The sequence below is a fragment of the Halomonas sp. ATBC28 genome (genome assembly GCF_005937175.1).
Lineage (GTDB): Bacteria > Pseudomonadota > Gammaproteobacteria > Pseudomonadales > Halomonadaceae > Vreelandella > Vreelandella titanicae.
This window is the reverse complement of sequence record NZ_VCQL01000029.1, coordinates 1-46,121: the sequence shown is the minus strand read 5'-3', so window position 1 is coordinate 46,121 and position 46,121 is coordinate 1. Positions and strand designations below refer to the sequence as shown.

The 46,121-nt window shown below is 50.7% G+C and carries 34 protein-coding genes, 1 tRNA gene and 1 pseudogene; 24 read left to right on the top strand and 12 right to left on the bottom strand.

Features of this window, described 5'->3' with window-relative positions; all coding sequences use genetic code 11:
* Positions 1–123: 123 nt before the first annotated feature.
* The 6 genes from E0L35_RS23110 to E0L35_RS23090 form a co-directional block, all read right to left on the bottom strand.
* Entirely contained in the window at positions 124–270 is a 147-nt protein-coding gene (locus tag E0L35_RS23110; RefSeq protein WP_249362179.1) for a hypothetical protein, read from the bottom strand.
* 91 nt (positions 271–361) lie between these two features.
* Entirely contained in the window at positions 362–973 is a 612-nt protein-coding gene (locus tag E0L35_RS23105; RefSeq protein WP_138801543.1) for a lambda exonuclease family protein, read from the bottom strand.
* A gap of 33 nt (positions 974–1,006) precedes the next feature.
* Positions 1,007–1,765, bottom strand: a complete 759-nt coding sequence (locus E0L35_RS23100; RefSeq protein ID WP_138801542.1) for an ERF family protein — start codon at positions 1,763–1,765, stop codon at positions 1,007–1,009.
* A gap of 22 nt (positions 1,766–1,787) precedes the next feature.
* Positions 1,788–1,958, bottom strand: coding sequence for a hypothetical protein (locus tag E0L35_RS26360; RefSeq protein WP_171051223.1), 171 nt, complete (start codon positions 1,956–1,958; stop codon positions 1,788–1,790).
* A 121-nt stretch (positions 1,959–2,079) separates the two neighbouring features.
* The gene (locus E0L35_RS23095; protein WP_138801541.1) at positions 2,080–3,048 is read right to left on the bottom strand and encodes a DUF932 domain-containing protein; all 969 of its coding nucleotides are present in this window, start codon (positions 3,046–3,048) and stop codon (positions 2,080–2,082) included.
* Between the two features lie 93 nt (positions 3,049–3,141).
* Positions 3,142–3,483: a hypothetical protein gene (locus tag E0L35_RS23090; protein WP_138801540.1), complete on the bottom strand. Its 342-nt coding sequence runs from the start codon at positions 3,481–3,483 to the stop codon at positions 3,142–3,144.
* A 352-nt stretch (positions 3,484–3,835) separates the two neighbouring features.
* On the opposite strand from E0L35_RS23090, the gene E0L35_RS26750 reads away from it, so the two are divergent.
* The 6 genes from E0L35_RS26750 (at position 3,836) to E0L35_RS23065 (ending at position 9,807) form a co-directional block, all read left to right on the top strand.
* The gene (locus E0L35_RS26750; protein WP_249362178.1) at positions 3,836–4,087 is read left to right on the top strand and encodes a S24 family peptidase; all 252 of its coding nucleotides are present in this window, start codon (positions 3,836–3,838) and stop codon (positions 4,085–4,087) included.
* The gene (locus tag E0L35_RS26965) at positions 4,084–4,818 is read left to right on the top strand and encodes a Y-family DNA polymerase (RefSeq protein WP_349304654.1); all 735 of its coding nucleotides are present in this window, start codon (positions 4,084–4,086) and stop codon (positions 4,816–4,818) included. The genes E0L35_RS26750 and E0L35_RS26965 overlap by 4 nt, the downstream gene beginning before the upstream one ends.
* 6 nt (positions 4,819–4,824) lie before the next feature.
* Positions 4,825–5,361 (top strand): DUF4113 domain-containing protein, encoded by a 537-nt coding sequence (locus E0L35_RS26960; RefSeq protein ID WP_349304653.1) that lies wholly within the window; start codon positions 4,825–4,827, stop codon positions 5,359–5,361.
* Positions 5,362–5,896: 535 nt separating this feature from the next.
* The gene (locus E0L35_RS23075; RefSeq protein ID WP_171051222.1) at positions 5,897–6,601 is read left to right on the top strand and encodes an inovirus-type Gp2 protein; all 705 of its coding nucleotides are present in this window, start codon (positions 5,897–5,899) and stop codon (positions 6,599–6,601) included.
* A 275-nt stretch (positions 6,602–6,876) separates the two neighbouring features.
* Complete coding sequence (locus E0L35_RS23070; RefSeq protein ID WP_138801538.1) at positions 6,877–8,475, top strand: YfjI family protein; 1,599 nt, start codon at positions 6,877–6,879, stop codon at positions 8,473–8,475.
* A 1,116-nt stretch (positions 8,476–9,591) separates the two neighbouring features.
* Entirely contained in the window at positions 9,592–9,807 is a 216-nt protein-coding gene (locus tag E0L35_RS23065) for an AlpA family phage regulatory protein (protein ID WP_138801537.1), read from the top strand.
* On the opposite strand, the gene E0L35_RS23060 is transcribed toward E0L35_RS23065, so the two are convergent.
* Together E0L35_RS23060 and E0L35_RS23055 are read right to left on the bottom strand one after the other, a co-directional pair.
* Positions 9,796–10,581 (bottom strand): hypothetical protein, encoded by a 786-nt coding sequence (locus E0L35_RS23060; protein WP_138801536.1) that lies wholly within the window; start codon positions 10,579–10,581, stop codon positions 9,796–9,798. The two genes, E0L35_RS23065 and E0L35_RS23060, sit on opposite strands and share 12 nt — an antisense overlap.
* 310 nt (positions 10,582–10,891) lie before the next feature.
* Positions 10,892–10,978: transfer RNA gene (locus E0L35_RS23055), tRNA-Leu, on the bottom strand.
* A gap of 285 nt (positions 10,979–11,263) precedes the next feature.
* Here E0L35_RS23055 and E0L35_RS23050 point away from each other — a divergent pair.
* Both E0L35_RS23050 and E0L35_RS23045 read left to right on the top strand, forming a co-directional pair.
* Positions 11,264–12,718, top strand: coding sequence for a DUF262 domain-containing protein (locus E0L35_RS23050; RefSeq protein WP_212751711.1), 1,455 nt, complete (start codon positions 11,264–11,266; stop codon positions 12,716–12,718).
* Positions 12,711–14,780, top strand: coding sequence for a DUF262 domain-containing protein (locus E0L35_RS23045; RefSeq protein WP_138801534.1), 2,070 nt, complete (start codon positions 12,711–12,713; stop codon positions 14,778–14,780). The genes E0L35_RS23050 and E0L35_RS23045 overlap by 8 nt, the downstream gene beginning before the upstream one ends.
* A 40-nt stretch (positions 14,781–14,820) precedes the next feature.
* Here E0L35_RS23045 and E0L35_RS23040 read toward each other — a convergent pair.
* Together E0L35_RS23040 and E0L35_RS23035 are read right to left on the bottom strand one after the other, a co-directional pair.
* Positions 14,821–16,160, bottom strand: a pseudogene (locus E0L35_RS23040) (IS1380 family transposase).
* A gap of 492 nt (positions 16,161–16,652) precedes the next feature.
* Positions 16,653–17,939 carry a hypothetical protein gene (locus E0L35_RS23035; protein ID WP_138801533.1) on the bottom strand — a complete coding sequence of 429 codons (1,287 nt, stop codon included), beginning with the start codon at positions 17,937–17,939 and terminating at the stop codon, positions 16,653–16,655.
* Positions 17,940–18,081: 142 nt separating this feature from the next.
* Here E0L35_RS23035 and E0L35_RS23030 point away from each other — a divergent pair, with 142 nt between their 5' ends.
* The 10 genes from E0L35_RS23030 (at position 18,082) to E0L35_RS22985 (ending at position 40,239) form a co-directional block, all read left to right on the top strand.
* Entirely contained in the window at positions 18,082–18,303 is a 222-nt protein-coding gene (locus E0L35_RS23030; RefSeq protein ID WP_138801532.1) for a helix-turn-helix domain-containing protein, read from the top strand.
* Positions 18,300–22,466 (top strand): BREX system serine/threonine kinase PglW, encoded by a 4,167-nt coding sequence (gene pglW, locus E0L35_RS23025; RefSeq protein ID WP_212751710.1) that lies wholly within the window; start codon positions 18,300–18,302, stop codon positions 22,464–22,466. Before E0L35_RS23030 ends, pglW begins: the two co-directional genes overlap by 4 nt.
* Before the next feature lie 118 nt (positions 22,467–22,584).
* Complete coding sequence (gene pglX / locus E0L35_RS23020; RefSeq protein ID WP_138801531.1) at positions 22,585–26,265, top strand: BREX-2 system adenine-specific DNA-methyltransferase PglX; 3,681 nt, start codon at positions 22,585–22,587, stop codon at positions 26,263–26,265.
* 15 nt (positions 26,266–26,280) lie between these two features.
* Entirely contained in the window at positions 26,281–29,991 is a 3,711-nt protein-coding gene (locus E0L35_RS23015; RefSeq protein ID WP_138801530.1) for a DUF6079 family protein, read from the top strand.
* Positions 29,991–32,804: a BREX-2 system phosphatase PglZ gene (gene pglZ / locus E0L35_RS23010; protein ID WP_138801529.1), complete on the top strand. Its 2,814-nt coding sequence runs from the start codon at positions 29,991–29,993 to the stop codon at positions 32,802–32,804. The genes E0L35_RS23015 and pglZ overlap by 1 nt, the downstream gene beginning before the upstream one ends.
* 10 nt (positions 32,805–32,814) lie before the next feature.
* Entirely contained in the window at positions 32,815–34,134 is a 1,320-nt protein-coding gene (gene brxD, locus E0L35_RS23005; protein ID WP_138801528.1) for a BREX system ATP-binding protein BrxD, read from the top strand.
* Positions 34,131–36,239 (top strand): DEAD/DEAH box helicase, encoded by a 2,109-nt coding sequence (locus E0L35_RS23000; RefSeq protein WP_138801527.1) that lies wholly within the window; start codon positions 34,131–34,133, stop codon positions 36,237–36,239. The genes brxD and E0L35_RS23000 overlap by 4 nt, the downstream gene beginning before the upstream one ends.
* A gap of 238 nt (positions 36,240–36,477) precedes the next feature.
* Entirely contained in the window at positions 36,478–37,578 is a 1,101-nt protein-coding gene (locus E0L35_RS22995; protein WP_138801526.1) for an AAA family ATPase, read from the top strand.
* Positions 37,575–38,168 carry a DUF4276 family protein gene (locus tag E0L35_RS22990; protein WP_171051221.1) on the top strand — a complete coding sequence of 198 codons (594 nt, stop codon included), beginning with the start codon at positions 37,575–37,577 and terminating at the stop codon, positions 38,166–38,168. The genes E0L35_RS22995 and E0L35_RS22990 overlap by 4 nt, the downstream gene beginning before the upstream one ends.
* A 121-nt stretch (positions 38,169–38,289) precedes the next feature.
* Positions 38,290–40,239: a pentapeptide repeat-containing protein gene (locus E0L35_RS22985; protein ID WP_138801524.1), complete on the top strand. Its 1,950-nt coding sequence runs from the start codon at positions 38,290–38,292 to the stop codon at positions 40,237–40,239.
* 323 nt (positions 40,240–40,562) lie between these two features.
* On the opposite strand, the gene E0L35_RS22980 is transcribed toward E0L35_RS22985, so the two are convergent.
* Both E0L35_RS22980 and E0L35_RS22975 read right to left on the bottom strand, forming a co-directional pair.
* Entirely contained in the window at positions 40,563–41,756 is a 1,194-nt protein-coding gene (locus tag E0L35_RS22980; RefSeq protein WP_138801523.1) for an integrase arm-type DNA-binding domain-containing protein, read from the bottom strand.
* 333 nt (positions 41,757–42,089) lie between these two features.
* Positions 42,090–42,584, bottom strand: coding sequence for a tyrosine-type recombinase/integrase (locus E0L35_RS22975; RefSeq protein WP_236557300.1), 495 nt, complete (start codon positions 42,582–42,584; stop codon positions 42,090–42,092).
* Positions 42,585–42,655: 71 nt separating this feature from the next.
* Between E0L35_RS22975 and E0L35_RS26745 the strand changes: the two genes are divergently transcribed.
* The 6 genes from E0L35_RS26745 to E0L35_RS26740 all read left to right on the top strand — a co-directional run.
* Positions 42,656–42,859, top strand: a complete 204-nt coding sequence (locus tag E0L35_RS26745) for a hypothetical protein (protein WP_236557299.1) — start codon at positions 42,656–42,658, stop codon at positions 42,857–42,859.
* 341 nt (positions 42,860–43,200) lie between these two features.
* Positions 43,201–44,151 carry a DUF2971 domain-containing protein gene (locus E0L35_RS22965; RefSeq protein WP_138801522.1) on the top strand — a complete coding sequence of 317 codons (951 nt, stop codon included), beginning with the start codon at positions 43,201–43,203 and terminating at the stop codon, positions 44,149–44,151.
* Positions 44,152–44,723: 572 nt separating this feature from the next.
* Entirely contained in the window at positions 44,724–44,936 is a 213-nt protein-coding gene (locus E0L35_RS22955) for a hypothetical protein (protein ID WP_138801520.1), read from the top strand.
* Positions 44,933–45,289: an IS66 family insertion sequence element accessory protein TnpB gene (tnpB, locus tag E0L35_RS22950; RefSeq protein WP_138801519.1), complete on the top strand. Its 357-nt coding sequence runs from the start codon at positions 44,933–44,935 to the stop codon at positions 45,287–45,289. Before E0L35_RS22955 ends, tnpB begins: the two co-directional genes overlap by 4 nt.
* A gap of 44 nt (positions 45,290–45,333) precedes the next feature.
* Positions 45,334–46,077: an IS66 family transposase zinc-finger binding domain-containing protein gene (locus tag E0L35_RS22945; protein WP_236561339.1), complete on the top strand. Its 744-nt coding sequence runs from the start codon at positions 45,334–45,336 to the stop codon at positions 46,075–46,077.
* Positions 46,044–46,121, top strand: a 78-nt coding sequence (locus E0L35_RS26740; protein WP_249362180.1) for a hypothetical protein, incomplete at its 3' end; no start/stop codon positions are given. The genes E0L35_RS22945 and E0L35_RS26740, both read left to right, overlap by 34 nt.

Genomic DNA, 46,121 nt, shown 5'->3' with positions numbered 1-46,121 from the left:
CAGCACGTCTTTGAGACGCTACCCTCTCTCAACGACGATGACCTCAACACGCTACTGCCCTGGCAGTGGAAAGAGACCTTACCGGTCTAGGCAATGACTGCCTAGATGGGGTTATTGGAGCGCTTACGAGGGCTGTGTAATTTTGCGGCCTTTAGCGAGTTTACGTCGTGCAAAACGCTTGGCCATGGTGATGATATCTGTTTCGGTAAAAGGAGTAGTGACTAGGTAGGTGCCAGCCAATTCCCCAGCTTTGAGTTTGGCGTGTGTCATGGTTGTCTCCAAAAAATAAAAAAACGCCGGGGTGGTGGCCCCGGCGTCTATGCCGTTAATGATCGATTGTTGTAACTATGGGAAGGTTTTGTCACGCTGCCATCACTTGACTCATGCGCCGCTCCATTTCTTCATGGAAGGCCTCAACCCGCTCGGCAATGGTGCTTATCATGATGTCATCACGATAAGCGCGCTTGATAAACAGCGGCATGCCGGGCCAATAGCTCACAAAGTCAATCCATTCCCGTTCGCTTACCCATAGCCCGCCCTGGCATTGGGGCACGTGCTCATCGGGTATCTCGCCGCTGAGCAGTACCTCAATCTGGAACTTAGGTAGCTTGGTTTTGATTTCCAGCAGACCGTTAGCACCTACCAGACTGTCAGGCGAGTAGCCCACCCCGTGATTTAGGATCAGGCCCACTTCATGTGGTTCGGGTTCGCCGGTAGCATCGCAATAAAGTGCACGTGCCACGCCTTCCAGCTCATGACCACGGCGGGTATGTGCATTGCCTTGAAACGGCTCGGCCAGTTCCCCGGTAATTCGCTCACCGATCAACTGGTGCATGTAGGTAATTGCCCCGGTACCCAACAAGCCGGGGCCTTTACCCTTCACCAGCAAGACCTTGAGCTCCGACATGGTGACGCGACCTAACCGCGCCGCCAGCCACTCGGGGGTACCTTGCTCCATAGAAAGCACTTGCATGAAAGCCTCCTGTCATAAGGGGGAGAGCGTGGATTACTTAAACGCCCGTTTAGAAAGTGAGGCGCGTAGCTTGTCAAAATCAGGCTGGGGGACTTGCACGGCTGAACCGTATTTACCACTGAACCACTCCTGGGTTGTGGCAGGGCACTGGCTAATCAGTCGCTGGATCTGTCCCGCCTGAAAGGGCGTGACTAGCTTGATGCTCGCTTTGGTACTGGTCTTGCCATTGTCATCCTGGCCCCGTGTGGTGATGTTGAGTAGGGCGCATAGTACGTAGCGCTTGCCATAGCTGGTGGAAGAGCCAAACGCCTGCACCGCGTTCTTGTTACCGCTTATATCGGCGGGAAGCAGCATACTGGTTTCTTCACGGTGGCCATCCTTATGCATCAGTACACCGGTGATCTGAATACCGCGTTCCTGGGTCTGAATACGAAAGCTCACTGCAAAGCCGTGCTTTTGCATAATGGGGCGCACGGTATCGACGATATCTTCCAGCGTGGCGTAGCAGCCGTTATTGGTTTGTCCACGCTCTTCAATGCTGGGGAGTTCGGTCTGCATGGCTGCCATGGCTGCGCTATAGGCCATCATGGCCTGGCGATCCATCACCCGTTCCTGCATCTGAAGCAAACGCTCCATCTTGTCGATATCGACGTCCGGGTTGAGTGCCGCACGCTCAATCACCTGGATGATTGCCGTGCTTTCTGCAAGGTGCGGAGTAGTTGCTGCTGGAACCGCTTGTAGTGAAGAGGATGCAGACGACTCGTGATTTACCACATTGGTTTTAGTTGCCATGAGAAGGCTCCTTCAATAGTTATTAAAAATCGGCAGGGAGCTCACTGGGAGGGACGGGGCGTAGGTGCAGCTCGGTGCGATACAGCTGTCCTTTAGCCATGACGTAGGTTTCGGCATAGGTTTGCTTCTGGGTGAGCAGTCGTTCGGTCAGTTGGGTTAAGGCGATATCTAAATCGTGGCTAAGAGAGGCCATGGTGTACTCCACGTAAAAAGCAAAAAGCCCAGCCTGTTAGGGGCTGGGCTTATCGCGCTATCCAATGAGGGGTAATACAAAAACCAAGAAAATCAGCACTAGAATGATCAGAAACAGCATGTCAGCTCACCAATGCAAGGGCCGTTTGTAGCGCCTCTTGCTTCAGTTGCGCCCCTTGACCAAACCACGCGGAATCCAGGCGGGTATCGTTACTACGCGCACGCTTATCGTGATCCACGTACTCGGTCACGGCATTGAGCAAACCCCAGGCGGTGTCTTTGGCGGTGTCGAGGTGGGAACCCCGGCCTTCGCCGTGGTAGAGCTTTTGCACCTTGTTTAGCGCCCGGTAGTTAGGCAACTTGGAAGGGTCATCTATTGGCTTATCGATACCGCAGAGCACCGACTGCAAATACTGCTGTGCTTCGCGATGATCGATCTTACGTTCCGCCAAGGCCTTCATGCGGTACATAAAGTCATTCCACTGGGAAACAGAAATACCCAACTGGCTTTTTACCGCACGGGGATCGAACTCTGACCGGTGGGGAACCTTCACCGCCTGCGACGTGCCATCCACCGCAATCTGCAGCGTGTTGTTACACACCACACGTACCGTGGTGGGCGTGGCCATAGTCGCCAGGGTGCCATCACAGGAAGTGGCCAACAGCAGGTAGTCGTTGACTTCATCCTGGCCTTTCAGCGACGTGCTTAAGCCACTGCGTGCCAACGCCCAGAACTTACGCCCACCTTTAAGCACCCCAGCGGTTTCCAGCTCATACCCGGCGTACTCGGTCAGATCGCGGTAGAACTCCAGAATCTCCTCGGGCTGCACCACCTTATAACGTTGGGACACCACCGATAGCGGCGCCTTGGTATCCGAGCGGTAGAGCACTTTTTGCTCGGGGAACGAGTGGATACTGCCCAAGTGGCTGGCACCCTCGGCAATAAAACGCACCGGGGCTTCTTCAATGTGCCAGTTCATACCGGCCTGTTGCTGCCATACCTCTAGCGGTTGTTGACGGGTTAACTGTTGCCCCAGGCCGTGCCAGGGGGTAGCGCCGACGTAAGCCATTTGTTCAACGAGATGAGCCATGATGAAAACTCCTAGCAATAAAAAAAACGCTGACGTTAATCGCCAGCGCTTGATGGTTGGAAAGTAATGGGGACGTCGCTTAGTGGGTACGTATTAGTGGGGTGCGGTGAAGGGACGGGTTAATTGCCGGAAGGTATGACCGCACGATACGCACAGCCAGGGCGTTCCTTCACCGGGGGGGAGCTTCTGCGTGAAAAATAATTCTGCGGCACGCGTGCCTGCTTGACTGCCGGAAATAGCCCCCATCACGGCAGCGGGCAGTTTGGCTAACGGGAAGCGGGAGGTAGCCATCGTTAAAGGGCACGTTAGTTGAGAGGAAGCACGCCACGCTCCAATGGCTCCAGCCACAAGACTGCTGCCCACCGAGCCGATGCGTTGGGCGGTTTCAAGGTTAAGCGTGCAAGCGGCTGCACAGCGTAGGCAAGGCGGGGACATAACTAACACTCCTAATAGGCGTCAAAGTGATCCCGTGTGCAGGATTCATAGGAGTGATATAGATCTGTAATTTTTTGGCTTTGACCTTTGAGTGGTTGCTTCGATAAGCCTCTTTACTGATACTGTTCATAAATACAGTAAAAGAGGGAGCCTATTATGTCATTGAACGTTTCACTGCTGGGCCGGGCAGATGCCGTGGGATCGTCATTGCCCTTACCGCTCTATTCAACCGCCGTGCGCGCTGGGTTTCCTTCACCCGCCGATGATCACCTGGATACCGAGCTAGATCTGCACCGCTACGTCGTTAAACGCCCAGTCTCGACCTATTTTTGCGCGTGCGGAAGGTTATTCAATGATTGGGGACAGCATCCACCCTGGGGACTTATTAGTGGTGGATCGCAGTTTGGAAGCACTGCCTGGCCGGATTGTGGTGATTTGCGTAGATGGCGAAATGACCGTCAAGCGTCTTGAACGCGTAGGCCAGCGTACCTACCTCAAAGCAAGCAACCCTAATTTTAAGCCAATACCCCTTGATGGACGCGAATCCCAAGTGTGGGGTGTGGTGACCGATGTTATTCACAATCTGCTGAGGTCACTGCCGTGATTGCACTCGTTGACTGCAACAACTTTTATGTTAGTTGTGAGCGCGTCTTTGATCCAATGTTGGAAGGGCGCCCGGTAGGGGTGCTGTCGAATAACGATGGTTGTGTCGTCGCCCGCAGCAACGAGCTAAAAGCCCTGGGTGTGGAGATGGGGACTGCCATGCACTTGTTACCGACCGCGATTCATCGCCAGGCTGTGCTGCTATCCAGTAACTATGCGTTATACGGGGATATGTCCCAGCGGGTAACTGAGGTGCTAGGCGAGTTTTCGCCCCATGTGGAGGTGTACTCCATTGATGAAAGCTTTGTAGGGTTTCAGGGCTTTGACCCAGATTCGCTGGAGGCTCGGGGCCAAGCCATGCGCGATACCGTTCGGCAGTGGACGGGCATTCCCGTGTGCGTGGGGTTTGCACCTACCCGCGTACTCGCCAAAGTGGCGAATCAAGCGGCTAAAAAACATCCTGCCTACAAGCAGCATGGCGTATGTAAGCTAACTGCTGATAGTGAAGCGACCAAAGCATTGCTAAAACAGTTGCCGGTAACCGAGCTGTGGGGCGTGGCACGCCGTACCGGTGAACGTTTAAGAGTGATGGGTATTGAGACCGCATGGGATCTACGCGAGGCAGACCCTAAGCGTATTAGGGGGCGATTTAGTGTGGTGCAGGAACGCATCGTATGGGAGCTACGCGGGCAGTCCGCCATACATCTCGATGACATGAGCCTACCCAAGTAACAGATCATGGTGTCACGTTCGTTCGGAAGGCTCACCGGCAACCCCCACGACTTACGTGAAGCCTTGAGACAGCACGCCACCAGGGCGGCCGAAAAGTTGCGCAAACAGCAAAGTGTAACCAGTGCGGTGATGGCATTTGTACGCACCAACCCATTCCGTACCGACTTACCGCAATATCAACAGCGTGTGGTCGTCTCCCTGGAGAAGCCCACCGATGACAGCCGCGACATCATCGCAGCGGCGATACGAGGCTTAAGGCGTCTATGGCGCAAAGGGTATGCCTATCATAAAGCAGGCCTGACGCTGCTCGACCTTTCACCCAAGGCTAACCGACAGCTCACCCTCACCGAAACCCCGCAAACCGATGAAGAAGCTAAGCGCAGTGAACGCCTGATGGCGACGATGGATAAGCTCAATCGTGAGCTAGGTAAAGGAACGGTACAGCTGGGTCTACCCCGTAAAGGCAATGCCTGGTCGCTACGCAGTGAGCGACGTACTCCGCGATACACTACTCATTGGAACGAGTTATTGATTGTTAGGTAAGCCTGACACGCTTTTTTGTGCTGGTCATGCCAGGAAAATTTTATTTAAGAAAGAAAATACTGGCCGGTATGATTATCTGAGCAGATGCCGAGCCTAAAAGGCTCTTCGTTATCTTATTGAAAAAATGGAATTATTTTTATTGAAAAGGATCGCTCACAGTACGGGCATGGCCTGTCTCCAACCCGCATGCAAAGCGGGTTTAGGTGCTCAATGATAATGGATATCAGGCATGGCTGTGTGACGGTAATATTATTATGTCTTTACTTAAGGGGAGAAATAGTGTTAGGGGAAGGAGGCCTGCAAGCCGACGGCCTTACGTACTAGGAGCATCCATAGAGTGCGTTCAACCATGCTGTGCATTAGCCATATAGTTAAGTCGCTCATCGTCGCCCATTAGGGCATTTCCTGTTATGGCAAGCTAGCCGCGTCACTAAATGCGGCATTGCCCATCTTTCAACATTTTATCCTCTCTACGAGCATGAACACGGCCTACACGCCGTGGGCATCCGCGTGGGTGAGCGTTAGGAGTATCATCATGAACACCGCTCTATATAACGTTGGTCAGCGTCCACGTAAACGCCATCAAGATAACCCTGCTTTAAAGCTATGGTGGGATATTTATTATCAAAATATGCCGGTGCAAACCCAGAGAGGGCCATTGATTGAAAACTACCTAGATAAATTGCTGTTTGTCATGAACCAATCACGTCAGGACTGTAACCGCTTATTCGCGATACGAATTGACTTGCACTATCCAGGTGGAATTCATGCTGGCTTGATAGCCCCCCAAAACGCCACTATCAGCGCCTTCCTTCAATATTTGCACCAGGAGCTTGACGCCGCAGGCATCAAATACCCGCATAAGCTACGCAATGCTTGGTGTTGTGAGCAAGATACGAGTGAGAACCCTCATTACCATCTTCTGTTACTTCTGAACGGTGATGCCTATAACGGCCTTGGGTACATGGATAAGACGCCCTGTGGTGATTATGGATATGACAACTTATTCCATCGCATCGTCAGGGCATGGGCTCTGGCAATCAACCATCCGCAGGAATGCATGGCAGGACTGGTACAAGTGCCCAGAAAGCCTATCAGCAATGACCTGGCTACGTGGTTTTTCAGAAGCGATGACCAAACGGCATTTGCCGACGTGTTTCACGCCGCAAGCTACTTGTGTAAAGCGTATACGAAACCTATCGGTCAGGGTGTGCACTGCTTTGATGGAAGTAGGCATTAAATAGTAGCAGCCGATTGCCTACCGCTTTGATGGATACATAATGCCTTCTGCAATGGTCGTCGCGCGACGACCATTGCTCATGGAGTTTTCGCATTTTTTGATGACCGATCAACGGGCAATATTTCGTGCCCAGCATGGAGAGGTTTTTTGATAGAGAGCATAAGCTCCGCTACCCATCAGCTGGGTTCGTTGTCATAAAATACTAAATTGGTAATTAATATGGTGCTATTTTTGCTAGTATTAGCAAAAATAGCAGACTTAATGATGAGTATTTTATGAATATAAGTCCTGACGGCTTTAACATGCCACCTTTGAACCTTCCGCCAGCCAAAGAGGGAGAGTTGCCTCCTTACATCGAAAATTCGATGTTTGAATCCGCTACCAGGGAGGTGGCCCAGCATGTTGAGGTGATGCCCGAAATGGCACGCACAACGGCGCTGGCTGCGATGGCGGTAGCATGCCAGGGGGTAGTGGATGTAGCGTTTCCGAATGGCAATGTGGTGCCTACCTCACTCAATCTGCTGACTATTGCGGAAAGTGGGGAGAGGAAAACGGCACTAGAAAACTGGTTCTTCAAACCTATCCGACGGTTTCAGGCAGAAAAAAAAGCTGAGCGTGTCCGAGCGATGAGAGTGTATGAGCGCAAGCTGAAAAACTGGAACGACGCCGAAAAGGCGCTCACCAAAGCCAGGACTCAGGCTCTCCTAAAAGGGGATCCAGTACTGCATGATATCGAGAGGAAGCAAGCCGAACAGGATGAAGCTAAACCCCAACCGCCTCGAAACTATCAGCTCATTTACGAAAACGTAACACCGAGCGCCTTAGCATTCGGGCTATATGAAAACATACCCTTGGCTTGCCTGTTGTCCAGTGAGGCGGGAAGTGTCTTTGAAGGTAAAGCACTGCAGGATTTGAGCTTATTGAATTCCATTTGGAGTAGCACACCCTTGGATGTTGCTCGCCGGTCTTCCCCAAGCTTCACGCTAGATGATTCTCGATTGACACTCGCCTTAATGGCGCAACCCAAGGTGATTGAAAGGTTTTTAGAAAAGCGTGGAGAAGAAGCAAGGGATAACGGTTTCCTGTCCCGCTTCATGGTAATAATGCCTACATCCCTAATTGGTGAACGTGAGGGTAGTGGCCGTCCTGTCAATCCCGATATCATGGATGATTTTAATCAACGAGCCAAGGACTTGCTTGCCGAGTCTTTTGACATTCTGGACAGCGATGAACAAAGTCGGCGTTTGGTCGAGTTCACACCTACTGCCAAGGATTGCTGGAAAGAGATGCAACTAAGTATCGAGCGGGAGATGGTAGAGCATGGCTTGTACTACCATGCTCGAGGACATGGTTCAAAGCTCATGGATAATGTCACCCGCGTCGCGGCCATCCTGCATACCTTTGAAGGCTATCACGGTAATATTAATGAGACAGTGTTAAAGTATGCATATAACTTGTGCAGAGGTTACTCAAAACACTACTTGGAATATCTAGCGGGTGAGCCTGAAATTGTTACGTTAACCAACGAGCTTGTGAGGGAGATTCATCGGCTTGTAATAAAAAACAATAATGCATCAGGTCAATACAGGTTCAATAAATCGTTGTTTCGACAGCATGGTCGAGGACAAACCCGATCTCAGAAGAAACTGGAAGCGGCTTTGGATTTCCTCATCCAGTTGGGACATTTGAAAAAAGAGGATTACACAAAAAATTACCTCTTTTCAGAAACCATTCTGCTGAAAGAACCAGTGCTTAAAAATGGCATTCAGTACACTGTTGATGAATTGCCGCTGTACGAAGTCCCAAAGCCTGATCCCTACGAAGATGGAAGACCTAAAATTTCAAACCCTGGATTCAGCGGCCTAATGAAATAGAACAACTGTATCGCTTTGGAACAGACGGTAGAGGTGGGAGGCCATAGCCGGTATTCTTCTCAGCTCACTGCCTAAAGTGAAACATAGCATGCAATACCGATAGCTTACCCAACCCCAAAGATACTAGATCCCCGCCCGTAATGACCTTGGTATGAGCCAGGGGGAGATCGCTGAGCTTGGCAGCGCATCCGCACGGTCAACCGGAAGCTGTGACGTACCCCAGCACCAGTGGCTATGCACCCAGGCAGGCTCCGTGCCCTGTTGCCGAATCGCTTGGAAGTGAATGAGGCGGTTACCAAGCATGATTGTTGTCACCTACCGGCTGCGTGAGAAGTAGAGCCCCATCAGTTCAGCGGTTTAATGGCGCCATTGGGATGGCGACATGTGCTCAAGGGGCATAAGCAGTCTGGGTTGGTCACGTTGATCGAGCGTCGCAATGGTTACCTGCTAGCAGGTAACCAACATCACCACCGAGTTGACGCAGAAGGCCATGATTCAGTTGCTAAAGCTTCGGCGTGGGGAAGCCCATCACGCTGGCCAATGCTCTGAGTACGTAAGCCACGGGGCAGTAGCCAAGACAGTGACAGCGGCAATCTATTTCTGTAACCCTTGCTGATCCGGTCAAACGTGATCAACGCGAATACCAACAGCCTGGTTCGGCATTACCTTTCCCAGGAGGCCGAGTTTCGTCGGTAGCGGATGCCGAGCGGAGAGTGATTGTGTGGAAGCTGAATAATCGACCCAGAAAGCAGCTCGGTTGCCGGACACCGGCAAGGGTATTTCTGCAAGAGTACGTAGGAGCTTTGAGCACGTCAGATGCTGCGCTCATTGTTTGAATCAAGTTTGACAACCAGAAAGCCACGGTTGCGTAAGCGTTTATCCCGCCACACCATTTTTTCTACGATTGATCTAGGAGTTCAGGGCGACAAATACGCTTTTCTACTCCTCATCGCGCCCGTGATATGCAACGATTAGAAGGCCGGTATTTTTTTACATGATTGATTTTTATTAATAAAAAGTTGATAAAAGCCATTCTGTCGAGAGCGGCACATGTGTCATTGAGCATGGGTGAGGGACTGCCTAAAATATCACTATCAACTAACAAGGAGCTTCACCATGCACACCATTAACCCGCCAGTGACGATTATTCGCATGCAGCAGCTGCGCCAAAAGCTAAGTATCAGCCGTTCCTCAATCTACGAGAAAATTAATCCTAGGTCACCGCGTTATGATGCGACTTTCCCTAAACCCATCAAGCTGGGAGCGGCGGCGGTGGGCTGGGTGGAGAGCGAGGTAGACCAGTGGATCATGAACGGCGCTTCAGTGCTTTGATGACTTCTTACGTGCATGGGCCGCATAGACTGCCTTGCAGGTCGAATCATTTGTTAGCCAGGAGTAAAGCTTGGTTTCAACTTCATCCTGGCTGATGGGGTAGCGGGAAGCATGTTCGCTTTTCAAATGACGCTTGTAGATAAGAGGGGTCAGCTTGCTAGCGGTGGTTTTTTTGTATATCCAGCCGCTTGGAGGGTCGGGGGTAACGAGATGCTCAATGAGGTCATCCCTTAAGTTGTGGTAACGCGCGCCTTTTTTCTTACCGGCGGCCTTATTACGGATCGATAAGAAAAAGCTATATTCTTCTTCAAGCGCGATCTCTGTTTGAAGCTCAAACTTTTTATACTCAATGAGGGTGGACCATGCATTTCTATCGAAACCGGATTTGTGCAGTAAGTCTGTACATAACGCCCATGTCATGGCGATTGAGAAGCAGTCCTGCAGGCTTTGGCTTAAAAACGCAGGACTAACCCATTCATTGATCTTTTCCTGACAGGAAGAGGCACTTAGACCATTTTGCAATTGTAATAATTCAGCTTGATACTTGTCCTGGAAAATAAGTATCAAATCGTTCTCTGAAACTTCATCGGCTTGGGTGTCGTCATGATGCTCTGCTGAACCATATGTGCACTCTAGGAAACGTTTAGCGTCATCGATATGCTCTTCAAGTGACATCATTGATTTGTCAAAATAAGGATCACTTACTGAAATAGTAAATGCAGGGAGTTTGGAGGATTCCTTGATGCTATGGGTGTCATTTAGTGGGTATTGCATCATCAGCGACCTTAGGGAGAAAGATATTAGCTGCTTATAAAGCCACGCGAATACCTGTGTATCAACACTATATTGAGCACCATGGATGCTCGCTTACCATTAGTGAAAGGATAACCAGGAGGAATTCGATTTTAGCGCCGCCTCTCTGCATGTCGGCTGTGCAGCTAAGCTTAATCGCGGCTATTGCAGTGTTTATCCGTACAAGGGAATGGCGCGTCGCCAAGGGAGCTTTAAATAAACAGGGGTAGTAGATGGAGATGTAACAGTAAAAAATATCTATAGAAATAATGCGTATGGAACCATATTGTCATGGTGCCCAGGAGAGGACTTGAACCTCCACGTCCATACGGACACTAGCACCTGAAGCTAGCGCGTCTACCAATTCCGCCACCTGGGCGAACACAAACCTTGTACAACAAATCAGTAATATACTGCATTACCTTCCGCTTAAGCAAGCATGGGATAGAATTTTCTGTTGGTACTCATCGACATACATGCTTCAGCCTCAGTTGATGCTAAGCACCAAAGCATGGGACGATGTAAAAAATACCTGATTGACAAGGTAGTATAAGGAAAAAAGGAACAGCACGAAGATGACAATTAAGAAATTCTACCTTTACCCCACTGAAAAAAGCTTTACCGATATTACAGATATTGAACATGAGAAGATGCAAGAAATACTATGCAGACGGGCGTGGTTGGTATGACGACAGTATCTTCCTCACTGAAAAAAGGCGTACTCACCGTTCGGCAGTTGCTGGAAGATAGCAGCTTAGCTATACCCGAATACCAGCGCCCCTATAAGTGGACAACCAGCAATATCAACCAGTTGTTTGCCGATATTGCTCTGCATAAGGACAAAAGTGCTTACCGACTGGGTACGGTTGTTTTCCACCGAGCACCTGATGGCATAGATCCCAGGAAAATTAACCGAAATATTGTTGATGGCCAGCAGCGTACCCTTAGCCTGATGCTAGCAGTGCGTGCTTTGATAAACGAGCGTATCGGCTCAGACAAGCGGAACTCGATTAGTCGAAAGGATTTGGAAAAGACACTACACACAATGGGGGAGAACATGATCGACCCCGTGTTCAATAATCTGATTTCGCAGAAAAATCTACATACTAATTATCTAGCAGTTAGTCGAATTGTATTGCGGGCTGAGTTTACTGAAGAGCTAATTGATTTTTTGCTTAATAAGTGCGAGCTAGTATTTTTTGAACTAAAAGATATTTCCGAGGCCTTTCAATTCTTCGACTCGCAAAATGCACGCGGGCGTGACTTAGAGCCTCACGACCTACTTAAGGCTTTTCATTTGCGAGAGTTTACGGCTGGGGAAGAACATCTTAAAGCTGAGGTAGTTAGTCATTGGGAAAGCAGCGATACTAAGAAATTGGCCAACCTCTTTGCTAACTATTTATTTCGCATACGCAATTGGTCACGTGGCGCATCAGCTCGTTATTTCGGTAAGGAGGATACACATCTGTTCAAAGGCGTGAATATTGACCGTATCGACCGTTATCCATATGTAGAGCAGCTGCGCATGACTCATTATGGTGTCGATGATTACAACGAACATCATCATCGCCGAATGGATGGTAGTCGTTTAGCGTTCCCGTTTCATTTGGATCAGACCATCATCAATGGTCGACGCTTTTTTGAAATGATTGGCCATTATCAGAACGAGATTGTTAACTATCAGCATACATTTGCTGTGCTGGATACTAAAAACGACAGTTTGAGCAAACAAAAGCTTTTAGATTTAGATGGGTATGCATCTAGCATTTTTGAAACTATTGATGATTACCGTGCACGTCGGAGAACAGGCGATGTCTACGTGCGCTCGATGTTTGATTGTCTTTTGATTTGCTACATTGATAAATTTGGCATGGTAGAAGTTTCTCGTGCGGTCGAGAAAGCATTCATCTGGGCCTATAGCTTGCGCCTTAAAATGCAAGTATTACAGCTTGCTAGCATGGATAACTATGTGCTTCAAAACAATATGTTTTTGTTAATTAGAGAAGCTACTCAGCCGACAGACTTTTTGAGTGTTGAATTACCGGTATTGCAAAATATTGCAGCCAAGAGAGTTGAGGAAATAGAAACCTTGTTTCAGGAGATGCGCTACTGTGAATAATGGAATCACCCAGCACTCAATAAGGTGTTTGCTAAGGGGAGAAGAGGATTATTTGATTCCTATGTACCAGCGCAATTACGCGTGGGGCGTTGAGGAAATTACCCAGTTAATTCAGGATGTGTTGGATGAAATGCCTATAGGCCAAGCAGTATCTATGAAGCCAAAGCCATATTACATTGGCACTCTAGTGGTTTTTCAACAATTTATCGATAAAGGCAACGAAAAGCCTTTGTATGAAGTAATTGATGGTCAGCAACGGCTAACAACCCTTTTTTTGCTAGCATCGTATTTTCGACAACAGAATTATAATGAAAGTCGCGACGGGAATGATTGGTTCCGAAAACCTTCAGTTTTTTTCCAGAGTCGCCCACGATCAACCAATGCCTTGAAGGCTGTTTATCATGGTCAAGTTAAAAAGAACAAGTCTTTTCAGTTGCTAACCGAGGAGTACAACAGAGAAATCATCAACGGCTATGAGTTGATTCTAGAGTTAATTCCTAAACTATGTAAAGGCATTGAGGAAGAATTTGCTGATTATCTATTTAATCAGGTGCAGATTATGCGTGTAGAAGTGCCTAAAGATACTGACCTAAACCATTATTTTGAAGTGATGAATAATCGTGGCGAGCAGTTGGAAAAACACGAAGTGCTCAAGTCTCGTATGATGAGTAAGTTACAAAATTCCGCCGAAAGCGCAACACTAATATCCTGCTTAGACCAAGTTTGGGAAGCTTGCGCTAATATGGAGCGCTACGTTCAAATGGGGTTCGTAACTCATCAGCGCAATAGTCTTTTTGGTGAAAAAAATTGGGACACGTTAAAGGTGGATAATTTTGACGACCTAAAGCGTGTGCTGACCAGTAATAGTAATGAGCGAGACGCTGAAAAGAGATGCTTGAGTAATATAATTAGTCAGCCATTACCACAGCGGTGTCAAAGCCAAAGCCAAAACCAAAACAAACAGGAGACAATAGAAGAAGCGCCTGAGCGTTTCAGTACGGTAATTAACTTCCCCAATTTTCTATTACATGTGTTGAGGTTGACTACAGGAGAAGACATTCCTTTAGATGACAAGCAGCTTATAACTGCGTTCGATGAATATTTGCTGAGAAAAAGCGATGCTTCCGAACGGGTCAAGCGCTTCACATTCGATCTACTTAAATGTAAGTATATGTACGACCGCTATGTTATTAAGCGAGAATTTGCTGGAAGCAATGATGCATGGAGCTTGAAGCGCCTTAAGTGGCAAAGGAGCAGCGGCAGCAGCGATTACGTAAACACATTTAGCCAAAGAGTTAAAACTACTGGTGAGGACAATCGACGATTGCTCATGCTGCAATCGGCACTTCATGTATCCACACCTACAATGGTTTACAAACACTGGCTAAACGCCGCACTGAATTATCTTTACCACGCGAAGTCAGTTACATTTCAGTCATACCTTGAACGGCTAGAATCGATTGCTCGTTGCTTCGTATATGACCGTTTCCTAACTGGTCAAGAACAGGCGGACTACTTCGAAATCATATACGAAAGGAAAGGCCAGCTTCGGGCTCAAAGCTGGGATGATATTGATGATTCAAAGCTTATGTTCGGTAATATTGCCAACAACCTTGTTTTTAATTACTTAGATTACCTGCTATGGCTTGAATTTAGGAAAGTGACAAACGTACGTGAGTATGAATTTAGCTTCAATAGCTCGGTTGAACACTATTATCCTCAGACACCGATGAATGGATATGAACAACTCCCTGAAAGCACGCTCAATGCGTTTGGAAACCTGTGCCTGATAAGTCATAGTAAAAATTCAAGGCTTAGCAATTTACCTCCTGGGGCCAAGAGAAGTTATTACAAAGCAGGTGGCATCGACAGCATAAAACAATGGCTGATGATGAAAAATAAAGTCTGGGGAAAAACAGAAATTTTGCAGCATCAGGGGGAAATGGTAACCAAATTTATGCAGGATCTGAGTGAAAGCACTTTAGTTCGTAATAAATCGTCTAAAAACTCAGCGCAAGGCAGGATAAGAAGAAGAGCAAAAACCAGCATGAAACCAATGTAAATTTAGAATGTATCATTGGCGATAAATTAGAGATATATTTTTATTTACTTACTAGCTCGGATTTCTCACTGCACCTCAATGAGCTGCATAAATAGGACGTAATGGATAGCTCCGCCTTGTAAGGGTAGCTGTCACTCATCAGCATCCGGATTCGCCGGGTGTTGCGGATAATGACGGCCCCCACCTTGATCAGCTTGAGACGCAGATTGCTCGGGCTCATACGCGCGAAGGTCGTCTTTTTCAGGTGTGTTCGTAATCGCTCGAACAGCGTATAGGCAAAGCCCGACAAGATCAGCCGCCACTGATTGGCCCACCAGTGCGTGCTAGAGGTACGATCAGCAAACAGGGTCAGTTGCTGATCCTTAATCCGGTTCTCCATGTCGCCCCGAGCGCAGTACTGCTCGTAGTAGAGCTTGAAGCCGTCGTCATAACGGGAACTAATGATAAACTGGAGATTAGAGCCCAGTTCGCCTTCTTCCAGATGGGCCACCACCCAGCGTGGATACTTCCAGGAGTGTGCTTGATATTGGGAGCGGAACGTCTCCGCCACTTTACCTCCCACCTCCCACCTCCCACTGGGGCTTGCGCACCAACATCATGGGCACGTCCACCTCCTTGAGCAGTCGGCTGTTCTTGCCGATACTCACGATGTAGTCGACGTCATGCCGGTCACACCAGCTCAGCATTCGAGGGCGACAAAAGTGACTATCCCCGTAACACGATACGCGTATCGGGCCAGTACTGGCGAATAAACCGCACCAGCAACGCAAGGATCGCTCGGCTGTGGTGGCTATCGCTGCAATGGTACGCAGATAGCTCATCAGCAGATGGCGGCCACAGAAGACATACAGTGGGAAGTAGCAGTAGTGACCGTAATAGCGGTTAAAGAACTTGCCCCGGGTTGCTCACCGTGCACAGGGATATCGGTGCCATCAAAATCCAGCACGATTTCCTTCGGGGGTTCGTCATGCTGTTCAATGAAGTGGTGCCACAGTAACTCATGGGCCTTCACCATAGCTTGTCGATCGGCGTTCTGCTCACTCCGGCGCAGCGTAGACTTGCCTGCCAGAGCTTTATCTTCACCTAGCGCTGTCTGAAGCGCCTGATCATAGCGTAGGGCCTCATGGTCGTTGAAATCTTCGTAGCCAGCGGCCACACCGAACACCCGCTGACGGATCCTAATATCGAGTTTGTGACGAACCTGTTCCGGTGCCCGTGGATATCATGAATCACGGAGGCCAAGCGGTGCGTCAGACGATGTTGATTATCGACTTCTTGTAGCAGGAGCAATCTGGCATCGGAGGTGATGTGACCGCCGGAAAAACCGGCTTCAATTTGGCGGCGTGAGAGTGGCGAGAAGGTCAGTTTTTCAGGTACCATTTTGGAAGCGGCTGTTGGTGTTGGTTTTTGGTGTAATGCCCTGAAACGTTAAGACTTTCAGCCGCTTTCTTTTATACCCCGTGAGAAATTCGGGCTAGGTCAGTTCGAGAGTACACTCAGTGCCAGTAATACAACCTTTTAAGTGCATGTAGCGTAAACAGAGTGGTGCTGTTTAATCGCAATTTTATCTCCAGGTAGCCTGTACAACCAAAAATTCCCACAGCGACTACCCTGCAATAAAGCCAAACAGGGTGCCATCATCGTACTGCCAGGTGCGAGTAAACAGAATTGCCGCTTCTGGGTAACTAACCTACGGAGATGATGACCATGTCAAAAAGTAAAACACCAATGACTTCGGCTGCTGCCTCACGAATCCAGAGCCACACAGCGAAATCAAACGGGGGCACTGTACCGAAGGATTCCTTCAGCGCAAGAGCTAGCAGTGCAAGTACCCGCAGCGCCCCACGAAATCAGGGGAAGAAGTAAATAGTTCTATGGCTCAGGATGATCAGTGGTCACCTGGGCCATATGCTCCCAGTACTTTGGGTACTCTGAAAATTTATTCACTAGCCATTCCATGTCTATTAGCTCAGCGAGGGACGGAGCCTGCTGCATGAGACCTTGCAATTTGGCACATTCGTACTCAATCCATTTCGTCCATGCGGTTGCTACACGGGTCATAACAAATGGTAGAAATGCGTCATAAGCCTCACTGCTTAGGGATTCAAGAAACTTTGTAAGGTGCTCAGATTCTGGAATAGCACCTCTCCGCCACTGCTTCCAAAGAGACAGGCGTGAGTCATTGGCTGCGTCTGTGATTTTTTGAAGTGTATCTGCAGAACTCTCAGTGGACGGGGACTGTTTAACACGTGTTTTCGGTAGGGCTGGTAAAGGCATGTGAAGGGCCATTGCACTGTTCGTCACTGGCTTTTCTCCAACATCCAAAAAAGCCCTTCGCCAGTAAGCGTACAGCCTTTCAGTAGGAGTGATCAGCTTGCCTTGCCTCATCAGTGGCAACATTCGTCCCATAGCGCCGTGGTTGACCAAGGCATCATCCAAGCTGGCGGACAGTCTCAGTGATTTTCTAAGTGGCAACATATCAGCCATGAAGTTAGCCAGCAGTTGGTGGTAGAAATCCACCCGAAGACTAAAGGAGCATTTGAGTGCCTCTGCTACTTGCTTGAGCGTTCTGGTATGCCCTGTCCGATTGGCGTCAAGGATGACCATGCCGTAAGACTGGATTTGTTGTGGGGAGAGGAGGGTGTAGTGTTGGCAGGCTTCGCAGAAGGCTGTGTGTAAGAGAACTAGCCGCTCTTCATTGGGCGCATCATTCTGAAGTGCCAGCATCACTTGGCTCTCTGCTTGGGCTCGCTTCTCCAAAAATGCGAAAGTTCTGGGGAGTTTTAGCTTCTCTGTCTGGTGACGGTTGATACCATTGAGGAAGCCACTAGCTTGAGCACTCCATTTAGCCCCATTGGCGCCATTGGCGAGAGGTTCTACTGGAGTGATCCCCTTGATGAGCTCATCAAACCCCATGTTCTCTGCAGCTTCATAAATGTTAGCCTTGATCATCGCTGCAGAGCGTGGTGTCACACCATCATGACAGGCCTTTCTAAGAGTTTTTAAATCTGGTTTGTGCTGGTGATGTTCTTTCTGCATCCAGTACAGCTGTGTATGTAATTCCTTGGGGCCGCCCAACCACCCTATAAGTTCGGAAACTGGTGGAATGAAGGGAAACAGGGAGCCAGGGACATCGATTTTGACATTCTCTTTTGCCATCCATCCCCCTGGTTTTTACGTTCTGTTTATACGCAGCCGTCTTACTCTCGTAGACCCAGGCAGCCCATATCAATCCTTGTTACCAATCTAACGTATGATTAAAATGAACAGCAATGAACTCTTTTGACAAGTCGGGCATTAAATGACAGAGCAAATAATGACCATAAAGGAGGTTGCAGGGTACCTCAAGGTCCATGAGCGGACTGTCTACCGGCTTGCCGCCAAGGGTGAATTGCCGGCTTTCAAGGTTGCCAATAATTGGCGCTTTCGCCTGCAAGATATAGATCAGTGGATCCGTCAGCAGACTCACTCTCACGCCAGTTTAAACAATGGTGCTGAGGAAAATAAGGAAGGTGGGTCATGAGCATGACCAATAATTGGAAGCAGATCACGCCATCAGATTATGCCTGGGAACGTGAGGCGCTTGAATACTTGCGTGAATTGCTACCTGATCATGATCCTTACCGAGCCTGGTCAAACTTCGAGTTTATTGCGCAAGATGGCTCCATTAATGAAGTTGATCTGTTGGTCTTAACGCCAAAAGGTTGCTTTCTTGTGGAAGTAAAGTCGCACAGCGGTGAGCTGAGCGGAGATGCCAGTACCTGGGTGCAGGTTAAGAGGGATGGCCGCCGTCAGTCGTTCGACAATCCACGCTTGCTGGCCGACCGTAAGGCCAAGAAACTGGCTTCGCTTCTTCAAGCCCAGCCCTCTAGTCGCAAAACTAGTAAGGAGCGGATACCGTTCATTTCCTCAATGGTGTTCCTCTCATCCGACAACCTGACTACCCGACTGGAGGGGCCCGCTCGTATAAATGTGTGTACGCGCAATGAGGTGTTAGCAACATTGACCGAGATGCATGAGGACTGGCCACACCGCGTCATTACCCGGCCGGCAGCTACTCTACTATCACGGGCGATGGAGGAGGCGGGGGTCAATGAGTCGAAGCGGCTGCGTAGGGTTGGCCAGTATGAGCTGACCACGCTACTTGACGAGTCGGACTACTACCAAGAGTGGCTGGCTCGACACCTCGATGTAGGCATGGCTCGTAAGGTTCGTATCTATCTCAGCCATCATCGTCCAGTGGAGGAGGCGAGGCGTTTGCAGAAAGCCGCCGAGCTAGAATTCCGTATTTTGGAGGGGATTGAGCACCCAGGCATTTTACGTGCGTTGGATCTTCAGCAGCATGACCATGGCCCTGCACTCGTTTATGAGCATGACCCCGAGGCATTCCGTCTTGATCTGCTGCTGCGTAATAACCTTCGCCGGCTAGACACTCTACAGTCTATTGATTTGCTAAAGCAGATCGCCGAGGCGGTGAAGTTTGCCCATGGTCAGCGTCTCTATCACCGCGCCCTTAGTCCGCATAATGTCTACGTCAAGCAAATGCCAGATGGCGAACTACGCTGCAAGATTGCCAACTGGTCCACGGCGACTCGAATTTTTGAAAGCGATGCTCAGCAATTGAGCGTGCTGAGCCACCTGACATATCTCGTACGAGAAGAAGCGGGGCCCTACGTGGCCCTGGAAGCGCACCAGGGCCACGGAGACGGCGTCCAGATGGATGTCTTCTCCTTGGGAACTATCGCGTACCACTTATTCACGGGAAGTAAACCAGCTGAAAATGACCTTGAGCTGCAAGACAAGCTCAGTCACGGCAAAGGGCTGCAAGTCACCGATGCCCTTAATGGTGCTAGTACAGAGATGCAGTATCTGGTGCAGTACGCTACTCACCCTGACGCCAGCAGCCGCATTGACTCAGTGGAGGAGTTTCTAGAGCTGCTGGAGAAGCTAGAGCACTCGCTTGCCCGCGTCGAAGGGGAAATGCCGACGTCACCCACTGAAGCACAACCCGAACAGCTACTATCCGAGGGTGTTCGAGTCATCAAACGGTTAGGTAAGGGTGCCTCGTCGGTGGTGTTCCTAGTGGACTATCACGGCCATGAACGTGTGCTTAAATTAGCTGTGACACCTGATCACAACCCGCGCTTGCTTCAGGAAGCCAATACCTTGACTAGCATGCGTCATCAAGCCATCGTCGGTTATCACGATAAAATTGATTTGGAAGGACATGTTGGTCTAATCCTAGATTATGCCGACCAGGGCACTCTGGCTCAGCGCCTGCGGCGCGAAGGGGCCGTACCTTTGGGAATGCTGGAGCGCTTTGGTGAGGATCTGTTAGGTGCTTTAGTTCACCTTGAAGGTCACGCTATCTTCCATCGTGACATCAAACCAGAGAATCTAGGGTTACTGAAGCTAGGTGGCAGTCAGTTGCACTTGGTGATGTTCGACTTCTCGCTATCCCATGCCGGAGCAGACAACATTACGGCTGGCACTATGGCTTACATGGATCCCTTCATTCGCGATCTTGGTCGTCGTCGTTGGGATGACTACGCTGAGCGTTTCGCCGCAGCCCTGACGCTTTATGAAATGACAGCAGGCAGTCTACCTGGGTGGGCAGGTGATACCGGGCTGCCGGCGTTAATAGAAGGGCAGCTGCAGATCGACAGCACGGTTTTTGATCCTAACGTACGGGATCGGCTAACAGCCTTTTTCTTTAAGGCGTTGACCCGTGATGTCAGACAGCGTTTTGCCAATGCCGAAGAGATGCTCAAGGAGTGGCGTCTGGTGTTCATAAATGCCCAGCCGTCTACTCTACATTTTCGCGAGGACGCCTCCGGTAGTTGCCCATTCCACGAGGCTGCTAGAAATACTCAGATCGGCCTGCTGCCACTTTCTGCTGCCGCGCTGGACGCACTTACCCGTCGCGGTGTGAACACCGTGGAAGACCTAATTGGCCTCAGCCGGAGCAAGGTGAGGGTGTGGGTTGGCGTGAGTAGCCAGACACGCGCAGAGCTATCCGATGCAATCAGCACCCTGCAAGAACGATTACAGACCGAGCAGCAGTCACGCAAACAGGTACAAAGCACCGATGAGCATGCCAGCATTGATCGTCTGTTTACTATAGTTATGCCTGCCAGGCGTGCAGATCCACGGCGCGAGCAGTTCCTCAACGAGTACCTAGGGCGGCTGGATGGCGACAAACCGAGCGATAGTCATTCGGTGCACTGGCCGACCATGATAAGCATTAGTGCCCACACTGGCCTTGAGACCGTAGAGGTTCGATCATTCCAGGAAAAAGTGATTGCTCAGTGGAGCAAGAATAAGGCGATTACCGAAATCCGCGATGAGATCGCCGAAATTCTGGCCGACAACGGTGGGGTGATAACGGCGCTTGAGGTTGCCGAAGCGCTATTGCTGCGCCGTGGCTCCTTGCAGGAGAGCCCCTTGCGTGAGCGTTGGGCCCAGGCTGTGGCCCGTGCTGCGGTAGATGCCGAGCTTGCCAAGCATGAGCCGCGCTGGATTATTCGTCGCACTGGACGACGATTGGTTTTGGCCGACAACATTCAAGGTCGCGGCGAGGAGTTGGCAGATTATGCAGAAGCCTTAGGGCAGCTTGCTGACGAATGTGCGGAACTGGACACCCTGCTGTCGCCAAGCCGTACCCTCGATAAGGTACGCAGCGTGCCCGCGCCTGATGTCTCGCTTGCTCTCAGCAATGCCCGCCTGTTGCGCTTAGCGGCGGCGGCTTCTCAAAAATCAGCACTTTCTAGTCGAGCTGAGTTTTACCCAATCGGCATGAAGGCCCAGCGAGCGCTGGAGCTGGCTCAGGGTGCGTTGCTGGGAAGCAAGGCACTCACCGTGAATGATGTACAAGAACGGGTCCAGGGTCGCTACACCATGGCGGAACCTCTGCCAGGCAGGCCCCAGTTGGATGAGCTGATTCGCGGCTTGGATATGGGCTTTGATTGGGATGGAGAATACGAGATCGCTGGTAAGCGGCGGGGAGCCTACTGTTTACCGTTGGCTAGTTTCAGTACCAGCGGTAGCAGAAGCTTAACCCAGAGTTATTTAAGCAACAGTGATGAAGGCCCAAGTGTCACCCAGCTGGACATCGATGCCTTAGAGCAGTCGATCGATAACGCACTGGAAGGGGCGCGCTTCTTAGCACTTACCGTGCGGCCTCGTCAGTGGGAGCAAGCTAAAGCCAAGCTGTGTGCTCAATATTCATTGATCAACATCAGTTTCGATGAATTGTTGCTGCGCCATCTGCGTAAGCTTTGCGAGGGAATGACGCGTCCCCCCGATTGGTCCGTAGTGCTAAATGCCGATGCCACCGAGCGAACTAGCCGCGACTGGCAGAACCTGCAGCGCTTAGTGGCCCGTGTGCTGCCGGCTATGACTGAAGAGATTCGTCAGACTTGCCAGCCGGTGTTGATTACCGATACTGGATTGATGGCACGCTATGAGTTGGTTACCACCTGGCTGAACGATTTGCGACAGCAACTGGTATTCTCCGCAAGCGATGGTGCCTCCTCCCATGCTTTGCTGCTGTTGATTGCTGCCGATGCTCAGCATGACGGCGCCACTATTGATGGCGTGACCGTGCCCCGTGGTGCAGGTGCTCGGGAATGGAAAAGAATTCCCAGCGTGTGGCTGGAGAGTGACACCGTCGCCAGTGTTGCTTGATCTCACATTACGACAGTCCACCAGAAATTAATTGTTGGTCGACCCCAATTAGAGGGCGCCGTCCAGCATCTGCATATGGCGCCCAGAGCGCCAAAAAACGAATACGTAGGGATAAGTAATGATTGATCGCGAGAAGCTGCTAAGCGACCTTAAGGGCGAGCTCCCTAAGATTGAGACGGATATTCTCAACTACAGCGAGCGTCACGGCGAGTTAGGCAGCCACCTTGAGGAGGAGTACAACAAGGCCGTTAAAGCCGGCCGTACTGCCGAGCACTTCGTCGCTTGGAGGGAAGCGCAGATCACTCAGGCCGCGGCGGCCTGGGTCTTGACCTGTGTGTTTGTACGCTTTCTGGAAGACAATGGTCTTCTAGATGAGCCGATGCTCTCCGGGCCAGTGTCTCGTGAGAATGATAGCCGCCCTCTAGCTCATGCCAAGGAGCGCATTACCCATTATTTCGGTGAGCACCCCGCCCACGCCGAGCGTGAGTATCTGCTTGACCTGTTCCGTGAGCTTGACCAGTATCCGGTAATTGATGCCCTGCTTGATCCTAGGCATAACCCGCTTTGGCAGATTCCCGTCTCCGACGACGGAGCCAAGCGTCTGGTGGACTTCTTTCAGCGCATTGACCTGGAAAGTGGCGAGCTGATACACGACTTCACTGACTCAGAGTGGGACACCCGCTTCCTAGGAGACCTTTATCAGGATCTCTCTGAATCCGTGCGCAAGCGCTATGCGCTGCTGCAGACTCCGGAGTTCGTGGAGGAGTTTATTCTTGACTACACCCTAACCCCGGCCATCGAAACCTTCGGTCTAGAGGGGCTGCGGCTAATCGACCCGACCTGTGGCAGCGGTCACTTTTTGCTCACCACTTTTGAAAGGGTGTTCGACGCCTGGCAGCGCCGAGAGCCTGTGACTAATGCACGCCACTTGGCCCAGCGCGCTCTGGATGTGGTGCACGGGGTGGATATCAACCCATATGCCATCGCCGTAGCCAAGTTTCGTCTACTGATCGCTGCGCTTAAGGCAGCGGGATCCGACAAAATTCGTAACGCACCAGACTTCGATTTCCATCTGGCGGTAGGTGACTCCTTGTTGCATGGCAAGCGTCACGAGTCCCAAGGGCAGGGACTGCAGAAAGATGCGTTCGACGAATCAATTAAGCATGCTTTCGAGACCGAAGACCTAACCAAAATTAATCAAATATTGGGGCAGCGCTATCACGTGGTGGTGGGCAACCCACCCTATATTACCGTTAAGGATAACGCACTCAATGCGGCATATCGGGAGCTTTACCCCTCCTGTCATCGCCAGTACTCCCTCGGAGTACCTTTTACCGAGCGCTTCTTTGACCTGACGCGTTCCACGGAGGGAAACATGCCAGCGGGTTATATGGGGATGATAACTACCAATAGTTTTATGAAGCGAGAATTCGGTAAAAAGTTAATTGAAGGCTTTCTTCTTACAAAAGAAATGACTCATGTCATTGATACTTCGGGTACTTATATTCCTGGGCATGGTACGCCTACGGTTATTTTATTTGCCAGGAACCAGAAGCCTAAGCATAGCGTTGTTCGCGCCATCCTGGGTATACAAGGGGAACCGAGTAGGCCTGCGGATGCTTCCCAAGGTCTAGTTTGGCGGTCGATCGTAAACCTTATAGAAAAGCCTGGCACAGAAAATAGTTTTATAACATCGGTCAATCAGGATCGTGATATTTATTCAGTACATCCCTGGAGTTTAGGGGGAGGCGGCGCATCGGAGCTGAAAAGTGTAGTAGAAAAGAAAGCGTCTTTCACGCTGGGCCAGATTGTTGATTCTCCAATAGGCCGCGCCGTGCGAATCGCTGAGGAAGAGGTTTTCATGTTTTCTGTAGTTAGGAAGCGGCATTGTTCGTTTAACGATGCAGAGTTCAAGGGATTCGTCATTGGTGAGCAAGTCCGAGACTGGGAGGCGAGGCTTGATACTTGGGTCTGGTACCCATACACGGAATCATCTGAACGTTCAAAGGTGCTAAATCACCTGTGGGCGTGGCGCGCAATATTGGCTATGCGTAAAACTTTTCAAGGTGTAATGGCAGATGCTGGACTTAGATGGTTTGACTATATGCAGCATACGGCATCTGCGTATACGACCCCTCTTTCTATCACATATGCTGAAGTTTCTACTCATAATCACTTTTCTCTTGATCGTGGTGGAAAGGTTTTTAAACAGACTGCTCCTGTCATCAAGCTGCTTAGCCCTGATGAAGAAGATCATTTAATGCTTTTGGGTCTGCTAAATAGTTCTGTGGCTTGCTTTTGGATGAAGCAGGTTTTCCATAATAAGGGCAGCACAGTAGACGATAAAGGGGCACGACAAACTACAGTTGCTTTCGAAAATTTCTATCAAATTTCTGGAACTGGACTGAAAAACTTTCCAGTTGTTCAAAAATCAAAGAAATTAACTTTACAGCTCTCTAAAAATTTAGATGAACTAGCTAAAAATCAGCTCATACTTGATCCTGAATTTCTACTTCTTGAAGATGATATCCCACTTATAGAAGCTCTTAAGAAAGCCAAATCAGAAGATACATATGTTTGGCAAAAAATGATCGCCCTTCAGGAAGAGCTGGATTGGCACTGCTACTGTCTCTATGGCGTGCTTGAAGATGATTTCACCTACCAAGGCTCTCTTCCCCTGGTAAAGCTTGGGGAGAGAGCCTTCGAAATTGCGATGGCTCGTCGGATGGAGGCTGGCGAGACCGAAATCACATGGTTCGAACGCCATCGTAGCACGCCGATTACCGAGATCCCCGATCACTGGCCCGCGGACTACCGTGCGCTAGTGGATCGTCGCCTCCAAGCCATTGAGAAAAACCGCTGGGTCAAACTGGTGGAGCAGCCCGTTTACAAGCGACGCTGGAATCGAGAGCCCTGGGAGAAACGCCAGCAGCGTTCCCTCAAAGAGTGGCTATTGGATCGCTTGGAAGAGGAGGCTAAAGCCAATGGCCCCGAGTTGATTACCGGAGCCCAGCTGGCCGACCTCGTGCGTCACGACGAGAAGTTCCAGCAGGTTGCCAAGCTATACACCGACAACCCGCTTTTTGATGCCCAGCAGCTCATTACCGAGCTGATCGCTGTCGACGAGGTGCCGCAGCTGGCCCCCGCGCGACTCAAACCTGCGGCGATGAAGAAGTTCCGCGCCTGGCAGGAAACCTGGGACAAGCAGCGCATGGAAGATGCCATCGACGCAGAGTTTGGCGTGGCAGAACCGCTAAGCCCCGAAGAAGTAGAGGAGGCCGAGAAGGTTAAAGCCCATGAGGCCGCCACGAAGCAGGCCGAATCCGAAAAAGCCGTCAAGGTCGGCACCATTCCGGTACCCCCAAAATATGCCTCTACCGATTACCGCAAAAGCAGCTATTGGTCGCTACGTGGCAAGCTAGACGTGCCCAAAGAGCGCTTCTTCAGCCTGCCCGGTTGCGAGAAGCCCGGCGATAGCACGCCAGTGATAGGCTGGGCCGGCCTGGATCAACTACAACGCGCTCAGGCCATCGCCGGCTGGTACATGGAGCGTAAGGACAGGGACGGCTGGGAGTCTGATAATTTAATGCCCATGCTGGTGGCTCTGGAAGAGCTGATCCCCTGGCTCAAGCAGTGGTACAACGAGCTGAATCCAGAGTACGGCGAGCGTATGGGAGAGTTCTATGAAGGATTCCTATTCGAGGAGCTGCGTCTTCACGGCCTTACTCGTGACGACTTGTTGATATGGCAACCTCCTGTTGTCCAGCGAAGCCGTCGCCGCAAGACCACCAGCGCCTAATTGGGAAGGATACAAATGACATTAATCAAAGAGCTTATTGAGATTCCCGAGAAGGTGCAGCGTGGTGATTTCGTGCTCAACCTCTCTCAGGGCCTTGAGAGCGATGCGATCCACCAGACCCTGGCTCAATATGTGGTGACACCGCAGCTCGCTAAGTCCTTCGATGAGGCCCTAGCCTTCATTAAGAGCACAGTGGTTGATAGTCAGAACCGACAAAAGGGCGCCTATCTGCACGGCAGCTTCGGTAGTGGTAAGTCGCACTTCATGGCAGTTATGCACCTATTGCTTCAAGGCAATAGCGATGCTAGGGCGATTAAAGAGTTGGCTCCTGCTGTGAATAAGCATGATGACTGGCTGCAACAGCAAAACATACTGCTAGTTCCTTACCACATGATCGGGGCGCCCAGCATTGAGGCGGGCATCCTCGGTGGCTATGTACGCTACATCAAGAAGCGCCATCCTGATGCGCCCCAGCCAGGCTTCTACTTGAGCGACCGATTATTTCGTGATGCAGAGGGCATGCGCAGTAAGCTAGGCGACGACAAGTTCTTCGAAATACTTAACCAAGAAGATGCCGGTCCGGCAGAAGACAATGGCTGGGGTGAAGTGGGTGACGAACGCTGGACGCCTCAGAGCTTCGAGGCGGTGTTACAGGGGCGAGCCAGCATGGAGGATCACACCTCGCTAGTCTCTGCGCTGGTGGGAACCTTCTTTCAGTCCATGGCAGACCTGGCTAATGCTACCAGCGAGGAGCTGCAGACAGGCGAGAAGGTCGGTTATGTAGACTTCGATGAGGGCCTGCGCATCATGACTCAGCACGCCAAGTCGCTTGGCTATGACGCTGTGGTGCTGTTCCTTGATGAGTTGATTTTGTGGCTGGCTAGCCATATTTCCGATCAGCAGTTCATCGCCAACAACATTCAAAAAGTGGTGAAGCTTGTAGAGCCCAGTGAGCCTCGAGCGCTGCCCGTGGCTAGCTTCATCGCTCGCCAGCGCGACCTACGTGAGTTCGTCGGTGATCAGGCAGTGGGCGCAAGCCAGGTAGCGCTAAGCGACTCTTTAAAGTACTGGGAAGGGCGCTTCCACACCATTACATTGGAAGACCGCAATTTACCTGTGATTGCACAGAAGCGTTTACTTAAGCCCAAAGATGAGTCAGCCCGGCAGCAAATTCAGGCTTCCTTCGACGCTATCGATAAGAGCTTGCGCGATGATGTCCACAATATTCTGCTGACGTCCAAGGGCGACAGAGAAATGTTTCGTGATCTATACCCTTTCAGCCCAGCGCTAATTCAAGCTCTTGTGGCACTTTCGTCTGCGTTGCAGCGCGAGCGGACGGCGCTGAAGGTAATGCTGATGCTGCTAGTTGATCAGCGAGAGCACTTAGAACTGGGCGGAGTGATCCCCGTGGGTGATCTCTACGATGTTATAGCCTCTGAGGCTGAGCCTTTCTCTGAACAAATGCGCGCCCACTTTGATAACGCCAAGCAACTGTTTGAACGGAAATTGATCCCCCTTCTGGAAGCCGAACACAAAGTCAGCTACGCAGAGTTTAAGTCGCTGCCTACAGGAGATGCCATAGCCAGGGCGTTCAACAATGACCTGCGACTGCTCAAAACCTTATTACTCGCTGCGTTGGTGCCGGAAGTCGAGTGTTTCAAGCAGCTTACTTCCAATAAGCTAGCTGCGCTTAATCATGGCACCATCAAGTCACCGATTCCTGGCCGAGAGGCCCAGGCTGTGATGACACGCTGTCGGCGCTGGGGCGGCCAGGTTGGTGAGATCAAGATCACCGATAACAGTAACAACCCAACCATCGCTATTCAGATCGCCGGCGTCGATACTGAGAGTATCCTTGAGCAGGCGCAGATTCACGATAACGACGGCTCTCGCCGCAAGATGATCAAGGATCTCGTATTCGAGGCCTTCGGTATCCACGATGATGGACAGCTGTTCATTGAGCATCGCTGGCTTTGGCGGGGGACTTGGCGCCATGTTGAGGTGCTGTTCCAAAACGTCCGTGAGATAGAGGATTTTAATACCTTCGAGGCCAACGGCGACGACTGGAAGCTAATCGTCGACTTTCCCTTCGATACTGGCAATCACTCTCCAGCAGATGACCGTGCGCGCGTTCAGAAGTACTTGGAGACTGATAGGACTACTCGTACCTTATGCTGGCTACCCTATTTCCTTAGTCAGTCGGTTCAACGCGACCTGGGTATCCTGGTCAGGCTTGATTATGTGCTTAAGAGCGATGATCGCTTTAGCTCCTTCAGTAAGCACCTTACACCGGTTGATAGAGCGCAGGCCCGCAGCCTGCTTGAAAACCAGCGAAGCCAATTACAGCAGCGATTGAAGGACTGCTTGCTGGGTGCTTACGGTGGAAGCACACCCGTGCCTGGCAGCCTGGATGATTCGGTTACCATTGACGAGCAGGTGATGTCGCTAGAGCCGAGCTTTAAGCCGCGCCTGCCGCATGGCGTGAACCTGGGTCAGGCATTCGAGCAACTGCTTGATCAAGCTTTGCGTTTTCAATACCCCGATCACCCCGAGTTCAAGACCGAGGTTCGAGTAAACGATCTGGGCAAAGTACTTGCAGAGATTCGCCGTGCTGTGCATGCCACGAATGGACGCATCGACGTTGAAGGTTCGTTTCGTGGGCTAATGGAAAAGATCGCCGAGCCGCTGGGGCTCGGCAACATGCACGAGCGCCATTTTGTATTTAAGGATACTTGGCCCAACCTGCTGCGTACCAATCTGGCAAAAATGGGACAGGGTATTACCTCCCTGAGTGTGGTTCAGCTTCGTGCTGCCATCGACTACCTCGAGCCCAGAGGGCTGCCTACTGAGGTGCAGAATTTATTGATCCTGGTATTCATGGAGCATGGTCACTACGCCTGCCAATTGCATAGTAGGGAGTATGAGCCGGGTCTTAAAGACTTGCCAGACAGCTTAGTACTAAGCAAACTGGAGTTGGCTGAACCTCCAGTGTGGAAGGATGCTATTGATAACGCTGGCGCGATTCTCGGCGTGACACTGCGTAGCCAGTTGCGTACTGCCAACCACCAAAATGAACTTGTGAAACAAGTGCGTGAGGAAGCCGAGGCCTATGTACCCAGCGCCGAGGCACTGGTTGATGTGCTACGTCACCGGCTAACCAAGCTTGGCGTTAGTGACCAGGGGAATCGACTAGCTACAGCTGAGTACGCCTTGTCACTGATGAACGATATCCGTGAGCTGGAAGGCACAGCGCTCGTTGTGGCTCTAGCCAGCAGTCAGGCCCCTAGCACCAATCTGTCCCTTGGCCGTAGCCTCAAGACTGCTCGAGAGGTAGTTAGCCGTGTCCAGCACAACAATTGGGATCTGCTTGAGAAAATCTGGGAGGGAGGTAATGCCGAGGCACAAGCCATAAAAGAGCGTGTGATCGAAGCGCTCAAGGCTGATGAGCTGGCCAAGCCGATCTCTCAGGTGCTTGATCAAGCTCAGCGGGATGCCACTGCGCTGATTGCACCTAGGCCCTCCGTGATTGATCCGCCGGCATCGATCAGCAGTGGAGGTAACACTAAAACAGGCGGAACTAACCGCGTGGTACGAAGGGATCAGCGCCGAGAATTGACCCGCGAGCAAGCTATACAGCTATTTGTCGAGCTTGAGGCAGAGATGACGGATGATCAGATACTGGATTTCGACTTTACCATTTTGACCCGTGAAGGACGGGATGCCTGATGTCTACGACGCGTCTCACTCGACATACCGATACCCTGCCGGGGGCGGTATACAACCAGCTTCAGGCCATTTTGCAGCGTGACCCCGATGCGGACAGGGTGGCGCTGCTATGGCGTGACCCACTGCAGCCAGAGGTACAAACTCGGCTTTTTGGGTCTCAGGTTGTCAAGCTCGTCTGGTGTGCTTCCGAACTGGCTATGCGCGAAGCGCTGGTCATCCATGAGGATCCAGTACAGAAGAGTACTGAGAAGTTGGTGATTCTGGCTAATCTAGACCAAAGCCTGCTAGGCAAGGATGTGCTGGCTCGTCTTTGGAAGAACGAGCCGCAGCGAATCAGCCCATGGCGAACCTTAGAACAGCTAGCTCGGGTGCAATCAATCGATCCAAGGCTGACGCGTCACCATCGATGGATGGCCGAAGCGCTGCTGGAGAGTTTTGATCGTTTTCAGGGCCACATTGTTTTTGGCGAAGTGTTGGACAGGGAGACGGCCTGGCAGGCCTTGGCCTGGGTTTATCTGGACTACAAGGAGTTGAAGCCAGAGCTTTCTACGCTATTACTCTGGTCGCTAAAAGATAATGCTGAACGACTTATCGAGACGATGCCAGAGATCGTTCGTGATCATCTGGATGAGTGGCTAACCCCGGAATTGCCGCGTTTGGGTGAGGTGCTAGAAACGCTACTCCGTCTGGGCCATGCGCATGATCTGCTGGCAGTAGGTTTGGCCTGTAGCATCATGTACTCGAGTGAGCTGGAAGACGTCGAAGATATGTCGCTGCAGATGATCTATTCAGGTCGCGGGCGGTTCATCGAACGCTACCTGGATGGCAGGAAATTCTCCCCGGATGTACTCAAGACGTTCGGAAGCGAGGCGCTGGATACTGCACAGTCGCTGCTGCGCCAACAAGGGCATAAAAGGGTTAGAGCAAGCCTAAGCCAAGCTGAGCAGATTCTGGCTAGCCTCGACTTTATGCCAGCCCTATGGATCTCGCCAGTATTGCCGGGTGCGTTAACGCAGCGCCTGAATACCTTTTCAATCACACTTGAAAAGGCATTAGAGAAGGGGGGGGAGATACAACAGGTGATGCAAGTCGAACAGTCGTGGCAGCACCTCCAAGCTCATATTCTTTTCCATGAGACACAGTGGCATGATCAGATGCGTCGTGCCGAGATGGCGCTCCGGCTGCTGCGTTGGCTGGGCCAAGGATCGCCCTCAGTGAATGGAACCATCTCCCAGATGCTCAACGAGTACATCAGCGATGGAAGCTTTGTCGACTGGGCACGTACTCAACTCTGGTCTGGTGAAGACCATGAAACCTTGGCGCGTGTCTACGCCGCACTTTCCGACGCGGTCAATCAACTTCGGGAGCAGCAGAATCGCGGCTTTGCTCGTCATCTGCCAGCCATTGGCCGTGGAGATGCCTTGCCACATGACCTAGTACATGTAGAGCGGGCTCTAGAGATGGTAGTGTCGCCACTTTTAGACGAAAAGAAACCAACACTGCTGCTAGTGTTGGATGGAATGAGTGAGGCGGTCTACCGAGAGCTACAAGAAGATCTAACCGCCTATGGGTGGATTGAGGTCAGCGAAAAAGCAGATCCGCCACCTCGATGTCTAGTCTCCGCGCTGCCTTCAGCCACTGAGTACAGCCGCTGCTCGTTACTTTCCGGTGCTTTGGGAAGAGGCAATTCGGCCCAGGAAAAGCAAGCATTCGCTGGTAACAGCAAGTTGCGGCAACGATTGTCTACGCGCTCCCCTCCGGTGCTGCTGCACAAGCAGGACATTCAACAACCGGGGAGCGGAGGCCTGGCTCTTGAAGCCAGAGCACGTATTGCAGGTACTGAGCATAAGCTAGTGGGTGTGGTGATCAATGCTATTGATGATCAACTCTCCAGTAGTTCCCAGGTGGTGGTGCATTGGAACCTACGTTCTACTCTTCCCATGCTTCGCCAGGTGTTAGAAGCGGCCCGTGAGGGTGGGCGAGCAGTAGTCATCACCAGTGACCATGGCCATGTGTTGGATCATGATACTCAATTTTCCCAGACACACTTTGAGACACTCAACGGTGAGCGCTATCGCGTAGAGGGGGCTGTACCAAGTGAGAAAGAGGTAGAGGTCAGCGGCCCACGTGTCTTGACTACATCCAATCGTGCTGTGGTGCCCTGGTCAGAAAAGCTGCGCTACACCAAGGGCCGCAATCGTGGTTATCACGGCGGAGGCAGCCTGCAAGAGGTGGTGATCCCGCTCGGTATCTACATCAGTGCGAGCGACCCCGCGGGCATGCCGGGGTGGAGCGAGTTGCCGCGGCGTTTACCAACTTGGTGGCAAGGTGAAGAGGAAGGTCGTTCGGTGTCAGAAGCTGTGACAGATTCACCTATAAAGCCTGCAAAGGCATCACGTAGGTCAAGCAAATCCACAGAGTCCGATCCATCTATGCCGGATCTATTTGCAGAAACACAGCCAGCAGAGACCGCTCCAGACGTGGAGGACATAGAAGCAGTGCAAGCGCGTACTTGGATTGATGATTTGTTTGCATCATCGGTCTTTGAACAAACATTCCAGCGTGCAGGCCGAGTGCCGGTGACTAATGTGCAGATACGCAGTTTGCTGGAGTTGCTGGAGCAGGGAAAAGGCAGTGCCATGGAGACCCAAGTTGCGAAACACCTTGCGATCCCAAGCATTCGCCTGCGTGGTTTCCTTTCCGCAGTGCAAAAGATCCTTAATGTGGATGGCTACCCAGTACTTAAAACAGACAGAGAAAGTCGAACCGTGGTGTTGGACAAAGAATCCCTTAAACTCCAGTTTGAGCTCTAAGGAGTAAGTTGTGAGTATCAGCCGCCAGCGCAGTCAGGACATTATCGATGCTTTACGTCGAGGTACAGTGCCGCAATATGGCCTGGATGTCCTGGCGGTAGGATTAAGTCACCTTGATCAGGCGTTTGACGATGAACTAAATAAAGTTGCTCGTGGCAGCGCCGTCTTCAAGTCAATTCGTGGTGAATATGGAAGTGGTAAAACTTTCGTCAGCCGCTGGTTGCGGGAGCGCGCCCACAGTCTTGGCTTTGCGTGTGCTGAGGTACAGATCTCTGAGACAGAGACGCCGCTACATCGTTTGGAAACTGTATATCGGCGGCTAATGGAGCGGCTGACCACGGCGGATTCACCCACTGGAGCATTCCGCAGCATCATAGAGTCCTGGTTCTATACTCTTGAAGAGGACGTGTTGTCCCAGCAGTCGATTGATCCTAATGACGTGGAAGCGCTGGTTGAGGCCACTGACCGGCTTATGGAACAGCGGCTGGGGGAGGTCGTTCGCTCCGCCCCTGCCTTCTGCCTAACCCTGCGTGCCTACCGAAAGGCCCTACTTGAGGGAGAGGAGGAGATTGCCGATGGGCTACTTGCTTGGATGGCAGGTCAACCCAACATCGCGGCTGCGGTCAAACGTTATGCACGGATCAAGGGGGATATCGACCATTTCGGTGCCCTAAGTTTCCTGCAGGGAATCCTTACCATCCTCAAAGATTCTGGACATCCCGGGTTGCTACTGGTGTTGGATGAGGTCGAGACGCTGCAGCGGATGAGAGGAGATGTGCGTGACAAGAGCCTCAATGCACTCCGCCAACTGATGGATGAGATCGACAGTGGGCGCTTTCCCGGGCTCTACTTGGTAATGACAGGTACTACAGCGTTCTTCGAGGGCCCCATGGGAGTGCAGCGCCTGCCGCCTCTTGCTCAGCGGCTGGCGGTAGACTTTACGACTAATGCCCGCTTCGACAACCCCCGTGCCGTACAGATACGACTGAAGGGGTTCGACACTGAATTACTCCAGGAAGTGGGCTGCAAGGTTCGCGACCTTTATGCTGCAAACAGTGAAGTACCTGAGCGTATTCACAGCCGTGCAGACGACGATTACATAGCCAGCTTAGCAGCGGCGGTAACCGGTGATTTGGGAGGGAAGATTGGTATCGCACCAAGGATCTTCCTGAAGAAGCTGGTTGGGGAGGTGCTGGATCGCATAGACCAGTTCGAGGATTTCAATCCACGCCAGCATTACGCTCTGACGATTTCCGATACAGAGCTGTCGTCTGTCGAGCGTGCTGCCCGAGGCGCGGAATCAACGGATGATATTGAGCTGGATCTATGAGTGCCTTCGAGCTTCTGCATCCTGCTCTACAACACCATATCGTCAATAGCCTAGGGTGGCCGCGTCTACGTCCTCTACAGGAAGCTACTATCGAACCGGTGTTGCGAGGTGAGCATGCCATCCTATTGGCTCCTACGGCAGGCGGTAAGACCGAAGCGGCATGCTTTCCGGTTCTTTCAAGGATGTTGACTGAAAATTGGGACGGTATCAGCGTCCTTTACCTTTGTCCTATCAAGGCTCTACTCAACAATCTGCTGCCACGCCTTGAGTACTTCGCTGGCTTGCTTGGTCGCAATGTGGCGCTCTGGCATGGAGATATTAGTGCCTCGCGCAAGGCGAAGATCATCGCTGCTCCTCCCGATATCCTGCTAACTACGCCGGAGTCACTTGAGGCTATATTAGTATCTTCGCGAATCGACCACAGTTGGATGCTTGGACGGGTACGCAGCGTCATTGTGGACGAGGTACATGCCTTTGCAGGTGATGACCGCGGTTGGCATTTACTTTCACTCGTTGAACGTATCCAGTGTCTGGCTGGCCATGAGGTTCAACGGCTTGGGCTTTCTGCGACTGTTGGTAATCCTGTGGCACTATGTGATTGGTTGGCAGGAAGCTGCAAGGCTAATCGTAGCGTTATCAATCCACCTGCAGAGAGCTCAGCTTCTTCAGATGTTCAACTGGACTGGGTAGGCTCGCTAAAGAATGCTGCCATCGTCGTATCACGCTTGCATAGAGGTGAGAAGAGACTGGTGTTCGTAGATAGCCGCTCTAGAGTAGAACTGCTGGCTATGGAATTACGTGGACTGAATGTTAGCACCTTCGTCTCTCACAGTAGTCTGAGCTTAGAGGAGCGCAAAGCCGCTGAGACGGCATTTGCCGAGGGAAGTGACTGTGTCATCGTAGCAACAAGTACTTTGGAACTAGGTATCGATGTAGGCGATTTAGACAGAGTAATTCAGGTCGATGCTCCTTTTAGCGTCAGCTCCTTTCTACAGCGCATTGGCCGCACTGGGCGTAGAGCTGAAGCGATTCGTAACTGCCTGTTCCTGGCCACTACCGAAGACGCCTTCCTAAGAAGCATGGGATTACTTTCCCTTTGGCGTTCAGGTTTCGTGGAGCCCGTTGAACCTCCAGCTTTGCCTCTGCACATATATGCCCAGCAGATTATGGCGCTTTGCTTACAGGAGCGGGGCATCATTGAGGTGGATATTGAACACTGGATTGGCAAGATGTCTGGTTTCCAGCAGATTGATCCTCAACAGCGGAAAGCAGTCCTCAACTATATGTTGGAGACAGGTATTCTGCACAGTGACAGCGGCTTAATGGGTATTGGAAAGCGTGGGGAGCGAACTTTCGGCTTCCGGCATTTTATGGAGCTGGTTTCGGTTTTTACGACACCACCTATGGTGAAGGTTTTTCATGGAAAGCAGGAACTGGGCGAGGTACACGAACTGACTTTTGCCGTGGGTGAGTCAGGTAGTCCGGTTCTGCTGACCCTCGGGGGTAGGAGCTGGTCTACTACTTATGTTGACTGGCCGAGGCGTCGGGCCTTTGTAGAGCCTACAGAGCTTAGGGGGCGCTCGCAGTGGCTTGGATCTGGCCTTCCTATGCACTTCGCCCTCTGCCAGGGGATTGAATGCGAGTTACTTTCTACAGAGATTCCCAATGGGTATTCTAAGCGGGCCGAGACAATGCTTGAACAGCTCCGAGAAGAGTTTGGCTGGCTGGAGTCTGAACAGACCACGGTTCTGATCGACAGCGACCGAAATGCAACTTGGTGGACATTTTCTGGCGCTATCTTCAACGCTGCAATGGCCGATGCACTGGGTGACCTGGCCGAAAAAGTTAGCTTTGATAACCTAGCAATATCGCTCAGTAAGGTATTGGACACTTCTAGGTTACATCATCGTATCCGACAGTTGTTGAATGCCGAAGGCACCAGGAGATTGCAAGTGCCGCTGGATGCCAAATTTATCCAAGAGCTGAAATTTTCTGAGTGCATGCCATCAGCAATAGCAGACACAATGTGTCGACTTCGATACACGTTTGATCGGCAAAGAGCTGCTATAGGCATTCGAACTATAAGAAATATTCACCTGTCCTGAGCTTGCATTTATCCGTGATTTTTTAAAGAAAGAAGCAATCTCGCAACTGGTTAATAAAATAACAACCAGGCAGTTTGAGCTGATTATCTTAAATCTGTTGGCTGGTCGGCAGCCGGAAAATCATTTCTAGCGTATGATAAAACTATGATTTAAAGGGAGCTGAGCGTATCTGTCCCGCTCAGATCGAAGCTTACTGTTGGGTATGGCTACACATCAAATTGGCTGGAGGGCACAGTGAATGGCTCAGGTTGGCTACCTCACGTACCTAGAAATAAATGGTTTTCGCTCTATCGAGTCAACCTCGTTAGAGCTTAAACCGCTGAATGTGCTGATTGGCCCCAATGGAGCTGGGAAGTCGAACTTCATCAATTTTTTCCGCTTCATGAACAAGCTGCTGCAAAAAGACCTACAGCTATATGTGGCGGAGCAGGGTGGTGCAGATGCACTGCTGCACTTTGGCCGCAAACAAACTTCAGCGCTTTCGACGTATTTACGTTTTGACCCCAACAGCTATGGCGCAACCTTAATTCCCTCGCAGGATGGACGCTTGGTTTTTAAGGAAGAGTTTTGTGAGTTCTTCGCCGATAGCATTGGCTTTTCAGGTGGTGACAAAAAAAAAGAGCTAGCAAAACCAGGCGCTGACGAGTCAGCATTGCCATCACCAAGAGGTACGATAGAAGGAAAGGTCGCTAAGCATATAGCCGACTGGAAGGTTTATCACTTCCATGACACTAGCAGCAGTGCGCCTATGAAGCAGGCAGGTGAATTGCTTGATAGTGATCGTCTGCGTGAACAGGGTGATAACCTTGCGGCCTTTTTGTATGACGTACAGAATCATAACCCAGAAATCTACAAGCGAATCGTGGCTACGATTCAGCGAGTCGCGCCTTTTTTTCACGATTTCATCCTTGTGCCTGAGCGGCACAATGACAGCAGGATCCGGCTACGATGGAAACACAAAGGCAGTGATGCTTACTTTGACGCTCATGCGCTTTCCGATGGAACTCTGCGTTTTATCTGCATGGCCACATTGCTGCTACAGCCGACTCTGCCTTCTTTGATATTGCTGGATGAACCTGAGTTGGGCCTGCATCCCTATGCCATACAGCTACTAGGCTCGATGCTCCGGTTGGTTAGCCAATCCACTCAGATCATCATATCTACTCAATCCGTCTCGTTGGCCAATGAGTTCAGCGCTGCCGATGTCGTCGTTGTTGAGCACCGAGAAAATCGCTCTACTTTTAAGCGGCTAGATACGGTCTCCTTAGAAGCATGGCTGGAGGACTATCGCTTGGGTGACTTATGGGAGAAAAATCTGCTGGGAGGGACCCCCGCGTGATTCGACTAGGCATTAGCGTTGAGGGAGCGACTGAGCGAGAGTTTGTAACACGTGTTTTGGCACCGGTATTAGCCCAAAATCAAGTGTTTGCTAGCCCTATTGATATGCGCGGACGTGTGTCACTTGAGCGCATCGATAAAGAGCTCAGCAAGTTGATGGCTATGTTTGATCATGTAACAACGTTTTATGACTTTTATGGTTTTCATAAACGCCCGCCGGGTGACGTTTACGCTCTAGAGGATGCTATCAATGGCCTTGTGCCCGAGGATAAACGTCACCGATTTACCCCCTATGTTCAGCAGTACGAATTTGAAGCACTCGTTCTTGCAGCGCCCGACTATGCTGAAGAAGTCATTGGCGTCGATGGGCTCAGCGCTAAGCTCCGTAGCATAGTTGGTCAAAGCGGCGGTGCTGAGCTAGTCAACGATGGATACGAAACCTGCCCATCTCGGCGTATAAAAGCTATTGCTCCACATTATGATAAAAAATTCCATGGGCCAGTGGCTTTAGAAGGTGCCTTAGATGAAGCAAGAGCTGGCTGCCCTAGATTTGATGCTTGGTTGACATGTATTGCTCAGCTCAAAAAATGAAATATATCTAAATTAAATTACCATATGAGCTACCTCCTGCTCTTCATTCATCTAAAAGCTACTGCACCCCCCAGTAATTTTTGATCTACACTTCTCTGCACAGATCGTCACGGAAGCCCTAATGACAGAGCGAGAACAACAAAAAATCGCCCGCATTAACGAGCTCTCTGTGTTGGCCCGCAACACTTGTTTGGCGCTACTCGCATACCTGGGCTATGTTGGCATCACCCTGCTAGCTGTCCAAGACGCTGATTTTTTCGTTCCAGCCCGTCAAACCGAGCTGCCGCTGGTGGGCATTGCTATACCTACTTTTTCCTTCTTCGTGTTTGCCCCACCATTGGGTGCGGCCCTCTACATTTATCAGCATATCCATCTAATTAAGCTTTTCGACACACTCGCCGTCGCTCCAGCGAGAATCGACGGCGAAGCTCTCGGCGACCGTATCCATCCCTGGCTTGTTAATAATCTCTTTCTGACGATTCGTGCCGGTGGCTCCGCCAGCGACCGACCGCTGAACATTCTCTCAAATTTTTCTAGCCTTTTGCTTGTTTGGATTACACCACCAATGGTGTTGGCTGGCTTTTGGTGGCGTTCTATGTCCGCGCATGATGAGCGGCTAACGCTCTTTCTTGCCCTTAGCCTGCTTATAGCTAGCTACGCTGGCCTTTCCAGTTGGTGGGCCGCCCGCAGCGCAGCCCACCGCACTTACCGCCGCCCCTGGCCAAACCCGTGGCGCGTAGGCGTTCGCCTTTGGGCAGGATTAGTAGCTGTAGTCTTCATTATTGCCTTTAGCTGGCTGCGCACTGAGGGAGGTTTTACTTACTATATAAATCGAACTATTGACTTTATTGAGCATAAATTTGAGATAAGTTTTTTTTACAGTAACTTGGATTCCAGTGGTGATTGGCAATCACCTCAGTTCATTCAGGAGAAATGGGTTGGGACCTCGAAACTCGATACATTTATGCTTGCCCAGGCTGATCTCTTCGGGGTTGAATTGGTAGTGTTGCCCGAATCTTGGCGATCACGTGAGACCACCAGGGATTTCTTTCGAGAAGATTGGTGCAGGCGAGAAGGACTAAGTATGGCGGTTTGTGGACATTTTCCTTCGGTAGACCGCACTCCTTCGGTCACGCTTCAGGCAGAGCGAGAAAGTTGGTGCGGGAATTTCCTCGACGTCCCTGTTGACGTCTGTTTGGCAAGTTTCGACGTTCTTAACGAGCGTTTTGAAAAGGAATGGACTGATGAACGCTCCGCAATGCTTGCTAGCTTGCCTAATCTTGACCTGATTGGTCGGGACCTGCGGGACGCTTATGCTCCAGAGGCTTCACTTGTAAATGCGAGTCTCGAATTGGCGCGATTGCAGGGCGCGATACTTATTTCTGCTAAATTAGAAGGGGCCGATCTCTCTCACGCACAGTTAAATAATGCAGATTTGAGCTTCGCACGATTGGAAGGTGCCACCTTTTGGTCTGCGAGGATGGAGGGGGTTACTCTCCATAATGCATGGATGGAAGGGGCGAACTTCACGTTGGCGAGATTGAATGGTGGAGACCTTTCCTTGTCGCTGCTTGAGAATGCGAACTTCTTTCGTTCGAAGCTAAATTGGGTAAACCTCATGGGAGCGCATTTGGAGGGGGCGAACCTCCAAAGCTCGCAGCTGGAAGGAGCAAATCTTACGTTAGCAAAGTTGGAGGGGGGCGATTTCGATAGTGCAAAATTGAAGTGGACGATTTTGCGAGATGCAGATCTTCGTGGCGTCAAAAACCTTACGCAGGCTCAGCTTGATGGAGGAGTTGGCAACGCTAATACACTCCTACCAGACTTACCAGCCCCAGATACCGGCGAGCCGTATTACATCTGGAGCTGCTCGGAGGAAGAGCCTCCCAGCTTAGAGCCACTTGTTCATACAGTCCGAGGAACGATTTTTTTAGGGACTAGCTTAAGTAGTACTATGCTTACCATTGGCGAAGAGTTGCATTGTGGCGATAGACTTCGGGAGAGTACAGGTACACCAATGGCTCAGGTCGCCCCTTATCCTGAAGGTCATCCACTGGAGGGCAGTGACTAAATATATAAAGGTCCGTTGGAGTTAATACTGATCAGCTGCGAAGAATGACATCCGGTACCAAGGGAAATAATTCAAAATATTCCATTCAATGCCTAGCACATATCTTTTCTTGGTAAGCGTATTATGTAGGGCAGCGAGGTGTTTTCCTTGATTAGAGAAAAGAGGTGTTCGAATATAAAGGCGTTCCCCCTTGTGCGACAAAACCTCTGGCTAGTTATCGCTGAAGAAGTAATAGATGAGGAGATAACCGTTTGCCCAATTATATATTCATTACCAAAGCCTATTTTACAGTTGGAATATTAGGATCAATTGTGCCGATTAGTTTATGTAAGTAGGTAAGCTGCCCATTCCTGCATCATTGCTCTGCGTTTTTCGAATAGGTCACCACGCCGATAGGCGGCTTCCACCTTATTTTCGATGGCATGCGCTAAGGCCATTTCAGCAACATCACGCGGATAGCTGGTGACCTCGCCAGTCCAGTCGCGAAAACTTGAGCGAAAACCATGTGGAACATAGTTGCCTTTTTCGCCGCTTGGGCCATAACCAAGACCGCGCATAAATTGCAGAAGTGACATATTGGATAGTGGTCGTCCAGCTTTCATGCCTGGGAAAATATGGTTATTGCCTTTCACTCTAGGGAGGCTCAGCAATAGACTCATTGCCTGCTCAGATAAGGGCACACGGTGCTCTCGGTTCGTCTTCATCCGTTCGGCTGGAATTTGCCACGTAGCTTTTCCAATGTCGATCTCATGCCATTCAGCGTTGAGCACCTCTGAGGTACGTGTGGCAGTCAGTATCAAAAATAGTAGCGCTTTTGATGACATGCTGTTGTAGAGCTGAACCGAGCTTATAAATGTCGCTACCTGGTCATAAGGCATAGCAGGGTGGTGATTCACCTTTTGAACTCGTGACGGCTTGGCTAGGAGTTTGTCGAGATGGCCACGCCAGCGGGCAGGGTTAACCGGATCGCGATACTCATGCGCCGCTGCAAAGTCCAATATGTTTTCGATGCGCCCCTGTACCCGCTTTGCTGTCTCGTTTTTAACTGCCCAAATCGGCGTTAATATTTTTAAGATATCTTGGGTGGTGACATCTTCAATCGGCTGATTGCCAATCACCGGCCGCACATAGGTTTTAAGAGTGCTTACCCATTGACGCGCATGTTTAGCATTCCGCCAGCTGTGGCGGTGCGATTGGATATAACGTGCCGCGCAGTGGGTAAACGTTACAGGCGCGGCTTCTTTTTCACTCTTCTGTTCTCGAGCAGCCAGCGGGTCGATGCCTTGCTTGACATGTTTTCGGTTTTCGGCGGCTGATTCGCGTGCCTCTGATAGCGAAGCCTCAGCGTAACTACCAAGACCCATGTCACGTAGCTTGCCATTCCATCGGAAGCGGTATATCCAGCTAGCCCCACCACCTTTGCCGATTTTTAGATACAACCCGTCACCATCGTTGGTGAGCCCTGGTTTTGATTCCCGAACAAGCTTTTGAACGCCTTTAGCAGTGAGTTTACCCATGGTCGCCTATCCATCCCTATTTAGATTTGTAGCGTACCATATTCCAGCCCATACTCCAGCCCATACTAAAGATCGGTTTTAGGTAGTGCTTGCATGGATGTGTTTGGACGGATTTCAGGTTAATTTGTATATTAATCATTTGTTTATTGCATTGTATTGGGTGGCGTTAGACCTTGAGTATGCGGACTGTCCCTCCGCCACTATTTGAAGGGAATCAGCTACTTAGCTGGTTCCCTTTTCTCGTTTCTAGGCACGAAAAAAGGTGAAAGTATAACGAGGGGAACACCTACCGTTATACTGCTTCAGCCAGACCAGTGCACAATAGACTAATGTCTAATCTTCTAAGAACTCTCCGGCTCCCAGCGTGCTTACCGTCAACACTCGCTTAGCACGTAGATAAACCTCAGTCGTTCGCCGGTCGCTGTGCTGCAAATTGGTCATGGCGTCATAGCCTTGGTCATCTGCATCGGTTGCGTGCTTTGCGCGTAGGTCATGCTCGGTAAACCGTTCGATGTGGCCCTCATGCATCGCCTTACGCATCCCGTACTGCCAACGGCTGTGAAACTTATCCTTGTTGTAAGGCAGGCCGTCCCGCTTGCAGAACAGCGTTGAGCCTTGCTTGCCACGGCCTAGGTTGTCGGCCTTTATCTCCTGCACTAAACGCCTCAGCTCATCATCCCAGGGGATCACAGCTTGTTTGCCTGCTTTGCTGCTGCGTAAAACGATGCCGTACGGGGTGAGCTGAATAAGGTGAAAAGCGTATGGGATCAAGTCGTTGATGAAAGAAAACGCAACGGTAGGGGGAAGTGATGCGATATATCTCAGCACAACAGATGATCTTTGAGGCGTATCACGAGCAGCGGGGCAGTGTCATGGCATATGCGCAGGAGATAGCGCGGATGGGCACGCAGGTCCAGGCAACTCAGCGCAACAACAATGACTGGCGAATTGTGAATGGGCTGGAAGCGGGCGCGGTTATTAGTGCCGTTGAGAACCAGCCAGCGCACTTGGCAGCGTTGGCCCGTTATTGCTTTGGGCCGTTTACCAAGGTTGAGTGGGCGGGAGACCGTCGAGATAGCGCTGTACCAGCAAATGATTCATAACGGTGTGAAGCTACCAGGGCAGGGCAAGGGCAAGCCAACTGCCCAGCAGCTTGAGACCCTTCGCTACCTATGTATGGCTGCACTTTACCATCATAGTGAGGTGACATGGCCGTACTCACGCCCTGGACTACACTCGCCAAAAATAGTTAAGAAATGGTTTAATGAATACTTGGGTGCTGAGATTAAGGTAAGGTTCTGGACAAGAGATGATCGAGTTACTTGGGGAGATGTTTGGGAAGATATATTGTCAATTTTAGATCATTGGGAATGGCTAGCACTAGCGCCATTATCTGCTATTTTAAATAAAGTTGCATAAAACGTTTAAAGATTGGGGGTAAGGCGTGGTTAATGTTGATTGGAGGGAGGAAGTATTAAAAAGCACTGGAGTTTTTGAGGACGGATGCATATCATTCTATAATTTAGCATCTTTAGTAGTTGCAAATCGTCCTGAATGCATCTATCGCTACAGGTCGGGGCATAAAGGTGATTTGATTGCATTGCAAGAAGGATATGAACACTTATCATATCCAAATGATTATAATGATCCTTTTGATGCGCGGATTTTTTTTGATAAAGATGCTGCAATAATTCCCGGTTTAAATGATTATTTAAATAAGAACATGAACTCCGGCTTCAGAGAGGCGTTGAAAGTTTTAGCTGGAAAAGATAAATTGGATGTGCACGGCGAAAGAGCAGATAAGCAGCTTTTTAGTAGGGCAAAAAGTCAGAAACCTTTTGAAAAATATTTTGACCACATCTCAAAGCAATGTGAGGCTGTGTCTTTAAGGTTAGAAGAGATATTGGAGAATAGTTTAAGGGGGGCTGCTCTGATTTGCTCTTTTGCAACGAATAAAAGGAACTACCTGATGTGGGCGCATTATGCTAAATCACATCAAGGCTTTTGTCTTGAATATGAGTTCCCATATTCATCAATTGATAATGGTCTTTTTCTACCTGTTTCGTATAGGCAAGGCCCAGTTGATGTGACTCATCTGGTGAGAAAATCATGGACAGATAGTAGTCAAGTTTTATTTTCGGCAGCAATGGGCAGTGCTCTAGTTAAAGGGGATGCCTGGGAATATGAGGGTGAGTGGCGCTACGTGAGTTTTGGGAAAAGAGACAGTAGAAAGTTAAACGGTCTTAAGCTCAATAGAGTTCTCGTTGGTTGCAATGCTAGTGATCAGCTCAAAAATGAAGTTTTAAAAAAATGTTATGAAAGAGGAGTCGAAGTAGTTCAGATGAAGCGATCTTCAAATTCTTTTGACGTCGTTGAAGGTGAACGATTGCTGTAATTCTTGAATGCTGCATCAATTCGTACTACTATATTACCACTATCCAATTTTTTGCCCTGGCTTTGAGCAGGGGCGTCTTGCTATGAGTGTGCTGGTTAATTTTCATTAAGTGCTCTACGCTGATAATTCCTCTAAGAGGATTCTCACGCCATAAAACAAAGGAGCATTTATGCCAACTACCGGCGAGAAACCAGGCAAAGGCACTTACACCTGCAAGAGCTGCGGCGAAAGAGTCACGTTAGACGATCACTCGGATACGTTGCCGCCTTGCCCCCGATGCCACAACACTGAATTTAGCTAAAAGCAGTATTCACCTTATAGGCCCTGCCAGACTCTGGCGGGGCCTTTTACTTTCTACTGTCGTGAGACAGCAGGTGTCCCTATGCCCCGTATACTCCCCAAGCCGCAGACGGTAAGAACGTCTGCGCGTTTCTCGATGTGCTGGCGTTTGCCGAGATCGGCAAGCCTATGCTTAAAGACCCACGCACCGATGTAAGCGCGCCATAAAACCCATCTACCCAGGTTAACATTGGCTGATCACACTGGGGGTCTCTTTTGCTTTGGAGATCATCATGAGCCGCGAACTCAATTCCACTCAAGCGTTTTGGTTAGGCCACCTGTCTTATGCTGCCGCGTTACAGATGCCGTTAAGTGCGTATGCCAAAGCGCAAGCCGTGACGTTAGCCGACCTGATGGCGTGGGAAAAACGGTTACTCGTTCAGGGGTTTCCCGTGCCACCGCGTTGTCGTCCCGCCCGGTTTGTCGCGGTGGAGGTTGTTGCATGATTCGTCCAGGCACTGATCTAAAGGTATACCTGTGCCGAGAGCCCGTGGATATGCGTAAGCAAATCGATGGCTTGGCGCTGCTGGTACAGGAAGCCATGGCCTTGAACCCGTTTGATCAAGCGCTGTTCGTGTTCGGTAATCGTCAGCGAGATAAAGTGAAGCTGCTGTTCTGGGAACGTAACGGCTTTGTGGTGTGGTACAAGCGCTTGGAACGTGAGCGATTTAAATGGCCAATGCACCTGAAGGGTGAGACCGTGATGTTAACTGGTCAAGAGCTTAACTGGCTGCTGGATGGCGTTGACTTAAAAGCGATGAAGCCTCACAAAGCGTTGGATTTTCAGCGCGTTGGTTAGCTTTTGGACTACAGTTTGGTCAGCGTTTTGGTAAAATGGAGAGCATGAAAAACGCTGCCGCTCCCTCAAATGCCGTCTCTCAACTACAACGCCAAGTTCAGGCGCAGCAGGAAGAGATCGCGCAGCTTCACCGCTTGATGGTGAAAAAGGAGGCGCAGTGGGAGGCCACCAAGCAATCACTGTTTGAACAGTTCCGGCTTGCCCTGGAGCGTCAGTTCGGCCCCTCCACCGAGAAGTATCGTGTCGACCAGCGGGATCTTCTGATCAATGAAGCGGAAGTGGCGGTGGACGAGGAAGGCAGCGATGCATCGGAGAGCATCACCACCGCTGATGACGCGACGATCGACACCGCGACGCCTGCTAAGCGTCGCGCGCGCGGCGGGCGTGTTGCACTACCGCCAGAACTTCCGCGCGTTGAGGTCATCCATGAACTGCCCGACGATGTGCGGCACTGCCACGATGACGGCACCCCGCTAAAGGTCATCGGTGAAGAGGTCAGCGAAGAGCTGCATGTGGTGCCTGCCCGGATCGAGGTGATCCGTCATGTGCGACGTAAATATGCCTGCCCACTGTGCGAAGAGGGCGTCAAGGTCGCCCCAGCGCTGGCCAAGCTGTTGCCCAAGAGCAATGCCAGCGCCACGCTGCTGGCCTATGTCGCCACCGCCAAGTACCAAGATGCCTTGCCACTGTATCGGCAGAGCCAGATTTTGCCCGCCATGGCGCGGCGATTCCCCGCAACACCTTGGCCCGCTGGATGGTGCAAGCAGGCGAGCGTGTCGCTCCGCTGATCGATACATTACGCAGACACCTGCTCAGCGCCCCCTTGGTTCAC

Coding starts and splice junctions, on each gene's coding strand:
- pglZ (WP_138801529.1), top strand. CDS start 29,991: ATGTCTACGACGCGTCTCACTCGACATACCGATACCCTGCCGGGGGCG.
- E0L35_RS23100 (WP_138801542.1), bottom strand. CDS start 1,765: ATGGCAACTAAAACCAATGTGGTAAATCACGAGTCGTCTGCATCCTCT.
- pglX (WP_138801531.1), top strand. CDS start 22,585: ATGATTGATCGCGAGAAGCTGCTAAGCGACCTTAAGGGCGAGCTCCCT.
- E0L35_RS23095 (WP_138801541.1), bottom strand. CDS start 3,048: ATGGCTCATCTCGTTGAACAAATGGCTTACGTCGGCGCTACCCCCTGG.
- E0L35_RS26745 (WP_236557299.1), top strand. CDS start 42,656: ATGGGCACGCAGGTCCAGGCAACTCAGCGCAACAACAATGACTGGCGA.
- E0L35_RS23030 (WP_138801532.1), top strand. CDS start 18,082: ATGACAGAGCAAATAATGACCATAAAGGAGGTTGCAGGGTACCTCAAG.
- E0L35_RS23000 (WP_138801527.1), top strand. CDS start 34,131: ATGAGTGCCTTCGAGCTTCTGCATCCTGCTCTACAACACCATATCGTC.
- E0L35_RS23110 (WP_249362179.1), bottom strand. CDS start 270: ATGACACACGCCAAACTCAAAGCTGGGGAATTGGCTGGCACCTACCTA.
- E0L35_RS23035 (WP_138801533.1), bottom strand. CDS start 17,939: ATGGCAAAAGAGAATGTCAAAATCGATGTCCCTGGCTCCCTGTTTCCC.
- E0L35_RS23075 (WP_171051222.1), top strand. CDS start 5,897: ATGAACACCGCTCTATATAACGTTGGTCAGCGTCCACGTAAACGCCAT.
- E0L35_RS23105 (WP_138801543.1), bottom strand. CDS start 973: ATGCAAGTGCTTTCTATGGAGCAAGGTACCCCCGAGTGGCTGGCGGCG.
- E0L35_RS23065 (WP_138801537.1), top strand. CDS start 9,592: ATGCACACCATTAACCCGCCAGTGACGATTATTCGCATGCAGCAGCTG.
- E0L35_RS26750 (WP_249362178.1), top strand. CDS start 3,836: ATGATTGGGGACAGCATCCACCCTGGGGACTTATTAGTGGTGGATCGC.
- E0L35_RS23070 (WP_138801538.1), top strand. CDS start 6,877: ATGAATATAAGTCCTGACGGCTTTAACATGCCACCTTTGAACCTTCCG.
- E0L35_RS22980 (WP_138801523.1), bottom strand. CDS start 41,756: ATGGGTAAACTCACTGCTAAAGGCGTTCAAAAGCTTGTTCGGGAATCA.
- E0L35_RS22955 (WP_138801520.1), top strand. CDS start 44,724: ATGAGCCGCGAACTCAATTCCACTCAAGCGTTTTGGTTAGGCCACCTG.
- E0L35_RS23050 (WP_212751711.1), top strand. CDS start 11,264: ATGCAGACGGGCGTGGTTGGTATGACGACAGTATCTTCCTCACTGAAA.
- E0L35_RS22995 (WP_138801526.1), top strand. CDS start 36,478: ATGGCTCAGGTTGGCTACCTCACGTACCTAGAAATAAATGGTTTTCGC.
- E0L35_RS23015 (WP_138801530.1), top strand. CDS start 26,281: ATGACATTAATCAAAGAGCTTATTGAGATTCCCGAGAAGGTGCAGCGT.
- E0L35_RS22985 (WP_138801524.1), top strand. CDS start 38,290: ATGACAGAGCGAGAACAACAAAAAATCGCCCGCATTAACGAGCTCTCT.
- E0L35_RS22945 (WP_236561339.1), top strand. CDS start 45,334: ATGAAAAACGCTGCCGCTCCCTCAAATGCCGTCTCTCAACTACAACGC.
- E0L35_RS26960 (WP_349304653.1), top strand. CDS start 4,825: ATGGTGTCACGTTCGTTCGGAAGGCTCACCGGCAACCCCCACGACTTA.
- pglW (WP_212751710.1), top strand. CDS start 18,300: ATGAGCATGACCAATAATTGGAAGCAGATCACGCCATCAGATTATGCC.
- E0L35_RS26360 (WP_171051223.1), bottom strand. CDS start 1,958: ATGGCCTCTCTTAGCCACGATTTAGATATCGCCTTAACCCAACTGACC.
- E0L35_RS23090 (WP_138801540.1), bottom strand. CDS start 3,483: ATGTCCCCGCCTTGCCTACGCTGTGCAGCCGCTTGCACGCTTAACCTT.
- E0L35_RS23060 (WP_138801536.1), bottom strand. CDS start 10,581: ATGCAATACCCACTAAATGACACCCATAGCATCAAGGAATCCTCCAAA.
- tnpB (WP_138801519.1), top strand. CDS start 44,933: ATGATTCGTCCAGGCACTGATCTAAAGGTATACCTGTGCCGAGAGCCC.